Raw genomic sequence first — 56908 nt, 5'->3', positions numbered from 1 at the left:
GGCGAACAGGGCAGCGACCCCAAGTGGATCACCGTCGTCAACGGGGCAGGGAACCCGACCGTCGCCGTGGCGGGCACGTTCGAACCCGACGCCCTCAGGGTCATCGGGGGAATCGCGCGGGTCGTCACCAACGACTCCGGTCGGTACTCGCTGGTGTCCGTGACCTCGACCGGCGAGGCACGAACGACACCGTTGACCGGCATGCCCGTCGACGGCTACGACGTCGATCCGGAACTCGGCCGGACGGTGCAACTGACCAGTTCGAACGGTCAATCGTTCGTGACGATCGTCTCCGACGACGGCTCAGCCGTCACTGCCGCCTTGCCGGGCCGTTTGACCGAGGGCATATTCGTCTCCGGGCCGGCGAGCACCATCCGAGCGGTGGTCAGAGCACCCGGCACCAACGGGGCCTATTCGATCGCCACCGTGCGGATCGATGGCACCGTCGTCACGACCCCGCTCGGCACCTCGACGCCGATGCCGGAAGTCCTCGCCGGCCCCGACTCGTTCATCGTTCGCATCCGAAACGGTGCAGCCCACGCGGTCGTCCTGGTGCGTGACGACGGGTCGTCGGTCACCGTACCGATCACCGGCGTGCCGATCGACGACACGACCGTCGACGTCGCCGGCCGGACGTACTTCACGTCCTACGACGGCACCGCGACGTCGGTCACCATCGTCGACCCGGACGGCACCTCGACGGTGCGCACCGTGCCGGGCCGACCCACGACGGCACCGGACTTCGACGGGCAACTCGTCTACCAGCAGACCGATGCCGGCCTGTTCGCTCTTGCAGGGCCGGCCAACGCCAATCGCATGTAGCGGTCAGAGGCGGCCGACGCTGCGCAGGCCCTCGACGGTGTCGGCGAGCGTCTCTGCCGGGTCGCGCCGGACGATGCCCAGCTCGCGCTCGGCCGGGCCGTCGTCGGACGCGGGCATCTGGGTGTAGTACTGCATGGCGGCGGAGTCGATCGGGGTGTCGAACGGCAGCCGGTCGCCGATGACGTCGAACAGCCGGCCCAGCGCCCGTAACCCGCTGTCGGGCACCGGAACCGCGACGAGCGGCCGGTCGGCGGCCTCGCCGATCAGCTTGGCCAGACGGGACACCGGCACGCGCTGTCCGCCGGCCATGTAGCGGCGCGGCCCCCTACCCGGTTCGAGCAACGCGACGTGCAGGTTGGCCAGGTCGCGGACGTCGATGACGATCCACGCGGCGCTGCGCCCGGGCACGCCGTACATCTTGACCGCGGCCTCGACGCCCTCGGCGGCCTCGCCGAACTGATCGCCGGCGGGCGGGCCGAGCACCATGCCCGGGTAGCTGATGCTCACCGGTGCACCGGCATCCTGCAGACCGCGGGCGTACGCCTCGACGACGGCCTTCGACTTGCCGTAGCCGTCCGAGCCACCCACCACCGGCAGGTCCGCGTGCAGCGTCTCCAGTCCGGGACGGAACAGTGCCGAGAAGCTCGACACGTGCACGACGGGGTCGATGCCGGCCTTCACCGCACCGCCCAGCACGTTGCGCGCTCCCTCGAGGTTTGTGAATAGCATCTCGTCGGCGCGCGCCGGGTCCGTCGACACCATTGCCGCGCAATGGATTACGGCGTCGCAGCCGTCCAGGGCCGTCGTGGTGGTGTCCGGATCGGCGATGTCACCGACGACGTGGTCGCCGATGTCGACGCCGATCTTCTCGGCACTGGTGCGCAGCCGGTCGGCGTTGCGGACGAGGAAACGCACCTGATGGCCGGCGTCCTGCGCGGCCTTGGCGGTCCAGGCACCGACGAAGCCGGTGCCACCAGTGACGAGTACCCGCAACGGACCCTCCCGAGATCGACGACGCCTCGAAACCTAGCGCACGTTGGGGATGCCGCTCCGGCTACTGCAGGTTCCGCAGGACAGACCGACCCCACGCCGACAAGTGCCCCGACTGCCCGCCTCGTAGCGACAACTCGCGACAATGGCCGGACGACGCTCCCGTTGTCGCGAGTTGTCGCGCAGAGGCGGGCACGTGCGACGCCCCGCCCACACATCGCCACCCGTGGCCTGAACCGCCCGACCGTCAGCGATTCGTCACCTGCCTGGCGTGTAGGGGGCCCAGGACGTGGGAACGTGGACATCATGTTCGGTCGCGTGGTGAAGCTAGTGGGACAGGTCGGGGAATCGGTGCTGTCGATCGTCGGCATCCGCAACGGCACCGAGGAGCCGCGACACAACAGTGAGCCCCTCGGCGACGGCGTCGAACTGCGCGAGTACGGCACACGCATCGCCGCCGAGACGACGATCAGCGCCGGCGAGGCCGACGAGGAGGGTGCGCGCAGCGAGGGCTTCCGCCGCCTCGCCGGCTACATCTTCGGCAAGAACACCACCAGTGGTGACATCGCGATGACCGCACCCGTCGCGCAGTCACGCGAGGGCGAGAAGATCGCGATGACGGCACCCGTCGTCCAGTCGGCGCAGGACGTCGAGGTGGGCACCGGCTGGGTGATCCGCTTCTTCATGCCGTCGAAGTGGACTCTGGAGACGCTGCCCAAGCCCGTCGACGATCGGGTGCGCCTCGTCGAGGTGCCCGGTGAGACGTACGCGGTGCTCCGCTTCACCGGTGACCGCGGGCCCGACGCCGTCGCGAAGCGCACGGCCGAGCTGCTCGACGTCGTCCGCGCGTATGGATTCGAACCGTCCGGGGAGCCGGCGGCGTGGTTCTACGATCCGCCGTGGACGCTGCCCCCGCTGCGACGCAATGAGATTGCGGTCCCGGTGGCGGTGTGACCTCGCCGGCTCGTTCCTCGTCCCATCCGACGCGTGCGGCAGTCGCATGGCGGTGGGTGGCCCTGGTCCTTGCGCTGAGTCAGCTCGCGGCACCTGCGGTGACGAGTGCCATCGCGGGCGACTTCCTCGCGTCGGGGGCGACCAATCAAGCGCTGATCACGCCGGCCGGCTACGCGTTCGGGCTGTGGGGCGTCATCACCGTGCTGAGCGCCATCACCGCGGTCGTGATCGTGCGGTACGGCCTCGGATCCTGGTGGGAGACCGGGGTTCTCATCGACGTCTGCATCGTCTTCGTGGGATTCAGCCTGTGGTTGATCATCGCCGCGCAGGACTGGCTGTGGGTGAGCGTCGTGGTGTTCGGCGTGATGGTCGGCGCCCTGGCGCACGTGATGCGCAAGCTGATCCGTCACCGCGACGACCTGACGTGCCCGTCGTGGGCGGCGACGCTGGCGACGGTGACGTTCGGCCTGTATCTGGGCTGGAGCAGCATCGCGTGGTTCGCGAACGTGGCGGCGGCCTTCGTCAACGACGGGTGGCGCACCGAGGACTGGTGGTGGCAGTTCGTCGTGCTGGTGCTGGCGGCGATGTCCGCCATCGGGGTGACGCTGATGCTGCGCGGCACGATCGGCTACGTCGCGGGGGTGCTCTGGGCGCTGGTGGCGATCGCGGTCGGTGCGGCGCAGCGCGGCAGTCCCGTGCTGGTGTCGACGGCGGCGGTGGCTGCGGTGGTGGTGGCCGTGGTGGCGGCAGTGGCGTGGCAGCGATTCGGCCGACGTGCGCGGGTCTCCACGGCGACGGCCTGACCAACCCGATTTCTACCGATCACAAACCAAAGGTGATCATGCTAACAAGGTGCTTGCTATAGCTAGCACCAGCTTGCAGACTGGTTTTCACACGTACCCGGCAGCGTCCAAGCAGGCCGCCGGGTCACCCAATGAGAGGACATCGAATGTCTGTCACCAGCGGACCCATCAATCTCGTCAAGAGCGTCGTCGACCTGGGGGTCGGTGTCGTCAAGCAGATCCTCGGCGTGGTCTTCAACAACGAGAAGCTCGAGGAGCAGGGCAAGGCTCAGCAGGACAAGGCCGAGGCCGAGAAGGACGTCGCCAAGAAGGAAGCCGAAGCCGACGCCGCTCGCGCCGAGGCCAAGACCCAGGAAGCGCGCCAGAAGGCCGCCGAGAAGTCCTGATCTCCGCACCTCTTCGAAGAGCAGTCGCCTCCGGGCGGCTGCTCTTCTGCGTTTCCAAGTGGTTCCGGACAAAACTGACAGCCTCCGTCACAATATGGTGATCTTGGTACCGCCTGGCGGCTATGCTTCCCTGACCGAGGGCTGCCGACGCCCTCGACCGAGCGTCACCTGTCGGCGACGGCTCCGGGTGCCGGAAGGAGCGTCGCGTGGTCGAGAGACTTCCCGCGGGACGCCACAACCTGACCCGCGATCAAGTCGCCGCAGATCAGCGGCGGCGGATCTTCGAGGCACTCGCCGTCGTCATGACTGACAAGGGGTACGCCGAGACGACGATCTCCGACATCGTGCGCCACGCGAAGGTGTCGCGGCCGACGTTCTACGAGAACTTCGAGTCCAAGCAGGATTGCTTCATGGCGGGGTACGCCAGCCTGCAGAAGCGGATACTCAGCACGATCTTGAGCGAACCGCTCTCAGGCACACCCATGCAGCGCTTCGATGCGATGCTCGTGAAGTATCTCGACGCGATCGTCTCGAATCCCTCTACGAGCCGTCTCTACCTCGTCGAGGTGTACGCAGCCGGCCCAGAGGCGATGCGTCGTCGCCTGCGGATGCAGCAGGAATTCGTCGACCGCGTTGCCGCCACCTTCAGAGCACGGACGAAGACCGACGTGTTCGCATGCCAGGCCCTGGTGGCGACCGTCTCGACGCTCGTCACCCAAGCCCTGATCGAAGGCGACGTCGCCGCAGTCCTGAGATTGCGGAAGCCGATCGTCCGCCTGGCGGAGCGACTCGCCCCCGGCTCCATGCGGATGCCGGCCAGGGCTTGACGCGCACGTGGTCGAGCCGGGACGCATCGGACCGTAGCCACCGAAGACAACTCTCCGTCAATTTTGCTTGACCTACGTAAACGCTCGTGTTTCTATTTTGCCAAGCAAACTGGCAGCGCACCCCTCGGACGCGACAACTGGTTGTTTTGCGCAACGTCGAGCAACCGAAGGAACGTCATGGGGCACAGCGCGTACGTGGGTCGCGTCGGAACGTTGGCAGTCGCACTCGGCGTGGGCTGGGCGGCGACGGTCGGTGCGGGAGTGGCGTCGGCCGAACCCGCGTCCGCATCCGACAGCCCGTCCGGTTCGGAGTCCTCCGACGCCAGCGCATCGGCCACGGACCCGAAGGTGACGGCTCCGCCGACCACCACCGGCACATCGACCACCGGTTCGACGTCGACCTCCACCTCCGGCTCGACTTCGAATAACGACGCATCGCCATCGTCGACCGTCAGCAGCTCCGGCGGCGCCCTGACCTCGGACCGGGCGACCGGCGCCGAGACGAAGACCGTTGACCCAGTGGACGATCCGGCTCCGACACCGGACCCGACCCACGCTCTTACGCCAGCGGTACCCACCGTCGAGGCAACGCCGCCGCCGGTGTCGACCCCCACCCCGACTCCCTCAGCCCCCGAGATCCACGTCGTCGAACGCTCGGACGGGTCCGAGGGGACGACGCCCACCGTCGAGTCTGCGCCCGCGAAGCTGGCCGTAGCCGTATCCGCTGCCCCGGAGCGCGCCCGCGTCACGCCGTCGACGGCGGCATCGACGGCGACGGCGACGGCGACGGCGACGGCGAAGGCCAATCCGCTCGCCGTCGCGGTGGTCACGCAGGACGCCACGCCCGCGCCCTCCATGTCGACCGTCCCGGCCGGCCCCATCGAGACGCTGCTCCTCGCCCCGACCCGCATCGTCGTCGGGCTCCTGGGCCTGCTGGCCGGTCCACTCGCCGGTTCGCCGCTGAACCCCGTCACCCCCGCGCCGGTGTTCGAGTTGCTCATCGCGTTCTACCGACGGATCGACAACTTCCTCTTCAACGCCACCCCGACGGCGAACCCTCGCCAGACGGGGCAGACCAGCCCCGGCGGGATCGTGAGCGGAAGCCTCAACGCCGTTGACCCCAACGGGGATCCGCTGACGTACACGGTGACCGCGCAGCCCACGTCCGGCAGCGTCGTCGTCAACGCCGACGGCACGTACGTCTACACCCCGAGAGGCGGCGTCGAGCAGGCCGGCGTCACCGACTCGTTCACCGTCGTCATCGACGACAGCGCAGGGTTCCACCTCTTCGGCTTCCTCAGCCAGCGCCAGATCACCACAGTCGTCCCCGTCACCGTGACCGGCACCAACCGCGCTCCGGTGTTCGGCACGCCGCCGCGGGTCACCAGCGTGGACCCGACCACCGGCGCGGTCACCCTCGCTGCGGGCGCCACCGATCCCGACGGCGATACGCTGACCTATACGGCGACCGCCGCGAGCGGCACCGCCACCGTAACCGTCGACGGCTCACAGATCACCTTCAGGCCCACCGACGACGCCCGCCACGCCGCCGCGGCCAACCCGGTGAGTGACGTCGTCACCGTCGTCGCCACCGACCGGTTCGGCGCGACCGCGACCAGCACCGTCACCGTCTCGGTGTTGGGCGCCAACGCATTGCCGTCGACCACCGGCGTCACCATCTCGTCCACCAACTTCACCACGGGACAGATCAGTGGCAATCTCAACGTCACGGATGCCGACCGTGACACCCTCGCCTACACGCCCGCGACGGTGACCACGTCGAAGGGCACCTTCACCGTCGATTCGTCGGGGCGGTTCACCTACACCCCGACGCCCGACGCACGGCACGCCGCAGCCAAGCTAGGCGCCGGCGCCGACGTCACCACCGACACCGCCACGTTCACGGTCGTCGACGGCTTCGGCGGAACCCTCACGGTCCCCGTCAGCGTGACGATCGACAAGACCAACCTCGCACCGATCCCGCTCGGCAGCAACGTCAACCTGCCCGACGCCGCGGGCGTCGTCACCGGCACGGTCGAGTTCACCGACTCCGAACTCGATCCGGTCACCCTGACCGCGACCGCCCCCGCGCACGGCAGCGTCCAGCTCACCACCACCGGCGGCGCCATCACGACCGGCGAATTCATCTACACCCCAACCGAAGCGGCACGCGTCGCCGCGGCGCGCGGCGGCCCCACCACCGATACGTTCACCGTGACGGCCACCGACGGGTACGCATTCCTGGCGGGCACGGGTGCGTCCATCACCATCACCGTCGCGATCGAACCCGCCGCCGTGGCCAACAGGGCACCCGAGGTCACGGTGTTCGCGAGCGAACCCACGAAGCGCGGCGTCGTCATCGTCACGATCACCGCAAAGGACCCCGACGGCGACCCGGTGACCATCACGCCGCCGGAATCGAACAGCTATCGCGGGATACTCTCGCTGGTGTCGTCCACGACGGACGCGTCCGGTGTCACCACCGCGACCTACCGCTACACGGCATCGGACATCGACCGTGCCACCGTCGCCAACACCGGCACTCCGCTCTTCCGGCAGCTCGACTTCACCGTGTCCGACGAGTTCGGCGGATCCGTGCCGGCGATCGCCACAGTCGGGGTCGACGGCAACCGCCAGCCGAACGCAACATTCGACGTATCGACCACCGACGGCGTCGCCCGGATCACCGTGCGCGCGTCCGACCCCGACGGTGACGTCGTCGCGATCAGCGGTCGCGGCACGCTGATCTCCACCAATTACGCCAACGGAGTCACAACAGCGGTCTACGACTACGTCCCGAGCCCCAACACCACCTCGACGAACAGGCTCGACAACGTCTTCTTCACCTTGACGGACGGGAACGGCGGCCTCAACAGCATCCCGGCTCTGGTTTTCGTACCGGGCCGTTACACCCCGCCGCCCTACGTCCCACCGGTGTACAACCCGCCGGGGCCGTCGCCGACCAACGTCGGTCCGGCGCTGACGATCACCAACTCGGGCCCGCTGCCGAGCCGAATCGTCAAGCTCTACGTCACGGCGAAGGACAATGACGGCGTCACGGCGATCATCGATCCGAAACCGACGACCGGCACCCTGACCCGAGACTTCGTGGAGAGGTATGGCGACGGCACCGAGTTGTACGCCGCCTACACGTACTCACCCACGCAAACCACCGCGGGAACCGAGGACCTCGTCTTCGAGTCCGTCGACCGCAGGGGCGGGTTCACGCGGATCACGACGACCGTCGTGATCCGGACTGTGACCGCTAAGGCTTGACCGGATGCCGGCTGAGGATCGACACGCGATTGAAGGCGTTGATCGCCGTCGCCACCCAGATGACGGCCGACAGTTCGTCGTCGCCGAGAACCTCGCGCGCACGGCCGTATTCGCGCTCGGCGGTGTCGTGGTCGGGCAGCGTGGTGGTGATCTCGGCCAGTCGTAGCGCCGCCTGCTCGCGCTCGCTGAACAGTTCGGTGTCCCGCCACACGGACAGCGTCGCCAGCTGCTTCTCCGTGACACCCACCGCGACCGCCTTGCGGTGGTGAAGCTCCAGGCACGTCGCACAGCCGTTGATCTGGGACACCCGGACATTCACGAGTTCGACGAGGGCCTTCTCGATGCCTGCGTCCGCCGCCGTCTTGCCGACCGCCGTCGCAGCGCCCACGAACGCCCGATAGGCGTCGGGACTCTGCTTGTCGATGTACACGTGCTCGATGTCCACCACGGCCTCCGGATCGCTACAGTCGAGTCGATCGTACGCAGCAGGAGGGTGCCATGACGCTGACCGACAAGACGGGTGCGCCGGTGTCCGTCGTTCGCAACGCCGAGGACTTCGCCGTCTCCATCGACGGGAAGGCCGCAGGCAAAACGGTTTTCGTCGACCGCGACGCCCAGCGGGTGTTCTTCCACACCGAGGTGGACGACGCGTACGGGGGCCGGGGCCTGGCGACCATCGTGATCGCCGAGGCGCTGACGGTCACGCGCGCGGAGGGTCTGCGGATCGTGCCGGTGTGCCCGATGGTCGCGAAGTACGTCAAGGCGCATCCTGAGTTCGCCGACATCGTCGACAGGCCGACGCGCGACATCATGACGTGGCTGCGCGCGACGGTGGAGACGTAGCGGGTCGTTCTACGCGCGGATGTGCGGCGCGGGGTGGTCGGCGTCCCACTGCTGCTCGACGCGCTTCACCCGGTGATGCTCGAGCGCGACGAGGATCGCGCCCGCGGTGACCAGCGCGCCGGCGATCAGCGCGAGCGCCATCACCAGATCGGTGCGCCCGTATGCGGATGCCGCGACCGTTCCGGCGATCAGCGCCGTGCCGACCATGATCAGGACCAGGCCTGGCAGCCAGAGCGTGTCGATGAACGACTCGCCCGCATGCTGCTGGCACGTGCGCGAATGGTCGACGGGATCTCGATGTGCGCCCTTCATGGGTGTCTCCCTCCGAAGATCACCCCAGCGTACGCCGATTGTGAGCTACGTCACAGCGGCGAGTGCTTGCCGGGCGTAGGCACGCACGTCGGCGTCCCCGTCGTCCAGCGCACCGGTCAACGCCACCCGCGCCGCGTCCTCCGACGCCGCCCAGCGGGTCAGGCTCAGCACCGCCGCCTTGCGCACGTCGAGGTGGGGATCTCCCAGCGCCCGGGACAGCGGCGGGACGGCCGTCGACGACGACGGCGCCCCGGCCAGGGCACGCGCGGCCCCCTGGCGGATCTGCCAGGCCGATGCGACGAGCGCACCCTCGACGGCGGGCACGTCGGCGTCCTCCCACCCCACGGATCCCAGTGCCGCCAGCGCCGCCGCACGCACCAGGGGGTCCGGATCGGCGGTGAGTTCGCGAACGGTGTCGACGCCGCTGCGCAGGGTTCCCAGACCGTTGGCGACGGCGATGCGCACCTCGCGGTTGGCATCGCCGCGGGCGTCGGCCACGCCGTCGGCGTCGTCGACCGACACCAGCGCGCGGACGGCTTCGATGCGGACGCGGTGGTCGGGGTCGGCGAGGGCGTCGCGGTATCTCGCGGGCTCACCCACGCGACGCGAACTGACGACGTAGAGCACGGCGCCGCGCACGACCGCGTCGCCCGAGTCCACCAGCGGCCGCAGCGCCTCCGGAGCGGGCAGCACCTCGACGAGTTCGCGGATCGCATCGGCGGCGAGGCGGCGGACCTCCACGGCCGGGTCGTCGAGCGCCGCGAACAATGCCGGCCCGTAGCCGTCGCACAGGTGCTCGGTGAGGACGTCGACGGCGGTCCGCCGGACGCCGGGATCCTCGTCGCCGAGGTAGGGCGCGAGGTCGCCGATGGACGGCTCGTCGAGGGCCAGCACGGCGGCGATGCGCGGCGACGGTGGCTCGACGGTGGCAGCGTCGATCACCCGCGACACCTCCGAGGCCGGCGCCTGACCCCCGACCAACGGCGGCTGCTGGACGTGAATGGGTTCGGTCTCGCCACTGGGCAAGTCGTCGAGGCCCGGCACGGGGACGAAGTACGGCGCGACGGGCCGCTTGAAGAACTCCATGTCGCCGTCGGCGGTCTTGCGCAGGTTGAGGTGATAGCGCCAGTCGACGTCGTCGCGATCCGGGATGTCGCTGCGATCGTGGTACAGCCCCCACCGCGATTCGGTCCGGGTCAGCGAGGAGCGGGCCGCCATCTCGGCGCAATCGCGGATGAACGACACCTCGACCGCACGCAGCAGCTCGTGCGGGGTGGTGGCGCCGATGCCGGCGACCTCGTCGCGCATGCGGTCGAAGGTCTGCACGGCCAGCGACAGCTTGGCGGCGGTCTTGGGCGGCGCCACGTAGTCGTTGACGAAGCGGCGTAGTTTGTACTCGACCTGGGGTTGCGGCGGCCCGTCCGGATTGCGCAGCGGGCGGTAGATCAGGTCGTGGGCGGCGGCGATCTGATCGGCGGGCAGAGCGCCGGGCGCGGGGGCGTCGTCGAGTGTCGACGCCGCGTGCGAGCCGGCCAGTTCCCCGTAGACGAACGCGCCGATCATGTAGTTGTGCGGCACGCACGCCAGGTCGCCCGCCGCGTAGAGCCCTGGCACGGTGGTGCGGGCGTTCTCGTCGACCCACACCCCGGATGCGGAATGCCCACTGCAGAGCCCGATCTCGGAGATGTGCATCTCGATGTCGTGGGTGCGGTAGTCGTGGCCGCGGTTGGCGTGGAACGTGCCGCGGGTGGGCCGCTCGGTGGTGTGCAGGATGCCCTCGAGCGTGGACAGCGTCTCGTCGGGCAGGTGGCTGACCTTGAGGTAGATGGGCCCGCGGGCCGACTCGATCTCGTTCTTGACCTCCGACATCATCGCGCCGGACCAGTAGTCGGAGTCGACGAAGCGCTCGCCCTGGGCGTTGACCTGATACCCGCCGAACGGGTTGGCGACGTACGCGCAGGCGGGTCCGTTGTAGTCCTTGATCAACGGGTTGATCTGGAAGCACTCGATGCCCGACAGTTCGGCGCCGGCATGGAAGGCCATCGAATAGCCGTCGCCGGCGTTGGTCGGGTTCTCGTAGGTGCCGTAGAGGTAGCCCGACGCGGGCAGGCCGAGGCGTCCGCACGGACCGGTGGCGAGGATGACGGCCTTGGCGCCGACGACCACGAACTCGCCGGTGCGGCTGTTGAGGGCGGCGGCGCCGACGGTGCGCCCGTCGTCGTCGGTCAGCACCCGCACCGGCACGAACCGGTTCTCGATGCGGATCTTCTCGCGCATCGACCGCTGCCGCAGCACCCGGTACAGCGCCTTCTTGACGTCCTTGCCCTCGGGCATCGGCAGCACGTAGGACCCGGAGCGGTGCACGCGCCGGACGGCGTACTCGCCGTGCTCGTCCTTCTCGAACTTCACGCCGTACCGCTCGAGCCGCTGCACCATCGCAAAACCACGGGTTGCGGTCTGATAGATGGTGCGCTGGTTGACGATTCCGTCGTTGGCGCGGGTGATCTCGGCGACGTAGTCCTCCGGCGTGGCCTTACCGGGGATGACGGCGTTGTTGACGCCGTCCATGCCCATGGCGAGCGCACCGGAGTGCCGAACGTGGGCCTTCTCGAGCAGCAGCACCTGGGCGCCGTTCTCGGCGGCGGTCAGCGCGGCCATGGTGCCCGCGGTGCCACCGCCGATGACCAGCACGTCGGTGTCGAGCCGGATGGCGTCGTCCATATCGGGGATCTGCATCAGACGGTCAACTCCGAGTGATCGAGGGCGGTGATGACGTCAATGCGCAGAGCGGTGCGGTCGACGTCGGGGGTGCGGGGCGACGGCACGTCGAGCAGCGTTCGCAGCGGCTGGCCGGCGCGGCCGAGGACGGCGATGCGGTCGCCGATGAGCAGTGCCTCGTCGACGTCGTGGGTGACGAAGACGACGGTCGTCGGATGCGCTCGCCAGGTGTCGACGAGCAGGCGCTGCATCGTGGTGCGGGTCTGGGTGTCCAGCGCGCCGAACGGCTCGTCCATCATCACCGCGCGCGGCGCCCCGGCGAGACCGCGGGCGAGTTGGACGCGTTGACGCATCCCGCCGGACAGGCTCTTGGGCAGGTAGGACTCGAAGCCGGTGAGGCCGACGTCGGCGATCCACTTGGCCGCCTCGGCGCGGCGGCCCTGACGGGGTCGGCCGGCGAGCTTCAGCGCCAGCTCGACGTTGGACCGGACGGTGCGCCACGGCAGGAGTGCGTTGTCCTGGAACACCATTGCGCGGTCACGCGACGTGGTGGTGACGCGGTGGCCGTCGGCGAGCACCTCTCCCCCGTCGGGCGGCAGCAGACCGGCGAGCGCACGCAGCACCGTGGACTTGCCGCAGCCGGACGGCCCCGTCAGCACCAGGATCTCGCCGGGTCGCACGTCGAGGTCGAGTCGGTCGACGACGGGCGCTCCGCCGTAACTGAGCACGACGTCGCGCAGCCGCAGATCCATTCCCGTCACTGCCGGGCCTCCTGTCCGCGGGGCAGCCAACGGGTGACGCGTCGGCCGATCAGTTCGATGGCCGCCGACGTCGCGAAGCCGAGGATGCCGATCGTGATGATGCCGACGAACACGTCGGGATAGGCCAGCACGGTGTAGGCCTGCCACGTGCGGTAGCCGACGCCGAGACGGCCCGAGATCATCTCGGCAGAGATCACGCAGATCCACGCGACGCCGATGCCCACCGACAGGCCGCCGAACACGCCAGGCAGGATGCCGGGCAACACGACTCGCGTGATGACGTCCCAACGGTTGCCACCGAGTGTGCGCACCGAGTCCTCCCACAGCGTCGGCAGGGCGCGCACGGCGTGCCGGGTGCTGACCATGATCGGGAAGTACGCGGCGAGGAACGTGATGAACACGATGCCCGCCTCGTCGGTGGGGAACAGCAGGATCGCGACGGGGACGATCGCGATGGCGGGGATGGGTCGCGCCAATTCGGTGAGCGGGCCGACGACGTTCGCGAACCGCGCCGACCGGCCGAGCAGGATGCCGGTGATCACGCCGGCGACGGCGGCGAGCGCGAAGCCGGTGAGGATGCGGATCAGCGACTGGCCGAGGTCGAGCCAATAGTCCTCCGTGCCGAGCCTGGCGCCGAACGCGCCGACGATCTCGGTGACGGTCGGCAGGGTGTCGAACCGCAGCCACAGCCGAACGTCGTTGGCCGTCAACAGCTGCCACAGGGCGATGGCGGCCGCGACGGAGGCGACGCGGACCAGCCACGCCGGCCACGACCGTCGACGTGCCCGCGGGGCGGGAGGCGCGGCGACGGCGGGTGCGGCCGCCGTCAGCACGACGGGTGCGGCGGTCACACCGCACCCGCCAGCGCCTGCTGGTAGTCGACGACGGCCGCGCCGGGATGTCCGGCGGTGTAGCGACCCGCACCGGCGGCGGTGCCGAACGGCAGGTAGTTCGCGCCGTCGCGCACCCAGATCGACTTGTCGGCGAACCAGCGGGTGCCGAATTCGGTGTCGGGGACGTAGGCGGCGCGGATCCGGTCGCCGCGGGCGGTGGCCTCCCGGACGGCGCGCAGCAGGCAGCCCGGGTTCGCGGCGGGCTGGGTGGCGTCCCTGCCGTCGACCCACAGCTCACCGGCCAGCTTCGGGTCGGTGACGGCGGTCCGGCAGACCGGGTCCTGACCGGTCAGCGCCGACGGGTTGGCGGTGGCTCCGCGCGCGGCGTCGTAGTCCTGGCCGCGGTCGGCGAACGCCTTGCGAAGCGCGGTGTCGGAGACGAAGCCGTCGACGTTCAGGTCGGCGAAGTCACCGATCGACTTCAGGTACGGCACATCGCCTTTGAAGGCGTCGATCAGCGACGGCTTCAGCGTGGTGTCGAAGCTGGTGCCGCCGGGCCCGTTGTAGAGGTAGACGACCTCCTGTGGCAGGCCGCTGCCCTCGGCGACCAGTTGCGCAGACTCCAGCGGATGCTGGTTGAGGAACTCGGTGGCGTCGAGCTGGGCCTGCAGGAAGGCGTCGAGCACCTCGGGGTGCTGCGTCGCGTAGGTCTGACGGACGACGACGCCGTGGAACGTCGGGTAGTCGCCCTCGGCGCCGTCGTAGAGCAGCTTGGCCTTGTCCTGGAATACGAGCAGGCCAGGCCAGGCGACGAACTGCGAGAGTGCCTGCGCCTGGCCGGATTCGAGCGCCGACGCGCCGACCTGCGGCTGCTGGTTGAGTACCTCGACGCCGGTCTTCGGGTCGATGCCCGCGTTGTCGAGTGCGCGGACGAGCGTGCCGTGACCCGCGGACCCGACACTGGCGGAGACCTTCTGCCCCTTCAGGTCGGTGATGCTGCTCGCCGGCGAGTCCGGCGGGACGACCACCATGTTGAGCGATCCGGTGGGGCTGTAGCCGGTGATAGACACCAGTTCCGTGCGGGCGCGCTCGTTGGCCTGGGTCTTGGAGCCGTTGATGAGCAGCGGGTAGTCGCCCATGGAGCCGATGTCGATCTTCTCGGCGACCATCTGGGCGGTGATCGGGGCACCGGTGTCGTAGTCCTGCCACTGGACGTCGTATCGAACGTCGGAGGTCTTGGAGAGGTCGTCGAGGCGCTTCTCCAGGAAGCCCTTGGCCTTTAGCAGTGTTCCGGCGGTGACGGTGTTGATCGTCTTGGACTGGTAGCCGATGACGACGGTGACGGTGTCGTCGGCCTGCGACCGCGAGTCGAGCGAGCAGGCGGCGAGTGGGGTCACGGTCGCAGCGGCGAGCAGTACGGCGAGGGTGCGTTTCACGGGAGGTCCTTCAGCGGATGAGGTAGGGCATGTTGACGGTGACGGCGCCGGTGGGGCAGCGCGCTGCGCAGGGTCCGCAGTACCAACACTCGTCGACGTGCATGAAGGCCTTGCCGTTCTCCGGGTTGATCGCCAGCGAGTCCAGCGGGCAGATCTCGACGCAGAGGGTGCAGCCCTCGATGCAGAGCGACTCGTCGATGGTGACGGGCACGTCGACCCGCTGGTTGACCTGGGCCATGTCATTCTCCTCTGACTAGGTTGCCACGCAACGTGATTCGGTCGCCGCGCATGCGGATGTACTCGAGGTCGACCGGTCGGCCGTCGTCGAGGTGGGTGAGGCGTTCGAGCAGCAGGAGCGACGCGGTGTCGGGCACCTGCAGGAGGGCCGCCGAGTGCGGCTCGGCGGGGACGGCCTCGACGGCGAGGCCGGCGTTGCCGAGACGGCGGCCGGTGACGTGTTCGATGAGCGCGAAGACGTCGTTGGTCTCGAGGTCGTGCTCGATGACCTGGGCGCCGATGTCGCGCGCGAGGTAGGTCATGTCGAGGCTCAGCGGCAGGTCGCCGAGGTAGCGCAGCCGCTCGATGAAGACGACGGGTTCGCCGGGGCTCAGGCTCAGCTTGCTCGCGACGCTCGGCGGGGCGGACACCGTCATGGTGGCGCGGACCTCGTTGCGGATTTCGCCGTAGCCCTTGAACGTCTCCTTGAGACCGGTGAGGGCGTCGAGTCCGTGGTCGTACTTGCGGATGGCGACGCGGGTCCCGGTCCGCGGGCCGCGGTCGATCAGCCCCTCGTCCTTGAGGGTGGCGAGTGCCTCGCGGACGGTGTTGCGGGAGACGAAGTACTCGTCGGCCAGATCCTGCTCCGACGGCAGCCCGCCGGTGTACCCGCCGGCGTGGATCTGATGGCGCAGGACGTCGGCGACGAGACGCGCCTGGTCCGCGCGGGGTCGGCGGATGGGCGTGGGTTCGTCCGACGGGTCGAGCTGGGCCATGGTCACCTCCTGAGGGCTGTCGGTGGCGTGACTGACCTGGTCAGGACGGTATCGGTCGCTTTTGGCGCTGCCTGTCACGCCGGCGAGGCGTCGGCTGCGGTGGGGGCGATTGCGCCGGTCGCCGGTGCCGACGACCTGCTGTTCGAGCGGCCGTCGGCGCCATTGCGCCACCCGCCCCTGGTGGCGCCCGTTTCGAATCCCGCTGATCGAAATGCGCCGCCCGTCCCCGCCCCCTCACCTCCTCCGGCACTCCTCCGGCGAGCGTGCGTGTCTGCGGGCGACACGCCGGGCCCAGACCCGACTTCACGCACGCTCACGGCCTGAGCGCGTGATCGCGAGGGCAATCTGGGCATTACCGGGCGCCGGCGCGTCAACGAATGATGACGCGCCGGGGAGCGACACCACCGGTCTGCGCCGCCAACGTCGCAGGTCATGGCGACGCCACAGCAAAGTCGCGGCGCCGATCTCCAAACGACACTGAACCGTGTCCACGTCGTGCACCGCCGTTTGGCGGGTCCGCGCCCCAGGGCGCGGTACCGTCATAGCCGGTTGACAACACAGCCACCCGGACCCGTCACGGCGGCGACGTCATACGTCCCTGCCGAGAGCACTGCTCACGGACTTGGCCGACCTTCGTACGGTTGTGCCTGAATGACGGAGTCCCTTGGCTACCAGATTTGTGACGTACGCGTCGCCAAGCAACGCCCCCTACTCGGCAGTGGAGGTCGTCTCGTGAGCCGCTTCACCGACACCATGTTCGCCAACGCCCTGTCCAGCCGTCGCGGCATGGTGACGGGCGAGCCCGACGCTCCCGTGCGGCACACCTGGGCCGAGGTCCACGAGCGCGCGCGCAGGATCGCCGGCGGGCTCGCGAAGGCCGGCGTCGGCCACGGTGACGCAGTCGCCGTCCTCGCGGGTGCACCGGTCGAGATCGCACCGACCGCACAGGGCATCTGGATGCGCGGCGCGTCGCTGACGATGCTGCACCAGCCCACCCCCCGCACCAACCTCGAGCGCTGGGCCGAAGAGACCACTGCCGTCATCGGCATGATCCGCGCCTCGGCCGTCGTCGTCTCCGATCCGTTCATGCCCGCAGCGCCGCTGCTGGAGCAGCTCGGCCTCAACGTCGTGACCATCGCCGACCTGCTGGCCGCCGATCCGATCGACCCCATCGAGACCGACGAAGACGACATCGCGCTCCTGCAACTGACCTCCGGGTCGACGGGTTCGCCGAAGGCCGTGCAGATCACGCACCGCAACGTCGTGAGCAACGCCGAGGCGATGTTCATCGGCGCGGACTTCGACTCCGAGACCGACGTGATCGTCAGCTGGCTGCCGTGCTTCCACGACATGGGCCTCACCGGCTACCTGACCGTGCCGATGTACTTCGGCGCCGAGCTGGTCAAGGTCACGCCGATGGACTTCCTGCGCGACACGCTGCTGTGGGCCAGGCTGATCGACAAGTACAAGGGCACCATGACGGCCGCCCCTAACTTCGCGTACAACCTGTTCGCCAAGCGACTGCGCCGCCAGGCCACGCCCGGCCAGTTCGACCTGTCGAGCCTGCGGTGGGCGCTGTCGGGTTCCGAGCAGGTCGAACCCGCCGACGTCGAAGACCTGATCGAGGCGGGCGCACCGTTCGGATTGCGACCCGAGGCGATCGTGCCCGCGTACGGCATGGCGGAAACGACTGTGGGCGTGGCGTTCTCGGAGTCGGGCGGCGGCATGGTCGTCGACGAGGTGGACGCCGATCTGCTGTCGGCGCTGCGCCGCGCCATCCCAGCCACCCGCGGCAACACCCGTCGCCTGGTGTCGCTGGGCCGGGTGCTCAAGGGTCTCGAGATCCGCGTCGTCGGCGACGACGGCCGCGTCCTCCCGCAGCGCGCCGTCGGCGTGCTGCAGGTCCGCGGCGAGCCGGTGACCGCCGGATACACCACCGTCGCGGGTTTCGTTGCGGCACAGGATCAGCAGGGCTGGTACGACACCGGCGACCTCGGCTACCTCACCGAGACCGATCAGGTCGTGGTGTGTGGTCGCGTCAAGGACGTCATCATCATGGCGGGCCGCAACGTCTACCCCACCGACATCGAGCGGGCCGCGGCGCGGGTCGACGGTGTTCGTGCAGGTTGCGCCGTCGCGGTGCGCCTCGACGCCGGCCAGTCGCGCGAGAGCTTCGCGGTCGCGGTCGAGTCGAAGGACTACGAGAACCCGGTCGAGGTGCGGCGGATCGAGAAGGCCGTCGCGCACGAGGTGGTCGCCGAGGTCGACGTCCGGCCGCGCAACGTCGTCGTCCTCGAACCCGGCATGATCCCCAAGACGCCGTCGGGCAAGCTGCGCCGCGCGCACGCCGTGCCGCTGGTGTCCTGATCGGCGCCTTACGCAACAGCCTCTTCGCCACGTGGTGCGCCGAGTAAGTTGGGGCGCGCGTGCACGTGTAGGAGGACCATGGCCGAGTTCGATGCACAGCCGGGCCGTGACGCGCCGCCGGCGTGCGACGTCTCGGCCGAGCAGGCGCACGCCGACGAGGTCGACCTCCAGCACGGGCTGAGCAGCCTCGCGCGGGTCGTGGCCGACGCGCGCAGCGTCGAGGACCTGCTGTCCGACGTGGCGGCGTTCGCGGTCACGGCCATTCCCGGCGTCGACGGTGCGGGGGTGACGCTCGTCGAGTTCGTGAGCGGGTCGCCGCGCGCCCACGCGTGGGCGGCCACGCCTGCATTCGTGCGCGAGATCGAGATCCTGCAGTACAACAAGCTGCAGGAGGGGCCGTGCGTCACCTGCATGCAGACGCGTCGGCCCGCGGTCAGCGGCTCGATCGGTAGCGATGACCGATGGCCGCGGCTGCGTGGGTCGGTCGCCAGGATGGGCGTGCACTCGGTGCTCGCGCTGCCGATGATCGTCGGCGACCGCGTGATCGGTGCCATCAACTCCTACGCCCGCGAGCGTGACGTGTTCGCCGAGCACGCCGTCGGCGTGGGCGAGCAGTTCGCCGCGCCCGCGGCCGTGTCGATCTACAACGCACAGCTGCTCGCGACGGCCCGCGAGGGCACCGAGCGGATGCGCCGCGCGCTGGAGAGCCGGACCGTCATCGACCAGGCGATCGGCATCGTCCGCAGCCGGTCGGGCATCAGCACCGACGACGCGTTTGCGCGGCTGACGAAGATGAGCCAGGCCGAGAACGTGAAGCTGCACGTCATCGCCGAGCGGTTGGTCGACGAGGCCGTCCGGAAGGCGCAGTTGCGTCAGGGTGTGGACGCGCCCGACGAGCGGGACTGATCCGGACACGACGATGGCCCCCGCAGACGTCCGCGGAGGCCACCGTCTGACCGACTAGATCGTGCGGACCACGTCGCCGACCGCCGAACCGACCTGCACGGGCGGCTGGATGCCGAGTGCCGCCAGGATGGTCCAGATCGTGTCCGTCGCAACCCGAGTGATGATCGCGTTGACGGTCTGGATCACTGCCGTTGCCGCACCGACGAACGACTGCACGAGGGTGTTGACCGTCTGGGTCAGCGTGTTGGCGATCGCCGCGATCTGGCCGCCGACCACCTGGGCGAAGCTGTTGATGGCGTCGACGAACGGGTTGCCCGTCGAACCGCCGCCCGGATTGGTGGTGCCGCCGCCGGTGAGGTTCGTGTCGATCACCGAGACGGTGGCCGCCTGAAAGTTCACGACGTACGCCCGCTTGCCGTCCGGGGTGAACGTGACGTACCCCGTCCCCGAATCGGGTCCGCCCAGCGTCACCGTCGTAGCGACGGTGTTGGTGGCGGTGTCGATGATCGACAGGTAGCCGTCGTCGTAGTGACTGACGTAGAGCTGACTGCCGCCGGGCACCAGGTTGAGGCTGCCCGGGGCCGAGCCGACGGGGATGGTGGCGATCACGGTGTTGGTCGCCGTATCGATCACCGAGATGGTGCCCGCGTCGAAGTTGCCGACGTAGAGACGTGCTCCGTCGGCACTGAACGCGAGGCCCGACGGGCCTTCGCCGACCGTGATGGTGGTGATGGTCTGCAGCGTCGTCGTGTCGACCACTCGCACGGTGCCATCTTCGAAGTTGCCGAGGTAGAGGCGGCGACCGTCGGGGCTTGCGATCATGCCGACCGATTCCGCGTCGGTGACCGAGATGGTCCCGACGACCAGATTGGTGGCCGTGTCGACGACGGAGATCGTGTTGGGCCCCTCGTTGGCGACGTAGAGGCGCGTTCCGTCCGGGCTGATCTCGGTGTAGAACGGGTTGGCCCCCACGGTGATCGTGCCGCTCACCTGGTTGGTCGCGGTGTCGATCACCGTGACCGTGTTGGCGTCGTAGTTGGTGACGTAGATGCGGGCACCGTCGGGTCGGACGGTGATCGAGCCTGCGTCAGGCGCCAGCGGGACGGTGGCGACCACGGTGTTGGTGGCGGTGTCGATCACCGCGAGCGAGTTGGTTCCCTCGTTTCCGTAGTCGATGACGTAGACACGGGTGCCGTCCGGCCGGATCACCGCGTTGCCGGGGAAGTCACCGACCGGGATGCTCTGCACCACTTGGTTCGTCGCGACGTCGAGGACGTCGACCGCGCCCGTGTCCAGGTTGGCGATGTACGCGTAGCGACCGTCCGGGCGCATCAGGAACGACCCCGTGCTGATCGGAATGGTCGCGACGACGGTTGGTTGGGCGACCGCCGCCGCGGCGAGTGCCGCCGGTGCCGCGGCTCGCAGCGACGTTCCCGGTGTCGTGTCTGTCGCGGGTGCGACGAGCGGTGCCGGCAGGGCAGGCGATTCCGGCTCGGTTTGGTCTGCGGGCGGCGTCTGATCCGCGGGCTTCATCTGGTCTGCGGGCAGCGACGACGACGCAGGCGTGACCTCGACCGCGGATGTCGACGGCGCACCGCCGTCGGACGTCACCTGCGCGGACGCCGACGTGGCGTCCGCGTCATCCGCCGTGGTCATGGCAGTGGTCTTCGCGACCGCGTCCTTGGCCGCGTCGTCGTCAGCTCCGCGCGACTCGTCCCTGCCGGACGTGTTTCCCCCGCTCGAGGACACGGTCGTCTTGGGCGACTCGTGCCGGGTGGTGTTGCCTGACGAATCCGAGTCCTTGCTGTCTTCGGCCTTCTGACCGGCAGGTGTCGCAGAGGGCCCGTCGGCCGACGGTCCACTGTTCGGCGACGCGTTGCTCGACGCGGCACTGCTCGACGAGGACGAACTGTCGCCGGACGAGGCGCTTCCTCCGGTGTCGTCGGCGTGGGCGACCCCCGTTCCGGTGGCCAGCGCGGCGCCGACACCGAGGGTGATCGCTCCCGCGCCCAACCATGCGTAGGCGCCCGAACTGCGCGGCGCAGCGTGGTGCCGACCGGATTTCTTTGCGGCTTTGCGCTTCGCCTGAATGACGGCGCGATGACGTGCTGACATTTTCTCCCCCTAGTGCATGGCAACTCCCCCGAGTGCCATCAGATAAGTACCACAGACGGCTGATCTCCGTCGGTAGGAATGGTGAACTTCGCTCACACGAATTTCTGTGATGTGCACTCGAGCCGGGAAGAGAGAGGCGACAGTCGTTTTGGGGCGGATCGGTTGCATCCCGCTCAGTACGACTCGGACTCCTGTCAATCGAATTCGATCCTCCGGCGACCATTCAGCCGTGTTCACTGGTTAACACGGCTGCGGTGAAACCGGACGATAGCCATGTCGACAATCTCCATGGGTTCGTCAACCACACATGCGATGGACCAGACTGACCCCATGACGGAATCCGGTGCCACCCGCGTCGCGGTCTATCTCGACTTCGACAACATCGTGATCTCGCGGTACGACCAGGTGAACGGCCGCAGCTCCTTCATGAAGGACAAGTCGAAGGCGAAGGGCCTCGATCCGGAGCGGCTGGAGCGCGCGACCGTCGACGTCGGCGCGATCATCGACTTCGCCTCGTCGTTCGGCACGCTGGTGCTGACTCGTGCCTACGCCGACTGGTCGGCAGGCGTGAACGCCGACTACCGCGGCCAGCTGGTCGGCCGCGCCGTCGACCTCGTCCAGCTCTTCCCGGCCGCCGCATACGGCAAGAACGGCGCCGACATCCGGCTGGCGGTCGACGCCGTCGAGGACATGTTCCGGCTGCCCGACCTGACGCACGTCGTGATCGTCGCGGGCGACTCGGACTACATCGCACTGGCGCAGCGCTGCAAGCGTCTCGGCCGCTACGTGGTCGGTATCGGGGTGGCCGGCTCGTCGAGCAAGTCGCTCGCCGCGGCGTGCGACGACTTCGTCATCTACGACGCGCTGCCCGGCGTTCCCGTGTTCGAGCCGGAGCCAGTGGCCACGGAAGATGAGTCGGACGAGCCCGACGAACCGGAGGAGAAGGCGCCGCGCAAGCGGGTCGCCCGGCGCAGCAGCAAGGCCGCCGGCCCGCCCAAGGAGCCCGAGCAGCCGGACCCGCAGACCGCCGCCACCAACCTGCTGCAGCGCGCGCTGCAGATCGGTCTGGAGAAGGACGACGCCGACTGGCTGCACAACTCCGCGGTCAAGGCGCAGATGAAGCGGATGGACCCGTCGTTCAGTGAGAAGTCCCTGGGCTTCCGGTCGTTCAGCGACTTCTTGCGCTCGCGAACCGATGTCGTCGAGCTGGACGAGAGTTCGACGACGCGGCTGGTGCGGCTGAAGTAGGCGTCGCGGGTGCCCGCCTCTGAGCGACAACTCGCGACAATCGAGGCGCCGACGTCGGCATAATCGACGGGTGGCTGACGCGTCGCTCGACCCGTTGCTCCTGGGTCAACGCATCGTCGCCATCCTGGAGACCGGTCAACGCACCGCCACCTACAAGCTGGCCCTCCTGCTGGCGCTGATCGAACACTGCATCGAGAACCTGCCCGCACGCGTCGACGACACGCTCTCGGTTCCGATCCCGGATCTCGCCCATCGGGTACTGGCGACCTACTGGCGACAGGTCCGCACGTTCGACGGCCAGGACCTCGTCCAGGTCCGCGGCAGTACGGGTCGCATCACCGAGGCCGCGAAGTCGTTGCGCGCAGCCGCAGGCGCCGGACAGACCGGTCTGTCGTTGGAGGTGGCGATGCTTCGCGCGCCCGCCGCGTACGAGCAGGCCATCGAGAAGATCACCATCGCACTGGCGAAGCAGCCACTGCCGCGGTTGCAGAAACTCCCGGGCTCCCCGACGAGCGACCCGTTCCTGTACGACGACTCGTTCCTCGGCGAGGACGTGACGCGTAGGCGTCTGCACGCGCATGGCGATGCCATCACTCTGAACAAAGGCGTGGCCCATGGCCTCGCGCGGTTGGCCGGCCTGCTCAAGCCCGCACTCGAGATCATGTGGGTCGACGACGTGCGGAGGATGAACAGGTTCCTCGACGAACGCGTCCCGGATGTCGCGGGCCACCTGTTCGGGCGCGAGCGCACGGGACTCGCCGCAGTCCGCGGACCGCTGAAGGAGGCCTTCGGAGCCCGCTGCTTCTACTGCACTGCAACGCTTCCCGACGACAATCCCGTCGACCACGTGCTGCCCTGGTCGCTGGTCGGCATCGACGGTCTGGCCAACCTGGTTCTGGCCTGCACGAGATGCAATGGCGACAAGAGTGGCGCGCTGCCGGCGATCGAACTGGTCGATCGCACGCTCGAGCGGGATCTGCAGGTGCTCGATCAGATCGCCGCCGAGATCCAGTGGCCGACACAGCGGGAACGCGTCGTCGCGGCGGCCCGGGGGCTCTACCGGGGCCAGCCGACGGGTGTCCCGACGTGGGCCGGATTCAAGCGCAGCATCCGGCTGGACGTCAGCTTCCCGCCGGTCTGGCTCCACCCGCCGTCATGACTCCCTCGGGACGTCCCCGTCGAAAGCGGACTGGTACCTAGCCTCGGGCACGGCACCGCCGCGGTCCACTCACGACGGCGCCGCTACCGATTGTCGCGACTTGTCGCTCAGAGGCGGGCACTCGAACAACCCTCGCCGAACGGCGCACCGCAGACGCCGCCTACCGAGCCCTCCCCCGCACCACATCGCGCACCCGCTGCGCGGCCTCCGAGGCGTCCTCGTGCTCCCACACCCGCACGCTCACCCAACCCGCCTCGGCGAGCCGCTCGTCGGTGTTGCGGTCGCGGGCCCGGTTGCCCTCGACCTTGTCCCGCCAGAACTTTGCGTTGGCCGCCGCGACGGTGTGGTGTTCGGGGCAGCCGTGCCAGAAGCACCCGTCGAGGAAGACGGCGACCTTAGCCCGCGGGAACACCAGGTCGGCGGTGCGGCGCAGTCCGGCCAGCGGTTTCGCCGACACCCGGTACCGCAGACCCAGCCGGTGCACCGCCGACCGCAGCGCCAGCTCCGGCTTGGTGTCGCGGCTCTTGTTCGACTGCATCCGCGCTCGCGCCTCCGGCGACGACGCCCACGACTCGGCCATACCCCCAGCGTACGAACGGCGCGCCGCACCACCGGCGACTGCATGCGAAATAGGATCGCGGGGATGCCCGAGACCGCGCACCTCGTCACCGACCGTCGGCCCGACGCCGCCGTCGGACTCGAGCGCTTCCGGACGCGCAACGGCGCCTTCGAGCGGATCCTGACGCTCGGCGACGGCCGCACGGTCACCAGCGCGCTCGCCGCGGCCCCCGACGAACACACCGGCCCCGCGTCGGCCGACGACGCCGAACGCGCCTGGCTGCGCAGCACGACGGCGCCGGCCGCCACCGGTACGCGCCGGCCCGTCCGCACCATCGACCTGTTCGCCGGCTGCGGCGGCCTGTCCATCGGCCTCGCCGAGGCGGCCCGCGCCCTCAACCGACCCTTCCGGCCGCTGCTGGCCGTCGACCTCGACGCGACCGCCACCGCCACCTACGCGGCCAACTTCCCCACCGCCGCCGCGCTGCGCACCGACGTCGAAGACCTGCTGCCCGGCGCCGTCGGCAGCGCGCTCACCCCCGCCGAGCGCCTGCTGGCCAGGCAGCACCGCGACGTCGACGTCCTCGTTGGCGGCCCACCGTGCCAGGGGCACAGCGACTTCAACAACCGCACCCGCCACATCGACGACAAGAACGAGCTGTACCGCACCATGGTTCGCGCCGCCGAGGTGTTCACCCCCGAGCACGTTCTGATCGAAAACGTCCCCGGCGCCGTCAACGACCGCCGTGCCGTCGTCCAGCGCACCGCCGACGCCCTCACCGCCCTCGGCTACGACGTCGGCACCGGCGTGGTGAACCTCAGCGAGATCGGCGTCCCGCAGACCCGCCGCCGCCTAATCCTCATGGCCAGTCGCACCCGATCGGTCACCCCCGCCGAGGTGGTCGAACGTCACCGCCGCCACACACGCACCGTCGCGTGGGCCTTCCAGGACCTCGAGAACGCCGACGGCACAGGCCTGATCGACGCAGCCGCCCAGTCCGCCGCCGATACCCGCCGCCGCATCGACCACCTCTTCGACCACGACCGGTTCGACCTTCCCGACGAGGAGCGACCCGCCTGCCACGCCGGCGGCGGCCACAGCTACAAGTCGATCTACGGCCGTCTCGCCTGGGACCGGCCGGCCCAGACCGTCACGACCGGCTTCTACAGCATGTGCATGGGCCGCAACGTCCACCCGAGCCTCCGCCGCACCATCACCGCCCACGAAGCCGCACGGCTGCAGTACATTCCGGACTGGTTCAGCTTCGACGGCGTGCACCGCCGCACCGCACTGGCCCGCATGATCGGCAACGCGGTCCCGTCGCGGCTGAGCTACGCCGTCGCGCTGGAATGGCTGCGGTGACGCTCACCGTCGCCGGCTTGTTCGCGGGCATCGGCGGACTCGAACTCGGCATGACCGCCGGTGGCCACCACGCCGCGCTGCTGGTCGAGAACAACCCCGCCGCCGCGCACGTGCTGCGCCGCCGGTTCCCCGATACCGAGCTAAAGGCGGACGTGCGCGAAGTCCGGGAACTCCCCCGCGGCACCGACCTGATCGTCGCGGGCTTCCCCTGCCAGGACCTCAGCAGCGTCGGCCGCAAGGCCGGAATCGATGGCGCCCGAAGCAGTCTCGTCGGCGAAGCGCTGCGCCTGGCGGAACGTGCCGACGTCCCCTGGCTGGTGCTGGAGAACGTGCCCTTCCTGATGTCGCTCAACCGCGGTGCGGCGCTGCGGATGGTGACGGAGTCACTGACCGGGCTGGGCTACCGGTGGGCGTACCGCGTCGTCGACACCAACGCCTTCGGCCTGCCGCAGCGGCGCAACCGGTGGTACCTGGTGGCCAGCCGCGACGGCGATCCCCGCGACGTGCTGCTGGCCGACGACGCCGACAAGCCCGAGCAGCCGGCCACCTATCCCGACGTGGCGTGCGGCTTCTACTGGACCGAGGGCATGCGCTCGTTCGGCTGGGCCGTCGACGCGGTGCCGCCGATCAAGTGCGGGTCGTCGGTAGGCGTCGCGTCGCCACCGGCCATCCGCCTGCCGTCGGGCGAGTACGTGACGCCCGACATCCGGGATGCCGAACGGCTGCAAGGGTTTCCGAGCGACTGGACCGCACCGGCCGACGAGGTCGCGAAGAGCGGTGAACGCTGGCGGATGGTCGGCAACTCGGTCAGCGTGCCGGTCGCGACGTGGATCGGCGAGCGGCTGCGCGAGCCCGGTGACTATCAGGCAGACGACCAACCGTGGGCCGCCGACAGGTGGCCGCGCCGGGCGGCATGGGCGAATCTCGACGGTGTCGTCCACTCGGCCGACGTGGGACCGTGGCCGCAGTGGCAGCCCCGGCTGCCGTTGCAGGACTTCCTGCAGCACCCCGGCAAGCCGCTGTCGGCCCGCGCCGCAGCGGGATTCATTCGACGAACACACAAGGGCACGTTGCGGTTTCCGCCCGGGTTCGTCGACGAACTCACGTCCTACAGCACGCGCTGATCAGCGCCAGGTGAAGCGTTTCTTCCAGGTCCGTTCGTCACCCTCGACGTCGGCCCAGGAGCCTGCCGCGTAGCGGAGGTGTTCTTTGACGCCGGTGCGGATCACTTCGAGTGAGCCGTCGGCCAGCTTGTGGAAGCTGTCGCCGTAGCGGAGGTACTCGTTGGTTCCGCCGCCAGGCAGCGTCACCATGACGGTCAACGCATCTTCTCGGGTATCGAATCGAGGGCGTGCAAGACGTGGACGGCGATCTCGCGCGCATCGTCGTCGCTGATCTTGGAGGACTTCTCCTGGATGACGGCCTTGACGAGTTCGACCCGTCGTCCGTAGGGGGTCTTGAGGAGCACTGCTGACGAGGTCATCGGAATCCTTAGGTCGAGCATGTCTGCTCGATCCCGAGCTACCCGATTCCTCCACAGTACGCTAACTCTCGTTGGCGCAGCATCACATTCGCGCGCGCTGCTCGCGCATCAGCAGGTGTGCCAGCGCCTGGTACTTCTCGGCGACCACCGACCACGTCATCGTCGGCGCCAGCCGACGGCCCTCGGCCGCCATTTCGCCCGAAAGCCTTGGGTCGGTGAGGATCCGGCGCAGCGCGTTCTCCATCTCGTCGGGGTCGTCGTGGCTGACGACGATGCCCGCACCGCTGCCGAGCAGATCCACCGCGTGCGGGAAGGCCGTCGCGACGACGGGCCTGCCGCTCGCCACCGCCTGCACCAGCACGCCGGAGGTCACCTGCTCGGAGTCGTCGTACGGCAGCACGACCGCTGCGCAGGACTGGACGAGCGCAGCCAGGGTGCCGCGGCCGCGGTAGTCGGGTTCGAACGAGACCGACCCGGTCAACCCGTCGCGCCGGACGTGGTCGAGGCAGGCCTCGCGGTAGACGTCGCCGTCGTCGGCGAGGGTGCGCGGATGGGTCCGGCCGGTGACGAGGTAGCGGGGCTGCCCCCGCATCGCGCTGAGCGCACCCATGGCGTGGATGACCCGTTCGACGCCCTTGCCGGGCCGCAGCAGACCCCAGGTCAGAAGCGTGGGCCTGCCGCCGCGCTTCAACCCGGCGGCCGCGGTGAGCGTGACGCCGTGCGCGATGGTCGCCACCCGGCCACGCCAGACGTCGTAGTGGGCGTGCAACCGCTCGCCCACGGAGTCGGAGACCACGACGACGCGGTCGGCCATCTGCAGGACGGCCTCGAACACCGCGCGCTGGTGCGGTGACGGCAGCCGCGGGACGGCATGGGCGACCACGATCATGGGGACGGTGACGGCGCGCATGACCTCGAGCAGGTCGTCGCCGTCCTCACCGCCGTAGATGCCGACGTCGTGGTGGATGATCGCGACGTCCTGCTGGTTGAGCCGATGCGCGCACGCGGCCACGGACTCCCGTGAGCCACTGACCAGTTCGCCGACCACGCGGCCGTCGCTGCACTCGTTCCCGTCGGCCACCCGCACGATGCTCACGGGCGATCCGGACTCACCCAGCGCGTGGCACAGCGACGCGCTGAAGCTCGCGACGCCGCAGAGCGTCGGCGAGAAGGTGCTGAGCACCCCGACGCTCGGTGGCGTCATCCCCCGGGGCGCAACGGCGACGTGGGTGGGTACGTGATCAACGGAAATAGTCGACAAAGGGTGGTCCTGACGCGCGATGTCGCGGGGTGCCCGGCTCGAGCGGTTGCTCACGAATATCAGCGCTGAACTGCGGATTCATCCCGGACTGGTCAGTTTCCCAACAACTCGACACTACCCCACGCCGATCATCGCGACCGAGTCGTTTCACAGGTCCGCCCCCGGGTAGCCGACCGGACGCACGCCTGAACACACGCTCACGGGAGAGGACGAGATGCGCGCAGCAGTGCTCGAGAAGGTCGGCGAGGCCCCCACGGTGATGGACTTCGACGAGCCCGACGGCGACGTCGTCGAGGTGCGGCTCGCCGGCTGCAACCCCGTCGACCTCGCGCTCGCGTCGGGCCAGCTCGGCGAGCCCGATGTGCCCAAGGTGGTGGGCAAGGAGGGCATCGGCGTCACCGCCGACGGTGCTCGCGTGTACTTCGACTCCCCACCCGCGCCGTTCGGGTCCTGGGCCACCCGTACCCGCGTCGACCCGACCAAGACCTACCCGGTGCCCGACGGCCTCGACGACGATCTGGCCGTCGCCTGCGGCATCGCCGGCCTCGCCGCGTGGCTACCGCTGACCAGGCACGCCGAGGTCACGTCCGACTCGACGGTGCTGGTGCTCGGCGCGACGGGCGTGGTCGGCAAGATCGCCGTGCAGGCCGCGAAGATCCTCGGTGCCGGTCGCATCGTGGGCGCGGGCCGCAACGCCGACGAGCTGGTCAAGGCCCGCGACCTCGGCGCCGACACGACGGTCCAGCTCGGGGGCGACGACGACGCCGGGGCGCTGCAGTCCGAGGCGGGCGACGGCTACGACATCGTGATCGACCTGGTCTACGGAGATCCCTTCCTCGCCGCACTCGACGCGTCCGCGGTGGGCGCCACGCTGATCACCGTCGGGCAGGGCGCGGGCGGCGGACCCGAAATCCCCTTCCGGGCGCTGGCGGGCCGCACCCACGTCGGCCACATGAACGACCTGATGCCGCCCGACGAGGTGCGCGCGGCGTATGCGGAGCTGACCGGGCTGGCCGTCCGCGGCCGCATCCAGGTCGAGACCACCCGCTACCTGCTCGACGAGGCGGAGAAGGCCTGGCAGGCCCAGGCCGACGGACCGCACGTCAAGATCGGGGTGGCGACGTCGTGAGCGCCTACCCCGACTTCGACACCATGCCGATCGGCACGACGTGGCGCGCCGGTGCCGCGGGCAAGACCCGTGAGTCGACCGACCCGTACAGCGGCGACACGCTCGCCGAGATTCCGCAGGCCGACGAGGACGACCTGAACGAGGCCTACGAGGCGGCCGTTGCGGCGCAATCGGATTGGGCCGACGCGCCGCCTGCGGAGCGGGCGGGCGTGATGCGCGCGGCGGCCGACGTGATGGGCCGGCGCAAGGACGAGATCGTGCACTGGCTGGTGCACGAGACCGGCGGCACGATCGCCAAGGCCGAGCTGGAGTGGGGCCTGGTGCGGTCGGTCATGTGGGAGGCGGCGTCGATGCCGCACCACGTCGAGGGCCGCATCATGCCGAGCGACATCCCCGGCAAGGAGAGCCGCGTGTACCGCGAGCCGGTCGGCGTGGTCGCCGTCATCTCGCCGTGGAACTTCCCCATGCAGCTGTCGAACCGGTCGGTGGCGCCGGCGCTGGCCGTCGGCAACGCCGTCGTGCTCAAGCCGGCAGGCGACACGCCCGTCACCGGCGGCCTGCTGCTGGCCCGCATCTTCGAGGAGGCGGGCCTGCCGCCGGGGTTGCTGTCGGTGGTCGTCGGGTCGGGCTCCGACATCGGCGACGCGATCGTCGAGCACCCGGTCCCCCGCGTCGTCTCGTTCACCGGGTCGACGCCGGTGGGCAAGGGCATCGCCGAGAAGGCGGGGCTCAAGCGGCTGGCGCTCGAACTCGGCGGCAACGGCCCGCTGGTCGTGCTGGACGACGCCGATCTGCAGCTGGCGGTCGACGCCGCGGTGTACGGGTCGTACTTCCACCAGGGCCAGATCTGCATGATCGCCAACCGGATCGTCGTCGACGCCAGCGTCCACGACGAGTTCACGTCGCGCTTCGTCGACCGGGTCAAGGCCCTGACGGTCGGCGACCCGAGCGATCCGGCGACGCAGCTCGGCCCGGTGATCAACTCGTCGCAGCTCGAGGGCATCCAGGACAAGCTGTCGCGTGCGCGGGAGGCCGGCGCAAAGCAGCTGCTCGGCGGCGACCCGTTCGGCCCGGCCGGGCTCTGCCTGCCGCCGCACGTGCTGACCGCGGGCAACGACGTCGCGACCGCCCGCGAGGAGGTGTTCGGCCCGGTCATGACGGTGATCAGGGCCGACGACGAGGAGGACGCGCTGCGCATCGCGAACGACACCGAGTACGGATTGTCGTCGGCGGTGTTCAGCCGCGACGTCGACCGGGCCGTGCAGTTCGGGCGGCGGATCCAGGCCGGGATGACCCACGTCAATGACTCACCGGTCAACGACGACGCGAACACCGCGTTCGGCGGGGAGAAGGGCTCCGGCGTCGGCAGGTTCGGCGGTCAGTGGGCGATCGACGAGTTCACCACCGATCACTGGGTGTCGGTGCAGCACGTGCCGCGCGACTACGCGATCTGACGCGCGGCCGGGCGGTCCAGCGTCGACGTCCGCGTACAGTCCGGATCATCGGGACCATTCAGGGTCCCGGAATCCAGAGGCCAGTGATGACTGACAAGTCCCCGCGCCAAGGCATGACGAAGAAGTCCGGCAAGTCTCTGAAGGAGAAGCGCGCCGACAAGCGCTCGAAGGGTGACACCACGGCCACCTCCGACGTGGACGCGCTCCGCAAGAAGCGCTGATTTCGCCGAAATATTGACGGGCGCGTGCCGTCGTTGCCGCTCGCGGCGGCGATTGCGCCTGCCTGCCATTGTTGTGCTGCTTGCCATTTGCTCGTGCCGCACGCGAATCGGCGTCGGCAAATTTTGGGGCCGCGACCTGCGGAGGGTCGTCCGCGATGGGCCGCAGACGGATGTAGGCTCGGATCGCCTGATCGGTGAAGCAATGGCTGGCTGGCACACGACCATGAATGCTCGATGGCCAACAAGGTGGATGATGACCTCTTCAAACGACACGCAGGATTTCACGCCGAAGGCAGAGTCCGCGTGGCTCTCCAAGTCGGCGTCGCAGACTCGCGGATCGGACAAGAAGGAAGTCCAGTTCCACTACGACATCAGCAATGAGTTCTTCAAGCTGTGGCAGGACCCGAACCAGGTCTACAGCTGCGCGTACTTCGAGAAGGACGACTACAACCTCGAGCAAGCGCAGATGGCGAAGATCGACCTGTCGCTCGGCAAGCTCGGCCTCGAGCCCGGCATGACGCTGCTCGACATCGGCTGCGGCTGGGGCGCCACGATCAACCGCGCCGTCGAGAAGTACGACGTCAACGTCATCGGCCTCACGCTCTCGGAGAACCAGAAGCGCCACATCGAGGAGCACTGGCTCGCCAACTACAAGGGTGACCGCACGATGGACGTCCGCCTGCAGCCGTGGGAGGACTACGACGGCAAGGTCGACCGCATCGTCTCGATCGGCGCCTTCGAGCACTTCGGCTTCAACAAGTACGACGACTACTTCAAGAAGACCTACGACTGGCTGCCCGCCGACGGCACGCAGATGCTGCACACGATCACCATCCCCGAGGACACGGAGATCAAGGCCAAGGGCCTGCCGCTGACCATGTCGAAGGTCCGCTTCATCAAGTTCATCATGGACGAGATCTACCCCGGCGGCCGTCTGCCGCTGGCCTCGATGGTCACCGACCACGCGGTCAAGGCCGGCTACACGGTCACCCAGGAACAGCACCTGCAGCCGCACTACGTGAAGACGCTCGACACGTGGGCCGCGAACCTCGAGGCGAAGCAGGCCGAGGCCATCGAGATCACCAACGAGGAGATCTACGAGCGCTTCCTGAAGTACCTGAAGGGCTGCGCCGACCTGTTCCGCGAGGGCTACACCGACGTCGTCCAGTTCACCCTGCAGAAGGCATGACCCGCGTCTCGACGCACCAGCAGCACCAGCACATCAACTAAATGGTCCGCAACACGGATGGAGGGCGGTCGGGGATGGCCAAGCCCAATCTGAAGACAGCCAACGGCTCCGACTCGATGGAGCCGCACTTCGAAGAGGTGCAGGCGCACTACGACCTGTCGGATGACTTCTTCGGCACGTTCCAGGACCCGACGCGGACGTACAGCTGTGCGTACTTCGAGCGGGACGACATGACGCTCGAAGAGGCGCAGATCGCGAAGATCGACCTCGCGCTCGGCAAGCTGAACCTGCAGCCGGGCCAGACGCTGCTCGACGTCGGCTGCGGTTGGGGTTCGGTGATGCAGCGGGCGGTCGAGAAGTACGACGTCAACGTCATCGGCCTGACGCTGAGCAAGAACCAGTGCAAGTACGCCCAGGAGCTGCTCGACGGGCTGGACACCACCCGGTCGCGGCGCGTGCTGCTGCGCGGGTGGGAGCAGTTCGACGAGCCCGTCGACGCGATCATCAGCCTCGAGGCGATCGAGGCGTTCCCGCAGGAGCGCTACGCCCCGTTCTTCAAGGCGTGCGGCAGCTACCTGCCGGACGGTGGCCGCATGGTCATCCAGGCGATCCTCGGGCATCCGCTGAAGCGCTGGCCGGAGATGGGCATCCCGATCGTGATGTCGGATCTGAAGTTCATGCGGTTCATCGCCAAGGAGATCTTTCCCGGCGGCTCGGTGCCGTGCGACGACGACATCATCAACCTGTCGGCCGAAGCGGGCTTCTCGCTCGAGCGCAACCACCTGCTCGACGAGCACTACGTCCGCACGCTCGACATGTGGGCCGAGGCGCTCGAGGCCGCCCACGACGAAGCGGTCGCCGCGACGTCGCAGGAGGTCTACGACCGGTACATGAAGTACCTCGTCGGCTGCAGCGACTTCTTCAAGCGCGGCATCAGCCAACTGGGGCAGTTCACCCTCGTCAAGGGCTGAGCCTCACGCGGCCAGCGGCGCCAGCAGCGGATTCGCTGCCGGGTTTTGCGACAGCGCGTCCAGCACGGTCGACCACACCGCGGGGTTGACGAGCACGCTCAGGTGGCCGCCCAGGAACCCCGGGTTCTGTTCCTGCAGCACGACATTGGTGACGTTCGGCCCGTCCAGGAACTGGCGCGGATACGGCGTCAGGACCTCGTCGTACGTGCTGACGATCGTCGTGTAGAGCACGCCCGGCTGGGTGTCCCCCTTGCCGTAGACGAGCTGCTGGAACGGCGACGTGATGCTCTGCTGCTCGAGCGCCGGCAGCGTGGCACCCAGCAGCCCCGTGAGCAGCGGCCCGAGGATCGGCAGCGCCAGCGCGTAGGCGAGCTGGTTGACGTCGGTGCCGTGGTTGCTCGGCGCGATGCCGATCAGCTGCGAGACGTTGCCGGCGCCGCCCATGACGTTCATGTAGTACGCGGGCAGGATGCCGCCGCCCTGCGAGTGGCCGACCAAAATCACCTTCTCGGCCTCGGTTTCTCTGAGGACCGCGTCGATCTGGTCGGACAGCTCCTGGGCCGACTTTGCGATGTCGCCGACGCCGCCGATCGGGAAGCCCGACGCGCCGTAGCCGAACGTGTAGACCTTGTAGCCGGCGTTGGCCAGCACCGGCGCGCCGACGCTCCAGTTGAAGCCCGACGTCTCCGTGGTCCCGTTGATCAGGATGACCGGCAGCGGGCGGGCCGGGGTGACGGTGATCGTCGGGTCGTTGGCGCCGGCGGGAATGGCGTTCGGGTTGAGCCAGGCGAGTGGGTCGAAGACGCCGTAGTTCACCGGAAACGGGCCAGCACTTGGCGTCCTCGGGGGTGCGCCGGTGAGCTGCCTGCTGACGTCGGCGGCGAAGTTCGCGATCGTCAATGCGGTGTAATGCGGTCCGCCGCCGAAGAAGCCCGGCGGCAGCGTGTAGGCCACCTGCATGGCGAGGTTGCTGACGAACGACGCGCTGAGCGCCGCGACGTCGACGCCCAGGCCGGTGAGCTGACGGACGAACTGCTGAAGGTCGGGTGCCTGCGGTGCCGGGGTGACGAGGCTGGTTTTGGTCTCGGCGGCCGTCGTGATCGTCGTGGGCGTTTCGGCTTGCGTCGCAACGGTTTCGAGGGTGGCCTTCTTCTTGGGCTGCTCCGTCTTGGGCTCGTCGCGGACCGCGGTGGTCGTGTCATCGTCCTTGCGGATCGTGACGGTCCGCGTGACGACCGACGTGGACGGGCTGCTGATGGTTACCGATGCGTGCGGGGTCGCGTCATCCGACTTCGGTGGCGTGGCGTCCGGCGTCGTCGGCTCGGTCTCGGTCTTGGTCTCGGGCTCCGGCCCGGCTTCGGTCTCGGTTTTGCTGGGCTCGGCCGCGGTGTTGGGTTCCGACGACGCGCTCGACTCGCTCGCCTTGTCCGACGAGGGCGCTCCTTCGTCGGCCTGGGCGACCCCGGCACCGAAGATCAGCGCGGCGGCCGCGCTGCCCAGCAGGATTCCGACGTATCCGACGGGACGACTCACCCGAACCTCTTCATTCAGCCTCGCCGACGCACCGCATCGGCCTCTGGGCGAATGATGACACGGGCGCCGCGGCCGACGGCGCGACTTCGGCAGATGGGCTGGGCCGGCCCGCCGGAAGCATGGACCGATGTGCCCGCCTCGTAGCGACAACTCGCGACAATCCGCGGCGGTGCCGTGTGTCAGCAGTCCGGTTGTCGCGACTTGTCGCTCGGAGGTGGGCAGTCCGACACGCGTCTCCCCCGGCCGGCGGCACAGCCCCCAGCGCTAGACGCCCAAACGCTCGCGGAGCCGCCGGATCGGCCGGAAGTCGTCGGGCACGGCGAGCCGGTGGATGGTGCGCAGCGTCGAGAAGTACTGTCGCGGCAGCGAAGCCGTCGAGTAGGGCAGGCCGTACTCCTCGCACAGCGCCCGCACCCGCACGCTGATCTCGTGGTGCCGATTGCTCGGCAGCTCGGGGAACAGGTGGTGCTCGATCTGGTAGCAGAGGCCGCCGGTGGAGAACGCCATCGCGCGGCCGGCGGTGAAGTTGGCGGCGCCGAGCATCTGGCGGAGGTACCACTCGCCGCGGGTCTCGTCCTCCAGCACGGCCTCGTCGAACTTGTGGGCGCCGTCGGGGAAGTGCCCGCAGAGGATGACGACGTTGGTCCACACGTTGCGCAGCAGGTTGGCGGTGACGTTGGCGCCCAGCGTGCGGCGCCACCGTCGTCCGCTGAGCGCGGGCACCAGCACGTAGTCCTTGCCGGTCTGCCGGGCGATCTTGCGGATGAACACCCAGCGCTCTTCGGACTTGGCCTCGGGGCTGTCGACGCGGTCGCGTTCGGAGTAGAAGTCGTGCAGCCCGATGCCCCACTCGAAGACGGCCGCCAGCAACAGGTTTCGCAGCGGCTGGATGAGGTGCTGGCGCTCCCAGGGCTGGTCGCGGGTGACGCGCATGACGCCGAAGCCGAGGTCGTCGTCGACTCCGACGATGTTGCTGTTCATGTGGTGGCGGTAGTTGTGCGAGTAGCGCCACTGCGCCGACGAGCCCACCATGTCCCACTCCCACGTGCTGGAGTGGATCTCGGGGTCGTTCATCCAGTCCCACTGGCCGTGGCCGATGTTGTGGCCCAGCTCCATGTTCTCGACGGACTTGGCATAGGCCAGGCCGAGGGTGCCGGCCCACCAGCCGCCGCGGGAGCGGGTGCGGGCGATGACGACGCGGGCGGCCACGTCGAGGATGCGCTGGAAGGCGATGGCGCGACGGATGTAGGTCGCATCAGAGGCGCCGAGGGACTTCTCGACGTCGCGGCGGATCAGGTCGAGGTCGAACGCGAGGCGCTCGACGTCCTCGTCGCTGAGGTGGGCGTATTCGGCGATGTCGGCGATGGCCATGGCGTCCTCGGTCGTCGAGCGGGCGGCGTTCTCCACCCAGCGGCCGAGGCGTGCCGGTCACGGGGGTCCGGATGACAGCGCGACGGCGTTGACGCCAGCCTACGGTCGGCCGGGATGGGCGGCAACGCTCCTGGTCAGGCGGTGAGTTCGGCCAGCAGGTCGGGCAGCGGGACGGTGGCCAGGCCGATGGCGCCGTCGGCGATCCCGTAGGGGATGACGAGGGTGTCGGCGTGGACGAGGGCACCGCAGGAGTAGACGACGTTGGGCACGTAGCCGTCCTGCTCGTCGGGCGCCGGGCTCAGCAGCGGGTGCCGCAGGCGGCCGAGCACCGTCGTCGGGTCGTCGAGGTCGAGCAGAATCGCCCCGATGCTGTAGGTCCGCATGGGCCCGACGCCGTGGGTGAGCACCAGCCAGCCGGCGTCGGTCTCGATGGGTGGGCCGCAGTTCCCGAGCTGCAGCGCCTCCCACGACTCGGTCGGCGTCTGACACGGCGAGGCACTGGGCCACACCGACGGGTGGTCGGCGAACGCGAGCGTGTTGTTCTCGCGGTCCGAGCGCGACATCGCGACGTACCGGCCGCCGACCTTGCGGGGGAACAGCGCGAGGCCCTTGTTGGCCGCAGCGGGCCCGACGAGCGGCCCCGAGGTAAAGGACGCGAAGTCGGTGGTGGCGAGCAGCTGCTGGCTGATCAGCGAGCCGCTGTACGCGGTGTAGGTGGCGTAGTAGGTGACCGTGCCGTCGTCGTCGGTGAAGCGGACGAACCGGGCGTCCTCCATGCCGGCGCCCTCGGCGGACATCGCCGGCCAGAGCACGCGTTCGGAAAGCTCTGTTGCGGTATCGAACTCGACGGCGTAGGACCGGTCGGCGATGCCGCGGATGAGGGCGATGGTCTCCCCGCCCCGGTAGCGGGTGGCCAGGCGCGTGCGCAGCGTCGCGAGCCGCTCGTCGAGTTCGGCGCGGGTGAAGTGCGCACCGAGCGCGTCGAGCACGTAGTCGGCGACCTCGCCCGCGTCGCCCAGCCGGTCGAGTTCGGCGCGGAACACGGCCTTCTCCAGGCGCGCGGGGGTGGCGGGTGTGGTGGCGGCGAACGGGCCGGGGGCGTCGATGCTCGCGTGGCCGGTGTCGTCGACGACGCCGGTGCGGAAGCCGATCGTCGAGCGGTGCCCCTCCCCTATGCCGCGCACGCTCATCACGAAGCGGAGGCTGCCCGCGGCCACGCCGGTCTGGTCGGGGTGGGCGACGACGCTCGGGTTGCACAGCGCCGCGCCCTCGATGGCGTACTCGCTGGTGAACGTGGCGCCGAGCAGCAGCGTCCGCGCGTCGGAGAGCTGCCGGTCGGGGCCGAGGCGGTCGGCGAGTTCGCGGGCGTGCCGGCGGAACGTGCCGTGCAGGTCGCGGTGGCGTCCGTCGAACCGGGTCACGAGATCGCTCAGGGCGGCGTCGACGTCGTCGTCACTGAGCCCGAGGATGCGCTTCAGGACGACACCGGCGCGTGACTCCTGATGCTCGAAGCCCTCCTGACCGGGGACGAAGAGCTGCGTGACGACGCGCGACGGATCGGCCGCGACGCGCTGCGGAAGCCGCGTGGCGAGCCGGGAGTGCACCGACGTCACTGCGGGACGGGGGTGTAGCGGCGGGCCAGCTGCATGGTGGCCATCGCGGCGAGCGTCGACTCGGCGCCCTGGTTCTGGTTGACGCCGTCGACGTGTAGGCCGTCGAAGCCGCCACCGGTCGCCGGGTCCCACATGGGCAGGCCGAGGTCGTTGCTGCCCTCGAACCACGCCTGGGCGGCGCGGACGGTCTCGGGCCACAGCGATCGGGGGTCCGCGTCGGCGGCGCGCGCGCAGGCGGCGGCCAGTGCGGCGATCTCGATGGGCTGCTGGTCGAACCCGGGCCGGGCGTCGTCGGGTCCGCGCCCGCCGACGGGTGTGGGTGACAGGTGTCCGTCGGAGGTCTCGTAGCCGACGAGCCACTCGAGCAGGTCGAGGCCCTGGTCGCGCAGCTCGGGCCGCTCCAGTGCGACGCCCGCGGCGATCATCGCCTCCGCGACAACGGCATTGGCGTAGGTCAGGCGCGGCTCCGGCCACGGCCAGGCCGCGTCGCCGGTGGGCGGGTCGAGCGTGGCGACGTAGTCGGTGAGCAGGGTGAGGGCCGGCTGGTGTCCGGGCTCGACGCTGAGCAGTTCGGCGGCGCCCACCGCGGCGAACGCCATCGCCCGCCGGTGCGGCGAGCGCGTCGCGACGGCGCGGTCGAACTGGATGATGGCGAGCTTGCGGACCATGCTGACGTCGCTGTACGCGGCGGCGGTGCCGAGTGCCCAGAGGCAGCGGCCCCAGTGGTCGTCGGTGGTGGGCTTGTCGGTCCAGTGCCCGCCGACGTCCATGCGGTTGCGGCAGGCCCCGTTGTAGGACTGCGCGTCGTTGAGGAAGCGCAGCGCCTTGCCGGCGAGGCCGTTCATCAGCCCGGTGGTGTCGGGCTCGATGGTGGCGACGACGAGCACGCGGGCCATGTCGTCGACGCAGTAGCCGTGCTCACGGCGCGGCTCGGTGAGCAGCGCGTGCTCGAAGGTGCCCTGGTGGTCGGTGATCTTGAACAGGTGGCCGAACGGCGTGGCCGTCACGCCACTGCCGCTCGCGCCGACAGAAGTCGTTGCGCCAGATCGACGTACGCGGTGGCGACCACCGGCCAGGCCATCGTCGGCGCGAGCTGGCGGGCCTCGTTGGCCATGGTCCCGGAGATGCGCGGATCGGTGAGCAGCTCGTGCAGGACGTGCACCAGTGCCTTCGGATCGTCGTGCGCGACCACGGACCCGGCACCGCCGCTGAGCAGCTCCTGAGCGTGGGGGAAGGCGGTCGCGACGACCGGCCGTCCGCTCGCCAGCGAATCGACGAGGACCCCCGACGTCACCTGGTCCTTGGAGTCGTAGGGCAGGACGACGGCGGCGGCGGTCTGGATGAGCGCGGTGACCGACCGGGGGCTGCGGTAGCGGGCGTCGAACGAGACCGAGTCGGCGACTCCGAGGCGTTCGGCCTGCGCGACGAGGCCCTCGCGGTAGGCCTCGCCCTGGCTGGCGAGGACCTTCGGGTGGGTCTGCCCGGCAATCAGGTACTGCGGGCGGCCGGGCAGGTGCTTGAGCGACACCATCGCCTCGATGACCCGCTCGATGCCCTTGCCCGGGCCGATGAGGCCCCAGGTGAGCAGTGTCGGCCGGCCGGAGCGCTTGAGCGCCGGCGAGGTCGGCAGGGCGGCACCGTGCGGGATGGTGACGACCTTCGTGGGGTCGACGGTGAAGCCGGCGCGCAGCCGTTCGCGGGCGGTGTCGGACATGACGACCACCTGATCGGCGAGGCCGACGACCTCTTCGAGTACCGAACGCTGGTGCGGCGTCGGGTCTTTCAAGATGGTGTGGGCGACGACGATCGCGGGCACGGTCAGACCGCGCATGATCTCGACGACCTCGTCGCCGTCCGCACCGCCGTAGAGGCCGTACTCGTGCTGGATGATCGCGATGTCGTTGCGGTTCAGCAGGGCGGAGCAGGCGGCGACCGACGCGGGCGACCCGTTCTCGAGGTGGCCGACGACGCGGTCATTCTGCGACGGGGGTCCGTCCTCGATCTGCACCACGCCGACCTCGGCGCCGAGTTCGGTGAGGCTCTCGGCGAGCGCGACGCTGAACGTCGCGAGGCCGCACAGCGTCGGCGGGTGGGTGCTGAGGATTCCGAAGGTGGGCGTGCGCGAGAAGCGCGTCCCCGACGCGGAGAACTGCATGGGACGAATGGAGAACGGTGCATTCACGAGGGTCATTCCCGACTGGGCGATTGCCACCGGCGAATCCGGCGTGAGCAGCGGCTCGGTAGGTCGGCGTACGCGCCCAACCTGGTCCGGACTGACTGGTTTCCCAGCGCTGACGTTACACCATTTCTGCTGGTAGTGGGGCTGCTGACCGATCCCGCGCGCAGTTCGGCGGCTGATCGCGTTGCTGCGGTGCGTGATTCGCGAGGCCCGGCGACCTACGCCGGTGGGGGCGCCCGCGAGGCCCCGCCGGGCGGTAACGTCGGGGCCGTATCGTTTGCCAGAATCGACTTGGGGGTGCGGTGACTCAGACGAACATCTTCGTGCTGATCGTGCTGTTGGTACTCGTGGTGGGCGTCGTGACGTACGTCGTGATGGTGGCGCGCGGGTCGAAGGCGAGGTTGGCAGCGCAGCTCGAGGTGTTGCCCGGCATGCCGACCGGGGCACCCGTCGAGTGGGCGGTCGCGAACTCCCCCGAGGCCCGGATGCACCGCACGCTGTTCGAGCTGGCGCGCACGGTGGACGCGCTGCCGCTGACCGACGACGATGCGCTCGAGCGCAAGGTCGGCGCGGAGAACCGGATCGCCGAACTCGACAGCCGGCTGATCGCGGTCGGCGCCGGCACGGATCCCGCGCGCCAGGACGCGGTCGCCGCGCTGGAGTCCGAGGTGGCGGCGCTGGAGGCCGAGGTCATGGATCTGCGGGCGCTCGCGCCGGAGTAGTCAGAGGCCGCCGGCGATCAGGTTGACCACCGACGCGACGATCACCGAGCCGAACACGTAGGACAGCAGGCCGTGCTTGAGGGCCGTAGCGCGCATCCGCGACGACGTGAGGTTGGTGTCGGAGATCGCGAAGCTCATGCCGACGGTGTAGGCGACGTAGGCGAAGTCGCTGTAGCGCGGCGGGGCGTCGGTGTTGAAATCGATTCCGCCGACCGGCTTCTCGCCGAAGTAGACGCGCGCGTAGGTGAGCGCGTACAGGGTGTGCACGGCCAGCCAGGAGATGACGACGCTGGCGACGGCGATCGCGGCCACGCCTTCCTTGCCTGCGTCCGCCTTCGCGAGCAGCAGGCCGACGCCGACGAGGCTGACGAGTGCGCCGACGAGGATCAGGGTGAACACGGCCTGTCGGCCCGGCTCCTCGTGCTCGGCGTGCGACGCGGTCTGCTCGGGGCCGAACGGCCAGAGCACCGACCACGTCCAGGTCATGTAGGTCACGGCGAGGAGGTCCCAGCCGACCAGGAGCGAGAACCAGCCGAAGCCGGTCCAGGCCGCGGCGGCCGTCGCGGCGGCCCCGACCAGGGTGGCGCCCGTCAACCGCGCCGTGGGGCTGTGCATCCGTGACCGCGGGTCCATCGGTGGAGTCAATCAGTCCGGGTCGTGCTGCGTGGTTCCTGGGGCTCGAGGTAGCGATCTGTCTGCGTCGACAGATACCTTCGGAGGGCAGGAGGGGCAACACCATGGCTGAGGCTTCACGGTCTGGACCGGAACGTTCGATCAGTCCGAAGGACGTCTTCCAGAGGTCGAACATGCCGTCGCGTTGGGAGCGCCTCGCCGGCGTGGCGCCCAAGATCGACACCGACCGCGAGTTCCTGGCGTTCGTCGCCGCGCGGTTTCGGGGCGAGCCACGACTACCGCATCCCGACGACCTGGCCGCCCCGGTCGCCCTCCGAGTCAGGACGGGCGCCGCTGCCCTCGCCTGGGTCTCCGCCGCGATCGTGGTGGTTGGCCTCACCGGTCAGCCCGCGGTAACCATAGTGGGTGGAGCACTCCTGGCCTGCGCATTGGTGATGCTCCTGACGGTTGCGTTGTCCGCGAGAGAGACGATCAGCCGGTACCAAGATCTTCGCGCCAGAGCGGTGGAGGCCGAGTCCTTGCTTCGAGCCGGGCGTTTGAGTCCAGCGGATACAGACACGTTGAACCAGATGATCCTGTGCGACGAGGGAACGTTGTCGTACTGCGCGGCCAAGGTCGCCTCCGAGATCGCCCGCGACCCCGGCTGGGCTACGGACTCGGCGGCGTTCCTTCCCATCGACCTCTGGGACGAACTCGCCGAGATCGGTGAGAGCGCCCGCCAGATCGCGCTGGACCGGGAGGCGGCGGAGAAGCTCGAACGCGGCCGACTCCGCGCCGATCCCGACATCCGCGCGGTGATCGCCGAAGCCAAGGACGACCGCCGGACCGCGTTGGCCGCACTTGCCGCTCGCGTCCATGGCTTCGCCGACTATCGAGATCGCATTCAGCGACTCTCCGCCCGAGACGTGCGTGACCGCAGCGCACTCGAGCGGGCGACGCGTCTGTCGTCCGACGAGCAGGCGAGGGACCGGCTTACCTGATCGCTCGACCCGAGTGACGCGTCCAAGACGATCACCGTCGTTCAGCGTGGACTTCGGCGACGATGTCCTTCGAGGCGATGCCCACGTCGGGCAGGGTCGCGAGGATCGTCGCGTTGTCCACCCGACCGGTGGCCAAGTCGAGTTCTCGAATGGCCGTAGCGTTCAGGGACATTCCTTCCGCGCGCGCCAACCGCTCGAGCCGGTCCATGACCACGTCCGGAACGTTACGCAGGTAGAGGTTCCGCATGTCGTGAGCGTACTTCTTCGCTCGCACAGTGTTGGCAGATGCGACAGCCGACCAGTCACGACGCCTGGTCCGGGTAACTGCGCCGAGGCAGGGGGTCCACGTCGTGTTCGTCGTAGTAAACCATCGCGTCGTCCAGAAGCCGACGCCTGTAATCGCGGCTCATCTCGTCGATGGTCCTGATCGCAGCGTCGGTCAGGCCCTGGGGGACTCCACTGCGGTCGTGGGCGAACGGAACGAATGCGCGTAGGAGAGCCGGGGCGTCCACCGCGACCTCGAGCGGGACGTGTTCGCGGTGGAACGGGAGCCGCATGATGTCGATGATGCGAAACGTGCTCCATCGCAACGGGTCTCCACAGCCAGACTCGCACAACTCCGACAGCACGTCCCGGTAGTCTTCTCCTCCGAAGGGTGCGCCGGCCGGCGATGCGAAGAACTCATCGAGCACCTCTGCGATCGCGTCGTCATCCCAGTCGGGCTTCTGGTAGGTAGTGCCGCCGTCGGGAAGCTGCGAGACCATCCACTTCATCATGGGTGCGTCGTTGCGCCACTCCTTCGACCGCCATGCGAGCCTCTCGTGCCTCAGTCCATGCTCGAGCCACGCACGCGCGTCAGCAGGGTCCATATCCGTGAATGTTTCTGTGGAAGAGAGGCTCTCGCCGTCATCCGCGAGCGGCTCGAAATGGCCCGTGAACAGCTCGAGGTCGCGCACCGTCGACAGCCGATTGTGATCGATCACGGCCACCAGCGCCAGCTCAGTCCCGTCGGTGAGTCGGACTTCGACCATCAACTCGTCGGCGTCACCGAGGACGTCCGTCCTGCGCATCACCCGCCCGACTTCGACATCAGTCAGGCCAACGATCCACCTCGGGAGATGGTCACGTCGCGTCGACACTTCCCGACGGCAGCGCTCGGCCAGCACGTCGTCGTCGACGAGCAATTCGGCGAGGACGGCGAGCATCGCGGTCGTCTCGCGGTACTTCAAGTTGATGAGCGACGCGATGAAGGTGTCGAGTGACAGCGGCGTCTTCGGCTTCTCCTTCGGAGGCACCAACGAGTCAGGTGCCATCGAACCGATGACAAGACTGGCCAACGCGAGCAGCGCTGGCGGCGGTCCCGCCATGATTTGGCGGATGGTCGAGATGAGCAGTTCGTCATCGCTGACCGTTTGATGTTTCCGTGCGCGTTTCGCGTCGCGCCGATCCTGCTTGGCGCTGCGGCGCCTGCGTGCATCGTTCATGCCGCGGACGCTACTTACGGGCGGTGACATCTCCGATCGGTTTGCGGTGTCGCCACTCGAATCCGCTGGCTGACATATGGCCCCTCACGTCAGTTTGCCATCCGACTCTTGATGTTGCTCAGCATTTTTCGTGGCCTCGGCGTGCCAGCCGTCGACCTTCATGTAGACACCCTCGCGGTCCAACCACTGGCACCCGAGGCAACCCGCATGTGCGGTCCATTCCACGGACTCGAGGACGACCGCAGGGTGGCGCGTGGGCCAGTGATCGGGATCGTCGCCGTGGACGGATTCGTAGGCACGCCGGCGGGCCTCACGTTCGTCCCATAGGCGTTTCGCGATGTTGAGGCCGGTTGTCATGCGCTTGTAGCGGATCCAGGGAGTCGTCTTTCGCAGCGGGAACAGCACCGAGTGATACGGGCCCCATGTCGAGGCGTCACTGCGGCCGGGCGTCCAGGAGTCGACCAGTTCTCTGTCCTTCGGCGGCCCCGCGGGACCCCAGTAGAGCGGTCGTTGGTCGTCGTCGGTCATGGTCGGGTCCTTCTGCCGGCCTCCTCATGGGGAGGCGCTCTTGCCGCCGTCGGTCGACGTCGGCCGCTTCGTCATCCGAGCCACCCACGAGCGTGGGGTTGGCGCACCGTCAAGTCGGAGCTTGGCGACGGTGTCTCGTGAAGCTGATGTCAGGTTAGCGCTGCGGGCCGACAGAGCGGTGTGTCTCCGGGCGGCGTCATCAAACGTTGACGACTCCAGGTCCCCTACGGCCCGGTATCCCCAGCCGACGCGCCAGGTCCGGCCCACCGACCTCGCGGATGAAGTCAGGATCACCGCACACGACGAGTTGGTCACGCGCCCTCGACAATCCGACGTAGAGACGCTCGCGGGAGCGTTCGAACTTGCTCTCCTCGTTGACGACGACCACCACCGCGCGCCGCTCGAGGCCCTTGAAGCCGAGGACGTGCCCGTAGAACACCTGCTGGTCATCCCAGAACGTGTCCCAGTAGGCCTTGTGCCCGTCCTTCTGGCGCTCGGTCTGCTCCGGATGGCGGCTGCCGGTGGTGAGGAGTGCGACGTCCTCGGGGCGCCAGCCCTGTTCGAGCAGCGCGTCGATCTGGTCGTCGCCCTTGCCCATCGCCTCATCGCGATGGCACGGGATGAACGTGACCGCCGGCCCTTCACCGCCCAGGAAGCGCATCGGGTGATCGACGAGAGGTTGGAAGGCGTTGGCGATCTGGCGGGTATTTCTCAGGTTGTGGTCGAGGATCAACGGCACCAACGGAACTGGCGGCGAGCCATGGCGATTGAAGACACGTTGCCCCTCGTCGGAGAAGACGTAGATGCCGCCCTCGACGGGGTCCTTGAGCGCGGCGAGCAGCGGGTCCCACCAGGCGTCGGCGAAGTCCTGCGCCTCGTCGACGACGATCGAGTCGAACCGCTGGCCGATCGGCAACTGCTCGGCGAGGTCGGCCATCTGCAGCGGGAGGTCGTGCTCCCAGAACCTGACGGTCTCGTCGTTCCGGAGCGCCTCGTCGGGCCCCTCGGGTGCACCCCACTTCTTGCCGAGGTCGTGGAACTCGCCGACGTAGCCGGGCTGCTGGTTGCGCGGCCAGGTGGCGGCGATGCGCTCGAGGTAGGACGCGAGGCCGTGGGAGTAGCAGACCAGCGCGACGCGTTGACCGCGCTGCGCGAGCCGGCGGGCCTGCTCCATGGCGAGGAACGTCTTGCCGCTGCCCGCGCCGCCGCGGACCTCGACGCGGTTGATCAGCCGGATGGCGTCGAGGATGACGGCCTGGTGCTCGGTGAGCGCGTCGGCGGCGTCGTTGTTGGCCAGCGCACGGGCGACGACGTCGCGTTGCGGTAATCCCCTGCCGCTCAATGCCGTCCCGAGCTGATCGATGCCCTCGCGACCGAGCAGTGGCCGCTCGAGTTCCTGCCTGACGAGGATCTCCCGCAGCCGGTCGACGAGGTGCGGGAGGTCGGTGCGGTCGATGACCTTCCAGCGCGGACAGTCGGGCAGGTCGAAGTCGGCGGGCAGCTCCGTGTGGGGCAGGACGACGACGTGGTCCCACCGCTGCCGTCCCTGCGTCCACCGTGGGTCCTTTTCGATGTACGACCGCAGCGCGTAGCAGGCCTCGCGGGCCTGACGGACGGGGAAGATCTCCTTGATCTTGCCGCCGGGCTTCTGCCACCAGCTCGTGCCGTCGTGCCAGACCTCGCCGCCCTTGACCTCAAGGCACGCGATGCCCGCGCCCTCGATGCCGACGACGAAGTCGACCTCGTGATCCTTGAGGTGGTCGGTGACGCGCTGGCCGGGGATCACCAGGTCGTTCGGCTCGAGCTGGTCGACCAGCGCCCGCCAGGTGCTGCGCTCGGAGCTGTTGAGCCGCGGCGTCTCCGTGACGGTGATGGTCATTGCCGGCCGTCGATCGTCGACGTCATTCGTCCCCCCAGGAATTTGACTCCGAAAGGAGGTTAGCGCCGGAGTCCGACGGAACGGGGCAAAACGCCTCCATGGCGGCAACGCGTTGCAGCGGCTGCGGCCTCGCTTCTCGGGAGTATTCGCACGGCCGTTCACCGGGTCGCCGACCGGCGTGATTCAGCCCGGACGTCAGACGCTCGTCGATGGAATGCCAAGGAACGAGGACATCGTCATGCAGTTGGGAAGCATCTGATCGTCGAACCCGAGGGGATCGTTGGCGACGATGTTCGCGACGGGTATCGACAGCAGGACCCCGATCACGAGACCAATCCACGCGAGACGCGTCGCGGTTGTACGGGTCTGTTGTCGAGCGCCAGAGACGAGGACGACGACAAAGCAGGCCAAGGCCGCGAACAGGCAGATCGCGGCGACGGTGGGGAGCGCGGTTTCAAGCGCCGACGGACCGAGCGCGTCCTTCTCGCAGGGGTTGTCGATGATTTCCTGCAACCGATGTCTGGCAGTTCCCACTAGAGCCGCGTACGCCGCCACACCGAGCACGAGCGCAGCGAGCCCGCTCCAGCCGAAGAGGGATCCAAGCGTCGCCCCTCGACAACGTGCGGACCTCACCACTTCTCCCGTGGCCGAGTCTCAGCGACGCGCCGTCCACTCACGCCTTCACCGCCCGGTCTGAGCCAGCGAGACGCGGCCTCCCAGGTCGTATCCGGTGCATCGTTGAATGCCATTGCAGCCTGAGGGGCATGCATCCGAACCAGATTGACCACTTGCTCGAACAGGTCGACGTGATTGTCGGCGTGCCGCATGCCGCCGCCGATCGTCACGCACTCCCAGGCGTGCCCCTTCAAGGCAGCGACGATGACGGCCTGGACGTCATCGCTGTCGTCGAGACCTACGAGGCACGCCGCGACGCCCACTCCGTGCTCGGCGAACTTGGCCAGTCCTGCTTCGACCTTCTGCACGACGGGCTCAGGATCCCACGGCCCGGGGACCCGGCGCGGGTCGAGGCCGATGACCAGGACGCGCAGCGGCGGTTCGGGGCTCATGGTCGCACCGTAACCCGTGCGACCCTCAGCACGGCGGCGTTGGCTCGATGCCTGGAAGCGGCGCTTCACGCATTCTTCAACGTCACGGCAAACTTGTCGGGGTATGCCTCTACACTGCCGCCATGAGCAACCGGGGGGTTGACGGGGATCTGTGTGCACGGCCGAAACCCATTCCAAGACAGCAGCGCAGCGATCTCGCATGGGCGAGCGCACGACCGATCACCACGGTCGTCATCGCATTCGACGAACACGCCGAAGCAACCCGCCGCTTCTTCGCCGCATCGGACGAGCGGACGTGGATGGGCACAGTGAGCGCCGAAACGGTCGACGCCGCAGTACTCGACACGATCGTCTCGATTCGGACGCAGTGTCCCGATCTGGGGAGGGCCCGGTTCGTGCCGGTCCTGGCACGATCCAGTCCGCTGTGGCGCCACCGCGCAGAGTTCAACCTCTTACTTCCCGAGTCGTTCCTCGAGCACCCCGAGCCGAGCGATCAGGCACTAGTGACGCTCGCCACCGATGCTCTCAAGGAGGGGTCGACGAGCGAATTGCCGGCAGACCCCGGGGTGCAGGACACGACGCCGGTCACCGTAGCCACCGACGGTTCGGTTCGCGGAAGCGTTACCGGCTGCGGATGGCTCGCGTCGTCGGGTGCACACGGTCAGTGGGGCTTCCGCCATTCCAAGAGGGTGGTGGGCAACTGCGTGGTGTTGATCTCGGAACTACGGTCGATGGGTGCGGCGGTGCGTCGGCTTCCTGGCCGTCAGTTGACGCTGGTCTGCGATAGCCGACCGGCAATCGCGATGGCCCGTGACTGGATGGCCGGCCACGAGGTGTTGCCCCGCGGGTACACGACCGAGCGCGCCAATGGCGAGGAGGCGGGGCTCTTGGTCATCCGCCGGTCGATTAGGGAGAACCGCGACCGCATCAACCTCGTCTGGGCCCCCGGGCATCGTGGTGAACCGCTGAACGAGGGAGCGGACGCCTTGGCTCGTCTGGCATCCCGATACGCAGCAGGTGGCAGTGGCCTGACCGGAGACGAGTACCGACGCCGAGCGGCCGGCATCGCGGAGGCCTTCGCGACGGAATACAACCGCTGCCGTGAGAGCTGCGGCTGAACGACGACGGACCGCCCCTCACCGCACCACCCGATATCTCAGGTGCGCGACGCCGGGTGCCTCGAGCACTCGCTCCAACTCGAGCCGAGGCGTACCTGCGTCGAAGCCGTCGAACAACCGCTCCCCTAGTCCGAGGATGACGGGGCTCACCTGCAGGTCGATCTCGTCGACGATCCCGGCGCGGATCGCTTGACGCGCGCAGGACGCACCGCCCGCGATGCTGATCGGCCGCTCCCCCGCGGCCTCGACGGCCAACTCATACGCGGCCTCCACGCCGTCGGTGACGAAGTGGAACGTCGTCCCCTTCAGCGCGATGGAATCGCGGGCATGGTGGGTCAGCACGAACACCGGGCAGTGGTACGGCGGCTCGTCACCCCACCAGCCGGTCCAGTCGGAGTCGCCCCAGTCGCCGCGGATCGGTCCGAACATGTTGCGCCCCATGATGGTCGCACCCATGCCGTCGAGCATCTCCGACACCACCTGCCGGTTGACGGGATGATCCGCGGCCGGACCCATGTGCCAGCCGTGCAGCAGCTGGCCGCCGACGCCAAGCGGATGCTCCTCACTCTGGTCTGGGCCGGCCACATAGCCGTCGGCCGAGATCGACATCGAGAGGTTGGTGCGCGGCATGTGTGCTCCGTTCGAAGAGATGACGTCAGGCAGACCCGAGCGAGAGGCAGAACTCATCGCCCGAGCCCGGGCAGCCTTTACATCTCGGCAATCAGTCGGAAATGCGTTGTGGGAATTCCAGTCGCGGAGACACGTCCCGTCAATCACCTCGAACTGGGAGCACCATGACACACCCCCTGGCCGAGCAAGCCGCCGCGACCCTCACCCGCGGCATTGGACGCAGGGGGTTCGCTCAGGCAGTGGCCGGAGTGGTCGGCCTCGGCATCGCCGGCACTGCAGCGTGCTCGTCACCGGGCGAAGGCGGCACCAGTGCCACGTCGTCGGGCACTCCGACACCGGGCGCCGGTCCGATTCTGCAGCCTGGCACCGGTGATAGGCCCGGGGACCACTACCTGAGTTCTGAACCAGACCAGGTGCTGTGGGGCTACGTCCCCACCGTCGAATCACGGTCGGTGCTGCGCGTGCGCTCGGGACAGACCGTCACCATCGATGCGGTGTCCCACGAAGGCATACTCGAAGATCAGGGGCGAAATCCGCTTGATTACTTCGGTTCTCACGGCGTCGCCGAATCGAACGTGCTCCAGGATGCCATCAACATCGCGTCGGAGTACAACCGCACACCCCGCAACTTCGACGTGGACGGACCGCACGTCGTCACCGGCCCGATCTTCGTCGAGGGCGCCCAACCCGGCGACGTCCTCAAGATCGAGACCCTCGAAGCCACGCCCCGCGTTCCCTATGGCGTGGTGTCGAGCCGTCACGGCAAGGGCGCGCTCGGCCTGACGCCCCAGGGCGAGGCGCCGGCCGGGATAGTGCTCGACGAGGTGATGCCGCCCCGCGCCACGGACGGCCGAGACACCAAGGACCCGACCAAGTACGGAAACGTCTCCACCTTCACCGCCGTCGAGGACGGGCACGGTGTCATGCCGTTCGGCACTGCCGCCGTCCGCTTTCCGCTGCGGCCGTTCATGGGGATGATGGGCGTGGCCTATGCGAGCGCTGCCGGCCTGACGTCGCCGAACGCCAACTCGATCCCACCCACCCTGGGCGGCGGCAACATCGACATCGGACTGCTGGGGCCGGGGTCGACGTTCTATCTGCCCGTATTCGCCGACGGCGCGCTGTTCTACGTCGGCGATCCGCACATGGCGATGGGTGACGGCGAAGTCGCGCTCACGGCCATGGAGGGATCGTTGCGGGGCACGTTCCGGTTGACCGTGTGCAAGAAGGGCAGCGGCGACGCTCCCTCGGTTGCCTTCGCGTATCCGTTCGCCGAGAACCAGGACTCGTGGATCCCGATTGGGCTGTCCGACCCCAACGGTGCGGTCGACGGTCAAGGCAGCGACCTTCTCGTCGCGATGCGGCGCGCCGTAGTCAATGCCCTGAACTTCCTCGAAGACGACCGCGGCATGGACCGCCCCACCGCGTACGCCTACCTCTCCGCCGCGGTGAACTTCTCCGTCAGCCAGGTGGTGGACAAGACCGTCGGCGTGCATGCGCAGATTGCGAAGGGCCACTTCGACTAGCGTCGGCGCAGAACCGACCCACTCCAGCACGCGCCTACCATCGAGGCATGGACTATCGCAGCCTCGGCCGAACCGGAATCCAGGTCAGCCCCCTCTGCCTGGGGGCCATGATGTTCGGCGCCTGGGGTGAGCCCGACCACGACGAGTCGGTCAAGGTCATCCATCGCGCCCTTGACGCGGGCATCAACTTCATCGACACCGCCGACGTGTACTCCCAGGGCGAGTCGGAGGTCATCGTCGGCAAGGCCCTCGCCAACGGCAAGCGCGACGACGTGGTGCTGGCCACCAAGTTCCACGGGCAGATGGGCGTACCGATGGGAGAGGTGGGCGACCCGAACCAGCGAGGCAACTCGCGGCGCTGGATCATCCGCGAAGTCGAGGAGAGCCTGCGCCGGCTGAATACCGACTGGATCGACCTCTACCAGGTGCACCGCCCCGACCTGGACACCGACGTCGAAGAGACGCTGTCCGCGCTGACCGACTTACAGCAGCAGGGCAAGATCCGGGCGTTCGGCTCGTCGACGTTCCCCGCGCATCAGATGGTGCAGGCGCAGTGGGTCAGCGAGCGCCGGGGGCTGGGCCGCTTCGTCACCGAGCAGCCGCCGTACTCACTGCTGGCCCGCGGCATCGAGGCCGACGTGCTGCCGGTCGCGCGGGAGTACGGGATGGGCGTGCTGCCATGGAGTCCGTTGGCCGGCGGCTGGCTCACCGGCGGGTACCGGAAGGGCAAGGAGCTGCCGGAGTCCAAGCGGCGGCAACGGATGCCCGCGCGCTACGACCTCGACAGCCCGGACGGCCAGCGCAAGCTCGACGCCGCGGACGCCCTCGGCGGGTTGGCCGACGACGCCGGACTGTCACTCGTCCACCTAGCGCTGGCGTTCGTGATGCAGCATCCCGCGGTGACGGCGCCGATCATCGGCCCGCGAACGATGGAGCATCTGGAGTCGCAGCTCGGCGCCGCCGACGTCACGCTGTCGGTCGACGTGCTCGACAGGATCGACGAGATCGTGCCGCCCGGCGTGACGATCTCGAGCGCCGACGCGGGCTACCAGCCGCCGTCGCTGACCGACCCGTTCCTGCGGCGCCGCCGCACCTCCTAGGTCAGGTGTTCGGGGTTTAACCCGAAGACGGGGCTGACGCGGTCGGTGCGCTTCTCGTACTCACCGAAGCCGGGTGCGAGTTCGACGATGCGCTCGTAGACGTTGTCTCGCTTTGTCTTCCGGAGTTCGTCACCGTCGAGATCCGGGCCGGCGGGCCGGACCGGATCTCGACGGTGACGGTGGGTCTACGCGGACATTGAACACCCCAGGCGGGCTGGATCGCGGCCGGCGGCCGGCGGCCACGTAAATCTTCTCGTCGACGTCGAAGTAGCCGATCAGATTCTCACGACGCGCGCCGCTCTTGGCGCGGAACTCCGCGATGTTGCGTCCGGTGAACTCGCGCTCCGAGGTCATCGGGTCGCCGTCGGACACGGAATCCAACGTGGCACGGTTGGCGGTTTCTCGTGGCGGGGTCGCGCCTGGACCTCGCTGGCTCCCTCTCGATCCCTTCTGCCGCCGTTTTCCTGAATCCGACGTTCAGCAGCTTGCGGAAGATGAAGCTCCACTGCGTGAGGCGCTGCGGCGACTCTCGGCCATGAAAGCGAGCGCGGACTTGGGGGTCCGTCGGCTATATCGTGGAGAGGTTACTCGAGGGCCTAGGTTCACGCTGAATCTATCGAGTTCACGTGACTTGCCCGATCTCCGGACTGGGAGAACCAGCGCCTGTCGAACGGCGTCGTCTAAATTCGAGTCACAGCCCTGCGAAAGCGACCTACATTGGGAGATGTGCCTACGCCCCGTCTGAAGAACGAAGCTGTCAAGGTTGGACAACTTGTAGATGACTATCGCAGTGGGCGGATCGTCATCCCTGAGTTTCAACGCGACTACGTATGGCCGAAGAAGAAGGCTCCGCGATTGATCGACTCCCTATACCAAAACTTTCCGATATCATCTCTATTGCTCTGGCAGAACACGGAATACGGCAGAGCACGCCAAAGAAATCCAAGGCCTAGCACCACCCGGATGAGCTGGCTCATAGATGGTCAACAGAGGGCGATTACCCTGTCTCGCGTGATGAACGGCGATGAGGGTATCGACGTAATGTTCAATGCGACGACAGAGCATTTTGCGTTGGCGAATGCGGCAACGCGGAATGATCCCGCATGGGTACGGGTGGCCGATCTATTCGACAACATCAGATACCGCGAACTACGACAAGATATATCGGCCACACAACGTGGGTCCGCACTTGAGGCAAAATACGAACGCGTTCGAGCTATTCGCGATTACGAGATCCCTGTGGTCCAGATGATTGACCACACATTCGAAGATGCAGTAGACGCATTTACTCGCATCAACTCGCTCGGTGTCCGCCTTAAGACCCAGGACATCGAGAACGCGAAGGTCGCCGCGCGTCACTCCGGACTCATCGCCGATGAGGTCATTCCCTTCATGGCCCAGGTCGAAGCCGCAGGCCTAAAACGCCTGACGGTAATGCATCTTTTTCGCGTTTGCGCGTTCATTGCTCAACCTGACGCTCGGCGACGCACTCCCCTCTACGAACTGCCGCGCACTGACGTTGTGAAGGCGTGGAAGGCCACCGAAAAGGCGACCTTGTCCGCGGGCCAATTGATCAGAGCTGAACTTGGGCTTGTAAACATGGACATCCTCTGGTCTGGCGCATTGCTTGTACCGATAATCACAACCCTCGCGACAGCCAAACCCGCCAAAGGCGACCCACGAGGCATGGTCGGCTGGCTTGCCCTAGCTTCACTGCTGCATCGGTACAGCCGCGCGAGCGACACTGCGCTAGACCAAGACGTCCGGGCATGTCGTTCCGACGATGCAGTCGGAGAGCTGCTCAGAAATCTGCGGCAACACCGCCCCTCACTGGCCGCCACCGCCGCCGACTTCTCAGGGTCGTTGAATGATCGGAGCGGCCTCCTGGCAACGTATATCGCTTGCAAAGACAGAGACATGAAAGACATCTTCACGGGTCAGACGATCGGTATGCAGAATGACATTGATCGCCATCATATCCTTCCCCGTCGCCAATTTCCCGAGGCAGACCGCACATCTGCAGACACTCTGGCCAACATCGCTTTCATCACAAGCGAAGTAAACAAGTCAATCTCGCATTCGGGACCGGAGGTCTACCTCGAGGAAGTCAAGCCGGCGTATCTCGCCAGTCAATGCATTCCCGATGAGTCAGCTCTATGGCGAATAAAGCGAGCCGATGACTTCTTCGCCTCGCGACGTGAGCTTCTTGCAGAGGCCTTCAATGAGTTCGTTAGGGCCTCGCTACCAGGACGACGACTCTAAAACCGGCCCGTCATCCAGATTCAAGGTTCTGACTTAAAACCAATCAGCAGGGGGTCAACTTTCAACCGTCGAAAAGGGGTGAGATTTCGGCCGCCGTTGACACAAGCCATCGGGGAAATCGCGGCGCGGCGAGGTCGCGCTCGAGGGCCCCTCAACATCCGACGCGATCCGGTGCCTGAACCGCAGGCTTCGTCACCGGTAACCGGCGAGTCGCAGCAGCGCGAAGTTGTCGCTGTTCACAAGGCGACAGCCTGCCCTTATTTGAAAGGCCGAATGGTTACGGATGTTTAGCGCATACGTACTCAGGCCTCAAAACGAGAAACGCTTCAACGGCAGTTTGCGCGCGTCGCGAGCGTCCCAGCTCCTCACCGCACGACGCGGTACCGCAGATGCGCCACCCCGGGCGCCTCGAGCACCCGCTCCAGCTCGAGCCGAGGGCTGCCCTCCTCGAGGCCGTCGAACAACCGCTCCCCCGACCCCAGGATGGCGGAGTTCACCTGCGGGTCGATCTCCTCAACGATGCTCGCGCGGATCGCCTGCCGGGCGCAGGACGCCCCGCCCACGATGCTTATCGGCCAGTCCCCCGCTGCATCGACCGCCAACTCGTGCGCGGCCTCGACGCCGCCGGTGACGAAGTGGAATGTCGTCCCAGTCAACGCAATGGCGTCACGCGCTTGGTGGGTCAGCACCAACACCGGGCAAACATAGGGCAGCTCGTCGCCCCACCAGCCGGTCCAGTCCGGTTGCCCCAGCCACCGCAGACGGGTCTGAACATATCGCGGCCCGTGATGGTCGCGCCCTCGTCGTCGAGCATCTCCAGGACCAGCGGCCGACTCACGGGCAATATGGCCAAGCGCCGTCAACGGTGAGGCATCGGCCGGTGTCCGACGCTTGATCCCACCGCTGCGCCTAAGCCCAGTCCCGCGTCAGCACCGGTAGTGGCCCCTCACATTGGTGCCGTTCTTCTTGGTGTAGCCGTTGACCCAGGTGCAGCCGAGATTAGGTACGTCGGCCGTCGGGACGGGGACGGGTGGCACGTACGGCGTCTCCACTGTCGGCGCCGGGGCAACAATTGGCGGTGGAACCGGCTCTAGCTCGGTAGCGCTGTCAGGGCAGTAGTTGGCCAGTGCGGATGTGACGATCACCTTGCCCTGATCAAAACTGTAGGGACTTGGCAAGTTCTCGTTGCTAACGTCGCTCAGCACGAGATCGGTGATCTGCATCGACGGATACTGTCTAGCGGTGTCACAAACGGCGTGACCAAGGCCAATCACATAGGCCTCGCCCACTATCGGGACACCGTTCGCCTCGATCGCCGCCAGGTAGTTGTCGTCAGACGGTGACGCCCCGGCAACCGGCGCTGCCAAAACGGCCGGGCAACACAATGCGGCTACAGCCCCCGCAGTCATCGCTGCACGCTTCATTGCGCGCGTACCTACCAACGTCATGCTTCCCCCTAGTTACAGTTTGCGACTTTCACACCATGCTTCGCAGCCGGTAGTGAAGTTGTTACACCTGACGTCTCGCGCCGTGCCAACCGTTTGCAGCTTCACGGATGGTCTAAGCGACGACACGTCGAAGCCTAAAGAAGAAGACTCACTCTTCGCACGGGTGCATCCATCGTGAGCTACCGTCCCCTCCGTCTCCATTACAGCATCGCTGGGACGTCTAACGAAGGCAAGATGACATGAGCTTTGGTTTCCGAGTGGGCCCGCCGGGCTTCAAGGTCAGAGTGTCCACCCGCGGCGTCCGAACATCGATTGGGCCACGTGCTGCACGCGTTAGTTTCGGATCCGGCCGTACAAGAGTCTCGTCAGGTTTCGGCCCATTCTTCGCCTCGACGTCCCTCGGCGGCGGCAGCCGCCGTTCCATCAGCACGAGGCGTGCACCAAATCGGGCCGTGGGCCCGTCTGCCGCGCAGCTGGCCCGAGCGGAACGGGCCGCCGAACGCGCGCGGCAGGATGCCGAGCGCGACGCCGCCATCGAGCGCTTAACTGAATTACGTTGGCAATCGACAACCGTCCATCTACAAGACTTCGCAATGGCCCGACAACCGGTCATCAACGCGCCTCCACCGCTTCCGTCCGACTGGGTCGAGGCGCAGGCAACGGCACACCGCCTGCAGGGGATCGGCATCTTCGCTAGGTCTGAGCGCAGCGCCGCCAAGGAGCGCGCCCGCCACGATGCGAGCGCCTACGCGGAGGACGAGTTGCGCCGGTTGAATGCCGTCTACCGCCATCTGCAGAGGGCAGCAGACCAATGGTGGGCAGAACTCAGCGCGAACGACGAACTCACGGTATGCGAGGCGGTGAACACGGCGTTTTCCGACAACCCGGCCGCGGGATGCGCCGTCGGCGTCAAGGGCTCAACTCTATCTATTGTAATGCGCCAGCAGGATATTGACTCGTTGCCTGGCCAAACGCCAGGCCTCACGAGCGCGGGCAGAGCCACGCTGAAGTCGCTGACCAAGAAGGACCGCGTGGGCTGGTGGCTGACGATCTTGTCATCAAACCTGGTGGCCACGCTAAAGGAGGCTTTCGCAGTCGCCCCTGGCATTACCGACGTCAGCGTCGCCGTTCTGTCCCGCGTGCCCGACACTATGCGGCTGGGCGTGGTCGCTTTCGGAACCTGGACACGCACCGCGATCGATTCGGCCTCATGGAGCACCCCCGGGGACGCCTTAAGGATTCTCGATTTGGGGCGCGACGTGGCGTGCAGCGTGCGCACAACCACGTCCGGTGCACTGTCCACCGCTGTGAAGCCCCTGGACGTCGACGGGATACCGGGGCTGCAGAGCCTGCTTGACGAGAACGCCGTTGACGACGGCAGCGACAACCTCGGCGAGTTCGACAATGCGCTGGCGGCCAATCAGGTTTCGCCCGACTCACCCCACGGTGACACCCATC

The 56908-nt window shown here is 68.2% G+C and carries 55 protein-coding genes and 1 riboswitch (2 of these 56 only partly in view); of the genes, 25 read left to right on the top strand and 30 right to left on the bottom strand.

Translation table 11 applies throughout. The features are described from left to right. On the top strand, positions 1-822 hold the 3' portion of the coding sequence (locus AC1MEY_RS28670) for a tandem-95 repeat protein (RefSeq protein WP_480228703.1). The gene continues 5817 nt to the left of window position 1, outside the view; 822 of the gene's 6639 nt are visible here — the last part of the coding sequence; its start codon lies off the left edge, out of view; the stop codon is at positions 820-822. A 3-nt stretch (positions 823-825) separates the two neighbouring features. On the opposite strand, the gene AC1MEY_RS28665 is transcribed toward AC1MEY_RS28670, so the two are convergent. Further along, a complete protein-coding gene (locus AC1MEY_RS28665) occupies positions 826-1815 on the bottom strand; it encodes an NAD-dependent epimerase/dehydratase family protein (protein WP_480228702.1) in 990 nt (329 codons plus the stop codon). Between the two features lie 303 nt (positions 1816-2118). On the opposite strand from AC1MEY_RS28665, the gene AC1MEY_RS28660 reads away from it, so the two are divergent. From AC1MEY_RS28660 to AC1MEY_RS28640, 5 genes are all read left to right on the top strand, one after another. Continuing rightward, positions 2119-2766 (top strand): SOUL family heme-binding protein, encoded by a 648-nt coding sequence (locus AC1MEY_RS28660; protein WP_480231715.1) that lies wholly within the window; start codon positions 2119-2121, stop codon positions 2764-2766. Positions 2767-2822: 56 nt separating this feature from the next. Next, positions 2823-3569, top strand: coding sequence for a hypothetical protein (locus AC1MEY_RS28655; RefSeq protein ID WP_480228701.1), 747 nt, complete (start codon positions 2823-2825; stop codon positions 3567-3569). Positions 3570-3715: 146 nt separating this feature from the next. Then, positions 3716-3955: a microaggregate-binding protein 1 gene (gene mbp1 / locus AC1MEY_RS28650; RefSeq protein ID WP_480228700.1), complete on the top strand. Its 240-nt coding sequence runs from the start codon at positions 3716-3718 to the stop codon at positions 3953-3955. Positions 3956-4161: 206 nt separating this feature from the next. Further along, entirely contained in the window at positions 4162-4782 is a 621-nt protein-coding gene (locus tag AC1MEY_RS28645) for a TetR/AcrR family transcriptional regulator (RefSeq protein ID WP_480228699.1), read from the top strand. A 213-nt stretch (positions 4783-4995) separates the two neighbouring features. After that, positions 4996-8058: an Ig-like domain-containing protein gene (locus AC1MEY_RS28640; protein ID WP_480228698.1), complete on the top strand. Its 3063-nt coding sequence runs from the start codon at positions 4996-4998 to the stop codon at positions 8056-8058. Here the strand turns inward: AC1MEY_RS28640 and AC1MEY_RS28635 are convergent. After that, the gene (locus AC1MEY_RS28635; protein WP_480228697.1) at positions 8048-8503 is read right to left on the bottom strand and encodes a carboxymuconolactone decarboxylase family protein; all 456 of its coding nucleotides are present in this window, start codon (positions 8501-8503) and stop codon (positions 8048-8050) included. The genes AC1MEY_RS28640 and AC1MEY_RS28635 overlap by 11 nt on opposite strands. Before the next feature lie 53 nt (positions 8504-8556). Here AC1MEY_RS28635 and AC1MEY_RS28630 point away from each other — a divergent pair, with 53 nt between their 5' ends. Continuing rightward, positions 8557-8901 (top strand): GNAT family N-acetyltransferase, encoded by a 345-nt coding sequence (locus AC1MEY_RS28630; RefSeq protein ID WP_480228696.1) that lies wholly within the window; start codon positions 8557-8559, stop codon positions 8899-8901. 9 nt (positions 8902-8910) lie between these two features. Here the strand turns inward: AC1MEY_RS28630 and usfY are convergent, their stop codons facing one another. The 7 genes from usfY to AC1MEY_RS28595 form a co-directional block, all read right to left on the bottom strand. Continuing rightward, positions 8911-9213 (bottom strand): protein UsfY, encoded by a 303-nt coding sequence (gene usfY, locus AC1MEY_RS28625; RefSeq protein ID WP_480228695.1) that lies wholly within the window; start codon positions 9211-9213, stop codon positions 8911-8913. 45 nt (positions 9214-9258) lie between these two features. Beyond that, positions 9259-11949: a fumarate reductase/succinate dehydrogenase flavoprotein subunit gene (locus AC1MEY_RS28620; RefSeq protein ID WP_480228694.1), complete on the bottom strand. Its 2691-nt coding sequence runs from the start codon at positions 11947-11949 to the stop codon at positions 9259-9261. Then, positions 11949-12683 carry an ABC transporter ATP-binding protein gene (locus tag AC1MEY_RS28615; protein WP_480231714.1) on the bottom strand — a complete coding sequence of 245 codons (735 nt, stop codon included), beginning with the start codon at positions 12681-12683 and terminating at the stop codon, positions 11949-11951. Before AC1MEY_RS28615 ends, AC1MEY_RS28620 begins: the two co-directional genes overlap by 1 nt. A gap of 5 nt (positions 12684-12688) precedes the next feature. Then, positions 12689-13450 (bottom strand): ABC transporter permease, encoded by a 762-nt coding sequence (locus AC1MEY_RS28610; RefSeq protein WP_480231713.1) that lies wholly within the window; start codon positions 13448-13450, stop codon positions 12689-12691. 89 nt (positions 13451-13539) lie between these two features. Then, positions 13540-14961, bottom strand: a complete 1422-nt coding sequence (locus AC1MEY_RS28605; RefSeq protein ID WP_480228693.1) for an ABC transporter substrate-binding protein — start codon at positions 14959-14961, stop codon at positions 13540-13542. 10 nt (positions 14962-14971) lie between these two features. Next, positions 14972-15199, bottom strand: a complete 228-nt coding sequence (locus tag AC1MEY_RS28600; RefSeq protein ID WP_003928504.1) for a 4Fe-4S dicluster domain-containing protein — start codon at positions 15197-15199, stop codon at positions 14972-14974. A 1-nt stretch (position 15200) separates the two neighbouring features. Beyond that, positions 15201-15953, bottom strand: coding sequence for a GntR family transcriptional regulator (locus AC1MEY_RS28595; RefSeq protein ID WP_480228692.1), 753 nt, complete (start codon positions 15951-15953; stop codon positions 15201-15203). 732 nt (positions 15954-16685) lie between these two features. Here AC1MEY_RS28595 and AC1MEY_RS28590 point away from each other — a divergent pair. Together AC1MEY_RS28590 and AC1MEY_RS28585 are read left to right on the top strand one after the other, a co-directional pair. Beyond that, positions 16686-18320, top strand: coding sequence for a fatty acyl-AMP ligase (locus AC1MEY_RS28590; RefSeq protein ID WP_480228691.1), 1635 nt, complete (start codon positions 16686-16688; stop codon positions 18318-18320). Between the two features lie 78 nt (positions 18321-18398). Continuing rightward, positions 18399-19226 carry a GAF and ANTAR domain-containing protein gene (locus AC1MEY_RS28585; protein ID WP_480228690.1) on the top strand — a complete coding sequence of 276 codons (828 nt, stop codon included), beginning with the start codon at positions 18399-18401 and terminating at the stop codon, positions 19224-19226. 54 nt (positions 19227-19280) lie between these two features. On the opposite strand, the gene AC1MEY_RS28580 is transcribed toward AC1MEY_RS28585, so the two are convergent. Next, positions 19281-21341 carry a YVTN family beta-propeller repeat protein gene (locus tag AC1MEY_RS28580; protein WP_480228689.1) on the bottom strand — a complete coding sequence of 687 codons (2061 nt, stop codon included), beginning with the start codon at positions 21339-21341 and terminating at the stop codon, positions 19281-19283. A gap of 330 nt (positions 21342-21671) precedes the next feature. Between AC1MEY_RS28580 and AC1MEY_RS28575 the strand changes: the two genes are divergently transcribed. Both AC1MEY_RS28575 and AC1MEY_RS28570 read left to right on the top strand, forming a co-directional pair. After that, positions 21672-22589 carry an NYN domain-containing protein gene (locus tag AC1MEY_RS28575; RefSeq protein WP_480228688.1) on the top strand — a complete coding sequence of 306 codons (918 nt, stop codon included), beginning with the start codon at positions 21672-21674 and terminating at the stop codon, positions 22587-22589. A gap of 70 nt (positions 22590-22659) precedes the next feature. Next, positions 22660-23748 (top strand): HNH endonuclease, encoded by a 1089-nt coding sequence (locus AC1MEY_RS28570; RefSeq protein ID WP_480228687.1) that lies wholly within the window; start codon positions 22660-22662, stop codon positions 23746-23748. Positions 23749-23908: 160 nt separating this feature from the next. Here AC1MEY_RS28570 and AC1MEY_RS28565 read toward each other — a convergent pair whose 3' ends face one another. Beyond that, positions 23909-24328, bottom strand: coding sequence for a very short patch repair endonuclease (locus AC1MEY_RS28565; protein WP_480228686.1), 420 nt, complete (start codon positions 24326-24328; stop codon positions 23909-23911). 63 nt (positions 24329-24391) lie between these two features. Here AC1MEY_RS28565 and AC1MEY_RS28560 point away from each other — a divergent pair, with 63 nt between their 5' ends. Both AC1MEY_RS28560 and AC1MEY_RS28555 read left to right on the top strand, forming a co-directional pair. Then, a complete protein-coding gene (locus tag AC1MEY_RS28560; protein WP_480228685.1) occupies positions 24392-25669 on the top strand; it encodes a DNA cytosine methyltransferase in 1278 nt (425 codons plus the stop codon). Continuing rightward, a complete protein-coding gene (locus tag AC1MEY_RS28555; protein ID WP_480228684.1) occupies positions 25657-26793 on the top strand; it encodes a DNA cytosine methyltransferase in 1137 nt (378 codons plus the stop codon). Before AC1MEY_RS28560 ends, AC1MEY_RS28555 begins: the two co-directional genes overlap by 13 nt. Here AC1MEY_RS28555 and AC1MEY_RS28550 read toward each other — a convergent pair whose 3' ends face one another. The 3 genes from AC1MEY_RS28550 to AC1MEY_RS28540 form a co-directional block, all read right to left on the bottom strand. After that, on the bottom strand, positions 26794-26982 hold the full coding sequence (locus AC1MEY_RS28550) for a hypothetical protein (RefSeq protein ID WP_480231712.1): 189 nt from the start codon (positions 26980-26982) through the stop codon (positions 26794-26796). It lies immediately after the preceding gene. Positions 26983-26987: 5 nt separating this feature from the next. Then, a complete protein-coding gene (locus AC1MEY_RS28545) occupies positions 26988-27152 on the bottom strand; it encodes a DUF6307 family protein (protein WP_480228683.1) in 165 nt (54 codons plus the stop codon). An 82-nt stretch (positions 27153-27234) separates the two neighbouring features. Continuing rightward, positions 27235-28356: a glycosyltransferase gene (locus AC1MEY_RS28540; protein ID WP_480228682.1), complete on the bottom strand. Its 1122-nt coding sequence runs from the start codon at positions 28354-28356 to the stop codon at positions 27235-27237. 271 nt (positions 28357-28627) lie between these two features. Here AC1MEY_RS28540 and AC1MEY_RS28535 point away from each other — a divergent pair, with 271 nt between their 5' ends. From AC1MEY_RS28535 to AC1MEY_RS28515, 5 genes are all read left to right on the top strand, one after another. Continuing rightward, complete coding sequence (locus tag AC1MEY_RS28535; RefSeq protein WP_480228681.1) at positions 28628-29542, top strand: quinone oxidoreductase family protein; 915 nt, start codon at positions 28628-28630, stop codon at positions 29540-29542. 23 nt (positions 29543-29565) lie between these two features. Further along, a complete protein-coding gene (locus tag AC1MEY_RS28530) occupies positions 29566-30996 on the top strand; it encodes an aldehyde dehydrogenase family protein (RefSeq protein WP_480231711.1) in 1431 nt (476 codons plus the stop codon). A gap of 86 nt (positions 30997-31082) precedes the next feature. Beyond that, entirely contained in the window at positions 31083-31217 is a 135-nt protein-coding gene (locus AC1MEY_RS28525; protein WP_480228680.1) for a hypothetical protein, read from the top strand. A gap of 253 nt (positions 31218-31470) precedes the next feature. Further along, on the top strand, positions 31471-32406 hold the full coding sequence (locus tag AC1MEY_RS28520) for a cyclopropane mycolic acid synthase family methyltransferase (protein WP_480228679.1): 936 nt from the start codon (positions 31471-31473) through the stop codon (positions 32404-32406). Positions 32407-32480: 74 nt separating this feature from the next. After that, positions 32481-33377, top strand: coding sequence for a cyclopropane mycolic acid synthase family methyltransferase (locus tag AC1MEY_RS28515; RefSeq protein WP_480228678.1), 897 nt, complete (start codon positions 32481-32483; stop codon positions 33375-33377). Between the two features lie 3 nt (positions 33378-33380). On the opposite strand, the gene AC1MEY_RS28510 is transcribed toward AC1MEY_RS28515, so the two are convergent. The 5 genes from AC1MEY_RS28510 to AC1MEY_RS28490 all read right to left on the bottom strand — a co-directional run bounded on the left by AC1MEY_RS28510 (position 33381) and on the right by AC1MEY_RS28490 (position 40049). Next, positions 33381-34910, bottom strand: coding sequence for an esterase/lipase family protein (locus AC1MEY_RS28510; RefSeq protein WP_480228677.1), 1530 nt, complete (start codon positions 34908-34910; stop codon positions 33381-33383). 264 nt (positions 34911-35174) lie between these two features. After that, a complete protein-coding gene (locus AC1MEY_RS28505) occupies positions 35175-36281 on the bottom strand; it encodes a fatty acid desaturase family protein (RefSeq protein WP_480231710.1) in 1107 nt (368 codons plus the stop codon). 134 nt (positions 36282-36415) lie between these two features. After that, on the bottom strand, positions 36416-37894 hold the full coding sequence (locus AC1MEY_RS28500; RefSeq protein ID WP_480228676.1) for a glycoside hydrolase family 130 protein: 1479 nt from the start codon (positions 37892-37894) through the stop codon (positions 36416-36418). Continuing rightward, positions 37891-38901, bottom strand: coding sequence for a glycosyltransferase (locus AC1MEY_RS28495; RefSeq protein ID WP_480228675.1), 1011 nt, complete (start codon positions 38899-38901; stop codon positions 37891-37893). The genes AC1MEY_RS28500 and AC1MEY_RS28495 overlap by 4 nt, the downstream gene beginning before the upstream one ends. After that, on the bottom strand, positions 38898-40049 hold the full coding sequence (locus AC1MEY_RS28490; RefSeq protein WP_480228674.1) for a glycosyltransferase: 1152 nt from the start codon (positions 40047-40049) through the stop codon (positions 38898-38900). The genes AC1MEY_RS28495 and AC1MEY_RS28490 overlap by 4 nt, the downstream gene beginning before the upstream one ends. A 326-nt stretch (positions 40050-40375) precedes the next feature. Between AC1MEY_RS28490 and AC1MEY_RS28485 the strand changes: the two genes are divergently transcribed. Continuing rightward, entirely contained in the window at positions 40376-40795 is a 420-nt protein-coding gene (locus tag AC1MEY_RS28485) for a hypothetical protein (protein ID WP_480228673.1), read from the top strand. On the opposite strand, the gene AC1MEY_RS28480 is transcribed toward AC1MEY_RS28485, so the two are convergent. Then, entirely contained in the window at positions 40796-41428 is a 633-nt protein-coding gene (locus AC1MEY_RS28480; RefSeq protein ID WP_480228672.1) for a DUF1345 domain-containing protein, read from the bottom strand. Positions 41429-41430: 2 nt separating this feature from the next. On the opposite strand from AC1MEY_RS28480, the gene AC1MEY_RS28475 reads away from it, so the two are divergent. Then, positions 41431-42408, top strand: a complete 978-nt coding sequence (locus tag AC1MEY_RS28475) for a hypothetical protein (RefSeq protein WP_480228671.1) — start codon at positions 41431-41433, stop codon at positions 42406-42408. A 31-nt stretch (positions 42409-42439) separates the two neighbouring features. Here the strand turns inward: AC1MEY_RS28475 and AC1MEY_RS28470 are convergent, their stop codons facing one another. From AC1MEY_RS28470 to AC1MEY_RS28445, 6 genes are all read right to left on the bottom strand, one after another. Continuing rightward, on the bottom strand, positions 42440-42655 hold the full coding sequence (locus tag AC1MEY_RS28470; protein WP_480228670.1) for an antitoxin: 216 nt from the start codon (positions 42653-42655) through the stop codon (positions 42440-42442). Positions 42656-42710: 55 nt separating this feature from the next. Then, entirely contained in the window at positions 42711-43892 is a 1182-nt protein-coding gene (locus tag AC1MEY_RS28465) for a hypothetical protein (RefSeq protein WP_480228669.1), read from the bottom strand. Positions 43893-43976: 84 nt separating this feature from the next. Continuing rightward, positions 43977-44420, bottom strand: a complete 444-nt coding sequence (locus tag AC1MEY_RS28460; RefSeq protein ID WP_480228668.1) for a hypothetical protein — start codon at positions 44418-44420, stop codon at positions 43977-43979. 31 nt (positions 44421-44451) lie between these two features. Further along, positions 44452-44563, bottom strand: a riboswitch (SAM riboswitch). A gap of 56 nt (positions 44564-44619) precedes the next feature. After that, entirely contained in the window at positions 44620-46299 is a 1680-nt protein-coding gene (locus AC1MEY_RS28455; protein ID WP_480228667.1) for an ATP-binding domain-containing protein, read from the bottom strand. Between the two features lie 195 nt (positions 46300-46494). After that, entirely contained in the window at positions 46495-46812 is a 318-nt protein-coding gene (locus AC1MEY_RS28450) for a hypothetical protein (protein WP_480228666.1), read from the bottom strand. A gap of 116 nt (positions 46813-46928) precedes the next feature. Beyond that, positions 46929-47366 carry a hypothetical protein gene (locus AC1MEY_RS28445; protein ID WP_480228665.1) on the bottom strand — a complete coding sequence of 146 codons (438 nt, stop codon included), beginning with the start codon at positions 47364-47366 and terminating at the stop codon, positions 46929-46931. Between the two features lie 122 nt (positions 47367-47488). On the opposite strand from AC1MEY_RS28445, the gene AC1MEY_RS28440 reads away from it, so the two are divergent. Next, positions 47489-48484, top strand: coding sequence for an RNase H family protein (locus tag AC1MEY_RS28440; protein WP_480228664.1), 996 nt, complete (start codon positions 47489-47491; stop codon positions 48482-48484). Between the two features lie 18 nt (positions 48485-48502). Here the strand turns inward: AC1MEY_RS28440 and AC1MEY_RS28435 are convergent, their stop codons facing one another. Then, a complete protein-coding gene (locus AC1MEY_RS28435) occupies positions 48503-49114 on the bottom strand; it encodes a dihydrofolate reductase family protein (RefSeq protein ID WP_480228663.1) in 612 nt (203 codons plus the stop codon). Positions 49115-49278: 164 nt separating this feature from the next. On the opposite strand from AC1MEY_RS28435, the gene AC1MEY_RS28430 reads away from it, so the two are divergent. Both AC1MEY_RS28430 and AC1MEY_RS28425 read left to right on the top strand, forming a co-directional pair. After that, entirely contained in the window at positions 49279-50640 is a 1362-nt protein-coding gene (locus AC1MEY_RS28430) for an acetamidase/formamidase family protein (RefSeq protein WP_480228662.1), read from the top strand. 47 nt (positions 50641-50687) lie between these two features. Continuing rightward, on the top strand, positions 50688-51740 hold the full coding sequence (locus AC1MEY_RS28425; protein ID WP_480228661.1) for an aldo/keto reductase: 1053 nt from the start codon (positions 50688-50690) through the stop codon (positions 51738-51740). A gap of 129 nt (positions 51741-51869) precedes the next feature. Here AC1MEY_RS28425 and AC1MEY_RS28420 read toward each other — a convergent pair whose 3' ends face one another. Continuing rightward, positions 51870-52112 (bottom strand): hypothetical protein, encoded by a 243-nt coding sequence (locus tag AC1MEY_RS28420; protein WP_480228660.1) that lies wholly within the window; start codon positions 52110-52112, stop codon positions 51870-51872. A 354-nt stretch (positions 52113-52466) separates the two neighbouring features. Between AC1MEY_RS28420 and AC1MEY_RS28415 the strand changes: the two genes are divergently transcribed. After that, positions 52467-54002: a GmrSD restriction endonuclease domain-containing protein gene (locus AC1MEY_RS28415; protein WP_480228659.1), complete on the top strand. Its 1536-nt coding sequence runs from the start codon at positions 52467-52469 to the stop codon at positions 54000-54002. 365 nt (positions 54003-54367) lie between these two features. Here AC1MEY_RS28415 and AC1MEY_RS28410 read toward each other — a convergent pair whose 3' ends face one another. Continuing rightward, positions 54368-54658: a dihydrofolate reductase family protein gene (locus AC1MEY_RS28410; protein WP_480228658.1), complete on the bottom strand. Its 291-nt coding sequence runs from the start codon at positions 54656-54658 to the stop codon at positions 54368-54370. A 270-nt stretch (positions 54659-54928) separates the two neighbouring features. Beyond that, positions 54929-55450: a DUF732 domain-containing protein gene (locus AC1MEY_RS28405; RefSeq protein ID WP_480228657.1), complete on the bottom strand. Its 522-nt coding sequence runs from the start codon at positions 55448-55450 to the stop codon at positions 54929-54931. Positions 55451-55902: 452 nt separating this feature from the next. On the opposite strand from AC1MEY_RS28405, the gene AC1MEY_RS28400 reads away from it, so the two are divergent. Further along, positions 55903-56908, top strand: partial view of a TerD family protein gene (locus tag AC1MEY_RS28400; RefSeq protein WP_480228656.1) — the 5' portion only. 629 nt of this gene lie beyond the right edge of the window; 1006 of the gene's 1635 nt are visible here — the first part of the coding sequence; it begins with the start codon at positions 55903-55905; its stop codon lies beyond the right edge, outside the window.

Source organism: Mycobacterium sp. PTI7 (genome assembly GCF_056679845.1).
This window is presented reverse-complemented; position numbering and strand designations above follow the sequence as displayed.

Bases quoted from the DNA above. Each gene is read 5' to 3' on its own strand.
- AC1MEY_RS28545 (WP_480228683.1), bottom strand. From the start codon at position 27,152: ATGACCTCGTCAGCAGTGCTCCTCAAGACCCCCTACGGACGACGGGTC.
- AC1MEY_RS28550 (WP_480231712.1), bottom strand. From the start codon at position 26,982: ATGGTGACGCTGCCTGGCGGCGGAACCAACGAGTACCTCCGCTACGGC.
- AC1MEY_RS28520 (WP_480228679.1), top strand. From the start codon at position 31,471: ATGACCTCTTCAAACGACACGCAGGATTTCACGCCGAAGGCAGAGTCC.
- AC1MEY_RS28620 (WP_480228694.1), bottom strand. From the start codon at position 11,949: ATGCAGATCCCCGATATGGACGACGCCATCCGGCTCGACACCGACGTG.
- AC1MEY_RS28430 (WP_480228662.1), top strand. From the start codon at position 49,279: ATGACACACCCCCTGGCCGAGCAAGCCGCCGCGACCCTCACCCGCGGC.
- AC1MEY_RS28615 (WP_480231714.1), bottom strand. From the start codon at position 12,683: ATGGATCTGCGGCTGCGCGACGTCGTGCTCAGTTACGGCGGAGCGCCC.
- AC1MEY_RS28595 (WP_480228692.1), bottom strand. From the start codon at position 15,953: ATGGCCCAGCTCGACCCGTCGGACGAACCCACGCCCATCCGCCGACCC.
- usfY (WP_480228695.1), bottom strand. From the start codon at position 9,213: ATGAAGGGCGCACATCGAGATCCCGTCGACCATTCGCGCACGTGCCAG.
- AC1MEY_RS28425 (WP_480228661.1), top strand. From the start codon at position 50,688: ATGGACTATCGCAGCCTCGGCCGAACCGGAATCCAGGTCAGCCCCCTC.
- AC1MEY_RS28480 (WP_480228672.1), bottom strand. From the start codon at position 41,428: ATGGACCCGCGGTCACGGATGCACAGCCCCACGGCGCGGTTGACGGGC.
- AC1MEY_RS28630 (WP_480228696.1), top strand. From the start codon at position 8,557: ATGACGCTGACCGACAAGACGGGTGCGCCGGTGTCCGTCGTTCGCAAC.
- AC1MEY_RS28465 (WP_480228669.1), bottom strand. From the start codon at position 43,892: ATGAACGATGCACGCAGGCGCCGCAGCGCCAAGCAGGATCGGCGCGAC.
- AC1MEY_RS28575 (WP_480228688.1), top strand. From the start codon at position 21,672: ATGACGGAATCCGGTGCCACCCGCGTCGCGGTCTATCTCGACTTCGAC.
- AC1MEY_RS28405 (WP_480228657.1), bottom strand. From the start codon at position 55,450: ATGACGTTGGTAGGTACGCGCGCAATGAAGCGTGCAGCGATGACTGCG.
- AC1MEY_RS28435 (WP_480228663.1), bottom strand. From the start codon at position 49,114: ATGCCGCGCACCAACCTCTCGATGTCGATCTCGGCCGACGGCTATGTG.
- AC1MEY_RS28455 (WP_480228667.1), bottom strand. From the start codon at position 46,299: ATGACCATCACCGTCACGGAGACGCCGCGGCTCAACAGCTCCGAGCGC.
- AC1MEY_RS28565 (WP_480228686.1), bottom strand. From the start codon at position 24,328: ATGGCCGAGTCGTGGGCGTCGTCGCCGGAGGCGCGAGCGCGGATGCAG.
- AC1MEY_RS28535 (WP_480228681.1), top strand. From the start codon at position 28,628: ATGCGCGCAGCAGTGCTCGAGAAGGTCGGCGAGGCCCCCACGGTGATG.
- AC1MEY_RS28660 (WP_480231715.1), top strand. From the start codon at position 2,119: ATGTTCGGTCGCGTGGTGAAGCTAGTGGGACAGGTCGGGGAATCGGTG.
- AC1MEY_RS28560 (WP_480228685.1), top strand. From the start codon at position 24,392: ATGCCCGAGACCGCGCACCTCGTCACCGACCGTCGGCCCGACGCCGCC.
- AC1MEY_RS28515 (WP_480228678.1), top strand. From the start codon at position 32,481: ATGGCCAAGCCCAATCTGAAGACAGCCAACGGCTCCGACTCGATGGAG.
- AC1MEY_RS28440 (WP_480228664.1), top strand. From the start codon at position 47,489: ATGAGCAACCGGGGGGTTGACGGGGATCTGTGTGCACGGCCGAAACCC.
- AC1MEY_RS28460 (WP_480228668.1), bottom strand. From the start codon at position 44,420: ATGACCGACGACGACCAACGACCGCTCTACTGGGGTCCCGCGGGGCCG.
- AC1MEY_RS28445 (WP_480228665.1), bottom strand. From the start codon at position 47,366: ATGAGCCCCGAACCGCCGCTGCGCGTCCTGGTCATCGGCCTCGACCCG.
- AC1MEY_RS28530 (WP_480231711.1), top strand. From the start codon at position 29,566: ATGCCGATCGGCACGACGTGGCGCGCCGGTGCCGCGGGCAAGACCCGT.
- AC1MEY_RS28505 (WP_480231710.1), bottom strand. From the start codon at position 36,281: ATGGCCATCGCCGACATCGCCGAATACGCCCACCTCAGCGACGAGGAC.
- AC1MEY_RS28470 (WP_480228670.1), bottom strand. From the start codon at position 42,655: ATGCGGAACCTCTACCTGCGTAACGTTCCGGACGTGGTCATGGACCGG.
- AC1MEY_RS28600 (WP_003928504.1), bottom strand. From the start codon at position 15,199: ATGGCCCAGGTCAACCAGCGGGTCGACGTGCCCGTCACCATCGACGAG.
- AC1MEY_RS28585 (WP_480228690.1), top strand. From the start codon at position 18,399: ATGGCCGAGTTCGATGCACAGCCGGGCCGTGACGCGCCGCCGGCGTGC.
- mbp1 (WP_480228700.1), top strand. From the start codon at position 3,716: ATGTCTGTCACCAGCGGACCCATCAATCTCGTCAAGAGCGTCGTCGAC.
- AC1MEY_RS28525 (WP_480228680.1), top strand. From the start codon at position 31,083: ATGACTGACAAGTCCCCGCGCCAAGGCATGACGAAGAAGTCCGGCAAG.
- AC1MEY_RS28580 (WP_480228689.1), bottom strand. From the start codon at position 21,341: ATGTCAGCACGTCATCGCGCCGTCATTCAGGCGAAGCGCAAAGCCGCA.
- AC1MEY_RS28540 (WP_480228682.1), bottom strand. From the start codon at position 28,356: ATGACGCCACCGAGCGTCGGGGTGCTCAGCACCTTCTCGCCGACGCTC.
- AC1MEY_RS28490 (WP_480228674.1), bottom strand. From the start codon at position 40,049: ATGCAGTTCTCCGCGTCGGGGACGCGCTTCTCGCGCACGCCCACCTTC.
- AC1MEY_RS28555 (WP_480228684.1), top strand. From the start codon at position 25,657: ATGGCTGCGGTGACGCTCACCGTCGCCGGCTTGTTCGCGGGCATCGGC.